We start from the raw sequence: 57671 nt of genomic DNA on the forward strand, positions 1-57671 counted from the left end.
CGTCGGCAGCTTCGATCTGCTCAATCGACAGGTCCGGGCGTGCAATATCAAGATCAGGTGCATCAAACGGCGATGGCGGGGTCACCATCAAGCGCTGCACAGCCCCCGCTTCGACAAGCCCCTTGACGACACTGGCCCCGGCCCCGGTTTCCCGCAGGATATCGCCCTGCTCCATAGGCGGATGATCCCCCAGAAACGCCAGAACCCGTTTGCGCGGCGGCGTCATGCGCAAGCCTGCGGGATCGAATTCCGGGTTAAGGGTAAATCGAAAGATCGGTTTGGGGGCCTCAAGCGCGTCGGGCACGCTCATGGCCATGCGCAAGACCGCCCCTTGCGGCGACATTGTATAGGCAGACACCCAGTCAATGAATTTGCGGGTCACATCCGCCATCGGGGGTGTTGGCAGGACACCGTGAATTTCACGAAGCTTGGCAGGGTCGACATCGCCCTTGGCATCGCCCCAGACAACACCACGCTGAGTCTGCCGACCCAATGGAATTTCAACGAAATCACCGGGTTCGACGGATACGCCTTCGGGCACCAGATAATCATATGGCCCGGCCAACGGCAGCGGCGGCAGGACGCTTACGGTCTGGGCGGTTACCTCAAAGGCCGGATCGTTCGCAAACAAATTTCCAGAGGTGGCCTTTGCGGCACTCATATATTATAAACCCCGTGAGGTTGCCCACCAGACCGGTGACGTTTCAGGGTCGCCAGACATTGGGCACAGAAACAAACGGTCCCACAGCAAGGGTCTGGTTCCGTCATCAGATGATCCAGAACCTAGCAGCTAACCGCATCATTGAACAACAGGTCCTAAACAGGAATTCCAATGAAGTTTTTCATCGATACCGCTGACATCGACGCAATCCGCGAACTGGCCATGTCCGGCCTCGTGGACGGTGTCACCACCAACCCCTCGCTGGTAGCAAAAACAGGCCGACCGTTTCTCGAACTGATCAAGGAAATTTGTGACGTTGTCGACGGACCGGTCAGCGCAGAAGTTGCTGCGACCGATTACGAAACCATGGTTGCCGAAGGCCGCAAGCTTGCCAAGATCGCCGACAATGTCGTCGTCAAGCTGCCGCTGACCGCTGATGGCCTGAAAGCCTGCCGCACCTTCACCGACGAAGGCATTCAGACCAACGTCACCCTTTGCTTCTCGGTTGGTCAGGCCATTCTGGCTGCCAAGGCCGGCGCGACCTATGTTTCGCCGTTCGTTGGCCGTCTGGATGACATTTCCTCTGACGGCATGCAGCTGATTGCCGACATCGTTGATGTTTATGGCAACTACCCGAACTGGACCACCGAGGTTCTCGTGGCATCGGCACGTGGCCCGCAGCATGTTGTCGACTCGGCCCGTCTGGGTGCTGACGTTGTCACCATCCCGCCGCAGGTTCTGGGTCAGCTGACCAAGCACCCGCTGACCGACAAAGGCCTTGAAGCCTTCCTCGCCGATTGGGAAAAAACCGGCCAGTCGATCCTCTGATTTCGGGTCACTGATCGCAACAGATATATAAAAACCGGCATCGCGCTTGGTTTTTAACATGCATTTAACCCGGCAGCCCGCATTGTGGCAGCCGGGTTTTTTGTTTCTCACTTTTCAAGCCGGAACCGATGGAAAAGACAGCTTTGCGCGCCGATGATGTCGCGGACTACCTTGCCGAACATCCCGAATTCTTCACTACGCGCCCGGACTTGCTTGAAAGTCTTGATTTGCCGATACGTGAACTGGGCAATGGCGTTGCCGACATGCAGCAATATGTCGTGGCCCGCCTGCGCGATGAACGTGAAAAGCTGCGCGGTGCCACCAGCGAGCTGATCAATATTTCCAAATCCAACCTCGAAACCCAAAGCCGCATTCACCGTGCGGTTCTGGCTCTTCTGAATGCGCGCGGATTTGAAACCTTTGTCGAAGCGCTTCAGGACCTTGTTCCCGAACTGCTTGATCTTGATGCCATCGCGCTGTGCTTTGAAGAATGCAGTGAGGCCCCGGTGCCAAGCTGTGATGGTCGTGTGCGCCGCCTTGTTGCCGGCGCGGTTGATCAGGTCCTTGGTGATGAACAAGATGTCTGGTTGTTGCCTGATGACGCCGGGGATGAAGCCATCTTTGGCCCAAAGGCCGCTGATATCCGATCTGCCGCGATTGTGCGCCTTGCACCGTTTTATGGCGATCCGGTCGGACTGGTTGCCTTTGGTGTTAAGGAACCGGATTATTTCAGCCCGGCACAGGCCAACGACCTGATCATGTTCCTGGCTTCTGTTATCGAGTTTGGTGTGCGCCGATGGCTGACCCAAACGGTCTGACCGCCATCACCCTGCCCCAAGATGTGCGCGACGCCATCGCCGACTGGCGTGGCTGGCTTGCCGATGAGCGCCGCGCATCCAACCACACCACTGAAAACTATCTCGCCGATCTTTATGCCTTTTTGGGCTTCGTCAAAGATCATCTTGGCGACACCCCGTCTCTTCGCGATCTGCTGCGCCTGAACCCGCGCGATTTTCGAAGCTGGCTGGCCCGGCGCAGCATGGATGGCATGGCCAAGACATCCACCGCGCGCGCCTTGTCATCCCTTCGAAATTTCTACCGGTTTCTTGAACGATCCGGGCGCGGTCAGAATGCCGCTGTGCAGTCGATCCGCAATCCCCGGCTGCCGCAATCAACGCCCAAGCCACTGGCACCCGATGACGTCATGGCAGTACTTGAAAATGCTGATGCCTGGCAGGACGAACCGTGGCTTGGCAAACGCAATCTGGCTCTTTTCACCCTCCTTTATGGGTGCGGCTTGCGTATTTCCGAGGCACTTGATCTGAATGCCAATCAACGCCCGACCGGGGATTCGATGGTCATAACCGGTAAAGGCAACAAGCAACGCCTTGTCCCGGTTTTGCCGATCGTGCGTGACGCAATCGAGGATTATGTCCGCACTTGCCCTTTTGCACCCGATGGGGATGATCCACTGTTTCTTGGCGCACGCGGTAAACGGCTTGTGGCCCAGGTAGCCCAGCGCGAAATGCGCAAGGTTCGCGAACTTTTAAACCTGCCGGATACTGCCACGCCGCACGCACTGCGCCATTCCTTTGCCACCCACCTTCTGGCCGGTGGGGGTGATTTGCGCACCATTCAGGATTTGCTGGGCCACGCATCGCTTTCGACGACCCAGCGTTACACCGCGGTTGATACCGAACAGTTGATGGCAGTCTATAACGGCACCCATCCGCGTGCACGCCTTACCAACAAATCTTAGCTAGCTTTAAATACTCCTGCGAAGACTTAGTCCCTCTGTGCGACGACTACTTGGAAGTAAACTTCTTCTCTCTTCCTGTGCTTCTCATACTTGAAAAGAAATCTTCTTGAATTCCAGGAGATTTTATCGAAGTAGTAATTGTAGTCATGCCCCCACATACCATGCGCCATGTGCAGAGAAGTATTTGGATATTTCTCCGGGGAGTACTTTCTTGTAATCGGATCAACTAATATTACTTTCGACACCCCAATATCCTTGATAACACTCAAGTAAGCTTCAAGTTCTTTAGGAGTAAACACAACAAATGTTGAACTTGCAAAGATAATATCGTATTGATCCTTATAAGATGAAGAAAGAGTATCCAGAGCATACCCTGATTGGAAGGTACAATTCTCTGCTGAGAAATTTTCCTTTGCGTAATCGGAATTTAGATCTACTCCAACAAACTTCTTTGAAGGATGCTTAACTGCCAACTCGTGCAGCAGCTGCCCGTCACCAGAGCCTATCTCAAGGATGCTTTTAACATTTTCCGCACGCATTTCCTTCTCAAGATACGGAACAACAATTCCACGCATTTGATCAAACACCGAAAGATGCCTATCACCTCTTTTCACCGTCTCTTCTGTAATCTCTCCCCATCCCCCCAGAGATTTTCCAGAATACAGCTTTAGCGCATAATCTGATATTCTATCTCGATCCTTTCCCTCCAAGTATTCTTTGTGCCAGTTGACCAGATTCACAAGCCACTGATTCTCACAAAAATCCTTAGCCACTTTAGACGCAATCCCACTCCTTTGCGCCAAGTAATGGAACCGATTTGGACCAACCAGCATAAGAATCAAAAAACCAAGAAATAACTGTATTCTTTCCAACATTTACTCTACCCATCTCCATCTTGAAATCTTCCACAAGGACTTATATAAATTCTTCTGCTAACTCACATCTGTTTTTAAGATATAACGCCCAAACCAATCAAGTAATGATTCCAATACACAATATACTACGACATTAATGTTGAAAACTTCACATTTAAGGCAACCTCTCGCCTCAAATAATACGATAACACACAACTAACAACGAAAAATCGATGGCAGTCTATAATGGCACCCATCCGCGCGCGCGACGCTGACACAATCCAGAGGAAACGTTTCGCGTTGCCAAGCGTTGACCACATAGACACAGCGCGACAAGAAGAGATCACATAATGAAGCTATTTCGTTCCCGCCGATTTGACGCCAGCCCGCGCCATCGCCAGATTTACAGTGCCTATGAAATCGCCTATTCGGCCATCGACCTTTTGGCGGCAGTCCTGTTTATCGTCGGCAGTGTTCTGTTTCTTGATGACGCGACCGTCAAGGCGGGAACGTGGCTGTTTATCATCGGATCGGTGTTCTTTGCCGGGCGCCCTGCCGTGCGCCTCGCACGTGAACTGCATCTCGCCGGATTGGGCGATGGAAAGCACAAAGACACCACAGAAACATCGGCTGCTGCCAAGAGCTCAGGTTCGTGATCATCATTTCGCAAAATTTAGGTTCCTTGGGATCACTGTTCGCCCTTAGACTGCGGGCAACTCATTGCCCCTAGGAGGAGAATACTGATGATTCTGCGTTCCAGTGATCCGTCACCATTTGGCCGGAAAGTCAAAATCGTTGCCAAGATGCTTGGTATTTATGACCAGTTGACGGTGGAATTGTCGAACACCAACGATCCGGCTGATAGCCTGCGCCAGCAAAACCCGCTGGGGAAGATTCCGATCCTGATCCTTGATGATGGTCGCAAGATCTTCGATAGCCGCGTGATCTGTGAATATCTGGATGCGCAAGTTGATGGCTCGACCCTGCATCCGACCGAAAGCGATGCACGCTGGGAGGCCCTTACCCTTCAGGCGCTCGGTGATGGCATCATCGACGCATCAATCCTGCAGGTCTATGAAACCCGGATGCGCCCGGATGACAAACGTCATGGCGACTGGCTGTCCTATCAGGCCGACAAGGTCAAACGATCCCTTGATCATCTGAGTGCCAATGCACCGTCGCTTGAGGGTGAGCTGACGATTGGCCATGTCGCGATTGCCTGTGCGCTGGGTTATCTTGATCTGCGCTTTGAGGGAAAATGGCGCGAAAGCTATCCCGGCCTTGTGAGCTGGCTTGATGCGTTCCGCGCACGCGTCCCGGCATTTGATGCCACCAAATTTGAAGGCTAAGCCATCCTCGCCCCGCGCATTGACCCTTGCGAGGGGCGAAATTTTATTTAATTCATATATTTATGCATTTTCGATAACCCGGAGCTTCAACCGATATGTCACGTCTCAATAGCGTTATCCGCCGCCTGCAAGCCCAACGCGATTGCCTGAATGCGGCCGCAGACATGATCAAGGATCAGGACGGCATCGTGCTTGAAGTGGGTCTTGGCAATGGGCGCACATTCGATCACCTGCGTGAAATCATGCCAGACCGCGAGATTTTCGTTTTTGACCGACAAATCGCCGCACACCCCAAATGCATCCCCGATGATGATCATTTGTTCCTTGGCGATATCTTTGAAACCCTGCCCAAGGCGGTTGCGCGATTCAAAGGCAAAGTCGCATTGGTGCATTCCGACGTCGGCACCGGGGATGAGGCCCTTAATGCCAAGATCGCATCCTTTATCGGATCAACGCTGCCGCCCGCATTGATGAAGGGCGCAATTGTCGCATCGGATCAGAAAATTGATGTGCCGGGCACAATTGCCGAACCGCTTCCTGAAGGCGTTCCAAAAGATCGCTATTTCTTCCGTCGTTATCAGGGCTAATATCTAGCGCTGATATCGTACTCTGTGTCGTTTTCCAATCGACACAACCTGTTCCCGCATCTCAGGAAATCGTGCCGTGGCCATCGCAAACGCCCCCTCGCCCAGTGGAAGTCAGCTGTCCGAAGCTCAGGACTTTCTGGTCAAATATCCTGATGTCGAGGCAATCGACATTATCCTGACCGATTTTCACGGGATTGGCCGGGGCAAGACAATCCGCCGCCACGAACTTGAAGGCATTTATAAATCCGGTCGCGGCCTGCCGAGCTCGCTGTTCGGGCAGGATGTCAGCGGTGAGGATGTCGATAATTGCGGCCTTGTGCAAACGGGGGGTGGTGGTGATTGCCGCTGCTGGCCAGTGCCGGGCACGCTTGGCTATCTGCCCCATACCGGACGCGGGCAGCTTTTGATTTCGATGTATGAAGAAGACGGCGCACCGCACGATGTTGATCCGCGCAACGTGTTTGGTGCCCAGGTCAAACGTGCAGAAAAACTCGGTTTCTATCCGATGGGCGCGTTCGAGCTTGAATTTTATCTGGTCGATCAGGCCCCTGATGCGGCCGGGCTTTATCATCCGGCATCCTATGCCATCACCAAACGGCGCAGCACCCTTCGCAACACCATGTCCGTCGATGAAATTGACGAGATGTCACCGCTTTTTGATGCGGTGTATGAAGGTGCCAAGCATCTTGACCTGACGCTGGAAACCCTGATTTCGGAATATGGTCCGGGCCAGTATGAAATGACCATCCGCTATCGCGATCTGATGCGCGCGGCCGATGACGTGATTATCGCCAAACGCCTGATCCGCACCGTGGCGCGCCGTTTTGGCAAGGAAGCCGTGTTTATGCCCAAGCCGTTCGGCGATGAAGCCGGATCGGGCATGCATTTGCACCTGTCGCTTGCGGGTAAGGATGGCAACAACCTGTTTGCCGATGAGCCGGATGGATCGCTCAGCCCCTTGATGCTGCATGCAATCGGTGGCATTCGCGGCACGATTGGTGAAACCATGTTGCTGCTGGCCCCGTTCATGAATTCCTGGCGCCGCTTTGCATCGGCGATGTATTCACCGGCCTCGGACGACTGGGGTGTAGAAAACCGCACCGTCGCCTTGCGGGTACCCGGTACACCGGGCAAGACGCGCCACTTCGAACATCGTATTGCCGGGGTTGATGCCAACCCGTATCTGGTCGCGGCCGTGACCCTTGGGGCCGCACTTGACGGGATTGAAGGCAAGATTGATCCGGGCAAACCCTGCGAAGATGAAATCGGTCAGGCAAAGGCACCAAATGACCTGCCGCGTCATTGGCTTGATGCGATTGATCAGTTCGGCGCGTCCGAGTTCAACAAACGCACGCTTGGCGAACGCTTCCACACCGCATTCACCAAAATCAAACAGGCCGAATACGAACAGATGGCGCTGAAGGTTTCGGCGGCAGAGTGGGAATATTACGGGTTTTCTGTCTAATCCGCTATCTGCGGGGGTGGTGCCACAGCGATCAGTAACTTAGGTCCAAACCAAGGAAGTTACTGAGTGCGAGGGTGATTCCCCCCACAGCCAGAAGGGCTAGCACGAAGGCGCCGGTTACCTTGGCGCTGGCGCGCAGCACCGCTTGCCTTCCGTACTTTTGACCTTGGTCATAATGCCACTTGATGGCGAAGAACATCGCGGTCAGCAGTGCGACGACCTTAAATGTACCAAAGGCGATTGGGACCCAATCCATATTCAAGACTCTCATTTGTATCCGTTACGAAAGTTATGAATGGAACTTGGGCAAAGGCAAACTTCCCATTCTGCAACCCTGACATGAAGCCGCAGATAGCGCTGAGAATATCGGCAACTGAATGGGAATATTGAGGATTTTCTGTTCAGGGTGCCGCCTGGTCAGATTTCTCTGACCATGGGCACTGATAATATGAGACGTCAGGAAGCGCGCTTTGCTCGGCTGTTTGATTTGTTTGCCGAGAATGCGACTTGCGGGCGGGCATCCATCGTTTTCAGGTCCCGCAGATAGGCGACTTCAAGGTCACGCGGCTCAACACTCAGAACGCGTGAAGCATCCGGGCGCTCCGAATTCGTATTGAGATGAATCTGCGTCGAAACCCACTGCCAGGTCGGGTATGTCAGTTTTTCATCCTGGGTTTCCTCGGTAATCACCTTATAGGATCCGGCCGGAAGAACTTCTGCAAGGCCGCGCATGCTGAACGGGCGCGTGAAATTCAGGATTTTTGAAGTGGTACGATTGGTCAAAAAAGGCTCCTTGCGCGGACACGCATATTGGTCAGGTCAGACCATCGGGAATATTCCCGCCGTCAGACACTGACTCGGATTACAGACACATCAAAGTTTTCGGATTAACAACGGACAACCATGCCCAAGCCAATAAAATATTGGGAATTTGAAAATCGAAAAATATTTGCAGCATCAACTATATGAATACTTTTGATTAATTTGCAACGTTATTATTTTTTATTTAAGAAATTAAATGAAAATACGATTTTTAATTCCGTCACCAAATACGTGCCGTTTATTTATTAATTCAAATAATTATGATCCATTTTTTGATCAACAGCTGTCTCGTTCAATCAATATCGGGTGCCTTTCCCCCTATTCCTTGCCATCCCCGGCCAATGGCGATATTCAGGTTTCAAACTGTCATTAACTTGCAATGCCGGGCCCCGCGACTTATCTCCGGCTTGCAACCAGGCGAGATGAGACAACGCCATGAATGAAATGATCACCATTGCCGAGGCCTCTGCCGACGCAATGTCGGAAATGCAGATTGATCCCACCCTTGACCTTGAAGCGGAAATTGCCCGCCTCAAGAAGGAAAAGAATGCGATCATTCTGGCCCATTACTATCAGGATGGGGAAATTCAGGACCTTGCCGACTTTGTTGGCGATAGTCTGGACCTGTCACGCAAGGCAGCTGCAACCGATGCCGATGTCATCGTGTTCTGCGGTGTGCGCTTCATGGCCGAGGTCGCCAAAATCCTTAGCCCGAACAAAACCGTTCTGCTGCCGGACTCCAAAGCGGGCTGCTCGCTCGAAGATTCGTGTCAGCCAGAACCGTTCCGCAAGTTCCGCGAACAGCATCCTGATCACGTATCGATCACCTATATCAACTGCTCGGCCGAGGTGAAGGCCGCGTCTGATATTATCGTGACCTCGTCCAATGCAGCCGAGATCATTGATCAGATCCCGGCAGATCAGCCGATCCTGTGGGCGCCTGACCGTCACCTTGGTTCCTACCTTGCCAAGAAAACCGGTCGTGACATGACGCTGTGGAACGGGTCGTGCATCGTCCATGAGCAGTTCTCCGAGCGAGAGCTGATCCGGCTTAAAACCCAGAACCCGGATGCAAAGATCGCAGCCCATCCGGAATGCCATGACGGTATTTTGAAACATGCCGATCATATCGGGTCGACCCGCGCCATTCTGGAATATGTGATCAACGGCCCGGATCAGAAATATCTGATCGCGACAGAGCCCCACATCATCCACCAGATGGAAAAGGCCGCCCCGCACAAGGAATTCATTCCGGTGCCCGGTGCGGACGGATCATGCGCGTGCAACAACTGCCCGTTCATGGAGCTCAATACGCTCGAGAAGCTCTATCTGTGTCTGGTCAATAACGGCCCGCAGATCGTCATGCCCGAAGACTTGCGCGTCAATGCGGTCAAGCCGCTTGAACGCATGCTGGAAATGTCAAAGAACATTCCGGTCAAAAAAGACGACGCGGCATAAACCCAATCATCTCACAGCCCCGCAAATCTTGCGGGGCTGTTTGCAATTCCCCTCCCTTCAGAATTCAAAGCAGCCCGCCATCATGACCGTCCTGACCCAAGCCGAAATCGCGGAATTCATTGATCGTTCCTTTGCCGAGGATATTGGCCCGGGCGACATCACATCGGACAATGTCATCCCCGCCGATGCGCGGCTGCGCGTTGCGCTTGAAACCCGCGAGGATATCGTGGTGGCCGGCCTTGATATTGCGCTTGAATGCTTCCGCAAGCTGGTGCCCGATGCCAAGATCGAAAAGCATTGCGAGGATGGCGATGCGATTTCAGCCAAGGACGTGATGGCCGTGGTCGAAGGCAATGCACGCGGTATCCTGACAGCCGAACGCACCGCCCTTAATACGCTTCAGCATCTTTCGGGTATTGCCACCACAACACGCACCTATGTCGCGGCGATGGGCGATACGACTGCCAAGCTGCTTGATACCCGCAAAACCTTGCCGGGCTGGCGCAAGCTTGAAAAATACGCCACCCGCATGGGTGGTGCTCAAAACCACCGCATGGGGCTTTATGACGGGGTGATGATCAAGGACAACCATATCGGTGTTGTCGGATCGATCACCAAATGCGTCGAAGCCGCGCGCGCGGCAAACCTGCCCAAAATCGAAGTCGAATGCGACACGCTTGATCAGGTCAAAGAAGCCACAGAAGCCGGGGCAGATATCATCCTGCTTGATAACATGGGGCCCGATATGTTGCGCGCAGCAGTTGCAATTGTCGCTGGTCGCTGCAAGACTGAGGCATCCGGGGGTGTAAACCTTCAGACCATCGGTGCAATCGCCGCAACCGGTGTCGATTATGTTTCCGTCGGGCGGATTACCCAATCCGCACCCGCCGTTGATATCGGACTTGATGTCGCAATTCTGTGAGGTCACATGCTTGAAAGCAGTCACAGCACCACAGACCCTGCCCTTATCAAGGTGATTGAAACCGCCAACTGGATCTTGCGCGACGGTGAAAACATCCTGTCGGTCAGAAGCCATGGTCGCGATCGGTTCTATTTACCCGGCGGTAAAATTGAGCCCGGCGAAACCGCCCGCGAAGCCATCAAACGGGAAATCAATGAAGAACTCGGTGTCGAACTGATCCCTGGCACATTGCGCCAACTGGGAACATTTGCCGGACAGGGCCATAACCTGCCCGAAGGATCGGTCGTCCGCATGACCTGTTTTACCGGGTACTATTGCGGCACCCTTTCCCCGGCACGCGAGATTGCCGAACTTAGATGGCTATCCCCGCGTGAACGCCACCTGATGGCCCCGATGGGTCAAAAGATCACCGCCGCCCTGTTTGATATTTAATCCCGGTTCAACGCGGTCCGGCCGGCGGGCAACGTATTACTGCGATGATATCCGCCTCTCTGTTTGTTCTCTTTATGTTCTAATTTCTTTATGGTAAAAATGCTGTGCAACTCGGCATAAAGGGATCCGAACATGACGCAGGACAAAGGGGCATTGCTTCGCGCGCTTCACGAAGAGCCCGGTGCATTCATCATTCCCAATCCATGGGATATCGGAACAGCCAGAATTCTTGCCGCACTGGGCTTTCGCGCCTTGGCAACGACCAGTGCTGGCATGGCATTTTCCCTAGGCGTTGCCGAGGGAAAAACATCACCTGAAAATACGTTCAGGCACTGCGAGGCACTGGTATCTGCCACACCACTTCCCATAACTGCCGATCTTGAAAAAGGAATGGGCGATAGTCCGGAAAGCGCGGCGAAAACGATTTCGGTCGCGGCGTCAATCGGCCTGGCTGGCTGTTCGCTTGAAGATCACACAGGGGACCGCGAAAACCCGATCTATGATTTCTCGCTTGCCGTTGAACGCATCCAGGCTGCCGCCGAAGCACAATCAGCCCTGCCCCATGATTTTGTCCTTACCGCACGATGTGAGAACTTTTTGTGGGGACGCCCTGATCTTGATGACACGATCAAGCGCCTTCAGGCGTTTGAAGAGGCAGGTGCTGATGTTCTCTATGCGCCGGGCCTGCACGATCTTGATACAATCCGTACTGTTTGCGCGTCGCTGAGCAAACCGGTGAATGTTGTTATGGGAATGCCTGGAAAAACGTTCAGTCTGGCCGAGTTGGCCGAGGCGGGCGCAAAAAGGATCAGCGTCGGATCCGCACTGGCCCGTCTTGCCTACGGCGCCTTTGTCAATGCATCGCGTGAAATGATCGACACCGGAACATTCGGGTTTTCCGATCAGGCCATGGGTTTTGCCGAGCTTGAAGAATTTTTCACCGCATAAAAAACGCAACGCCCGGTCACGAAGGCGCAACACGTTAATCCTGTGAGCAGGCCCAAGCAGGCTTCCCGGCACAAGCATGGCCAACGAGACGAAAACATTTCCTAGCGCGGTGCATCCCCGTCCGGACTGCCGCCCGCATCGGGAATTTCACGGCCCGACGCATCACGATCACGCGAAACATCCTTGGCCGCAGACGGCGGGGCCGCCTTTTGATCCGCGCCGCTGTCATCTGAGTCAGAGGACATTTCGTCGGTTTTATCCTCCGAGGTGTTGTCTGACTTCGGTTCGGTTTCAGTGATCTTTTGCGGTGCGCCCTTTCCGGCATCACGGATGGCATCGGTTAGCTTGTCGATATCACGCAGGTTAAGGTCACGCTGCGGGAACGGAATTTCGATACCTTCATCGCGGAAGCGCTGAACAAGCTCAAAGCGGATCGAGCTTGCCACGGCAATCACGTCACCAATATCGCGCAAGAAGTAACGCAATTCGAAATCAAGCGAACTGGCTCCGAAATCCATGAACACCACCTGCGGTGCCGGGTAAGTCAGAATTTCGCGGCGCTTGTCGGCCATTTCAAACAGGATCTCACGAACCTTTTCGACATCCGCACCATAGGACACCCCGATCTTGATGATGCCACGCCCCGAACGTTCCTTAAGCGTCCAGTTCAGAACCCGGTTGGAAATCAGTTCAGAGTTCGGAATGACGACCGAGGACCGATCAAAGGTTTCGATCTCTGTCGCACGCACCCGGATGTCTTTGACAAAGCCCTGATCAGCGCCAACCACGATCCAGTCCCCAACCTTGATCGGCCGTTCGACCAGCAGGATCAGGCCGGACACAAAGTTGTTCACGATACTTTGCATGCCAAAACCGATACCGACCGAGATGGCACCGGCGATGATGGCAAGGTTCGAAAGATCAAGCCCGGCAGCAGAAACCGCCAGCAAAATGGCAAGACAGATGCCAGCATACCCAAAAATGGCCGAGACTGAGTGTTGCAGACCCTGATCAAGTTTGGTGTTGGGCAGAACGCGCGTGCTCAGCATCCGCTGGAAGAATCGCATCACGGCCAGCACGATGACAAACATCAAGGCCGCCAAAAGGATGGAGCGCAGCGAGAAATGAATGCCCCCAACCTGGATGCCGATAAATGCCTGCTGAACAGCCAGAATCAGATCGGTCCACGCAATGTCGGTAAAGATCATGACCGCGACCGGCACGGCGACGCTGAACATCACCACATCGATCAGCACACGCAGCCAGAAATACAGCGTGCCATGCACCGCATCGCTAACATTGCTGTCCTCGCTGCTCTCGGGACGCACCAGATAGGTGTGCATCAAGGCCCGGCTGTAGGCACGCAGCAGCCAGTAGCAAGTCACGAAAGCCAGCGCCATCATCAGGTTTTCAAGGATGAACCGCGCAAGCGCGACATAGCCGACAGCCATCAGGACCGGCATCAGGATTGCGATGATTTTCAGGCCACGGCGCGACCGGCGCTCGATCTTTGACCAGATTTCGTGACGGTCACGTTCGTCATGCTGCCAGAACATCCCCAGCGAGGAAACAAACAGCAGAACCGAGATCACCAGAACGTTCGAGATGCTTTGCACAAGCGCAACATCAAGCGACGTACCAAGCGTCGTCGCCCCCTGCAGCAACACCATATCGCAGGCAAAAATCACCGCGACAGCCAGTGAACAGAACCCGACAACCCGCGCCCCTTTCACGGTTGTGCCCGAACGGCGCAATTTCGGCGCAAAGGGCGAGTGCACACTGCGCACAGCAGCCCCGACAAACAACAGGAACAATGCAGCGGCAAAGCATTGATAAACAAAGTCACCCATCGCGCCACTCAGAAGGGCATCACGCGATTCAAGGATGCCATAGGCAATCAAAAGCGCGATACCCGGCACCATCGCGGTAAACAGGAACCGCGTCCCGGATATCAGCGATACCCGATCTTCATCAGGCACACTGTTCCAGCGCGCGGGTATATAGCGCAGGACAATGACTTCACCGCCAATCAGGGCAGCAATGACAATAAAGGTCAAAAGAACCAGTCCGGGTGCGACCTCGGAAAACTGATCGGCAACCTTGCCTTCAAGTTCAAGATTGGAATAGCGCGCCTGCACCATGCTGGGCAGTTTTACGATTTCACCCCAGGCCTCAAACCAGACGACCGGATCAAGCGGCACATCCACCCGACCAAGAATACGCCGGGTGAAGCGTTCGCGCGCCAGACCTGCCAGTTGATCGGACAGTTCACTGGCCCGGAAACTTACCAATTCCAGCTGCTTGATCACGCCGCTGATGCGCGCGATATCCTGATCAATACGTTCACGTTCGCGCGCGACTTCGGGGACTTCTTCCTCCCCCTCTTCCGGGGCTTTGCCAAGCTTGCCAAGGGCGGCCTCGAAACGCTGCAGACGATCATTGGCCCGACCCCGCAGGTCATTGATGGCAAGCTGCATGGTTTCAATCTGATCACGACCATTGGCGATCACGCGCCCTGTGACATCTTCGCCGGAAATGGAGTCTTCAACGTCATCAAGATTGGCTTCCCAGTCCGAGATGCGGTTCTGGGCATTTTCCAGCTCGATCTTCTGAACGGATTCAGGTCGCTGTTCGCCGGGTTGTGCCGACAAACCGAAAGAAGCCGTCATTGCGAACAGACAGATTGCAAGACCTGCGATGACCTGACGAACTGATGTCATTCCTGATAATCCATTATGATGCCCGAGGTAAAGCCCGGCTTCCGTTTCTTGAGCGTTTTTCGCGTTTTGTAAACAGGTTGGGTTGATACTTGTTCACAGAACCGAACCCTACACTGAGAACCGTAACGAATCATCTAACGTTTCGTTCCCGTGCGATGACACATTGACCATGACCCCGTTCCTGACTTGCGTGCACGCAGTCAGCCAAGGAGCCCCTTAATGAGTAAAACCGCGCTCATCAATGCCTTTGAAATTGCCCCGAACGGCACCGCACAGCCGGTTGAATGGGATGCCCTGCAATCAGGTTTGCCGCCGATTGCCGAGGGAAACTTTCTTTGGGTGCATCTGGACTGGATGGGCGACGGGGTCCGCGACTGGTTGATCAGCGTGGCCGGGATTGATGCCACGATCACAGACACGCTTTCGACGCGCGGGACACGCCCGGCGGTCTTTTTCTATGACCCGGGTTATTCGCTTAATCTGCGTGGGGTAAACCTGAACGCGGAAAATGATCCCGCGGATATGATTTCCGTGCGGTTTTGGGTCACGGCAAATATGGTGATCACGCTGCGCAACCAGCCGCTCAAGGCATTTGATGACATGCGTGCAGCCATTGCCGAGGGCAAAGCCCCCAGCAGCATTGACGACTTTGTCCTGACTGTTGCAGAGCGCCTTGCCTATCGCGTCGAGAATATCGTGCTCGGCATGGAAGAAGATGTCGAGGCGATCGAGGATGAACAGGAAACGGTGGCCGAGGGTAAAACACTTGCCCTTCGCAAACGTGGATCGGACATCCGTCACCGCCTGTCGCGCCTGCGTCGCCATCTGGGACCGCAACGCGATGCGCTGGCACATTATGTCGAACAAAAACCATCCTGGTCGGACAAGCGGTTCAAACGCCGTGCCCGTGCTCTGACCGACAAGACTGTGCGGCTGGTCGAAGAATTTGATTCACTGCGTGAACGCATTCAGATCGTGAATGAAAACCTGATGGCGCTGGAAACCGAACAGATGAACCGCACCATGTATTGGCTGACGGTGATTGCCGGATTGTTCCTGCCAATCAGTTTTGTCACCGGACTTCTGGGCATCAATGTTGGCGGCTTGCCTGCGGCAGACAACCCATACGGCTTCCTTGGCGTATCCATTATTCTGGCTTTGATCACTGCGTTCGAAATCTGGTTGTTCAAGAAAATGCGTCTTATCTGATGGCAGCAATGCAAACCGCCTTGTTGCAATGCGATGCAACTTGGAGCTATGACAATCTCACAGTTATCATTTCTTCCACTGCATCCGAGACTTGTTGATGACCGACGGCCCGCTTTCCCGTTATCGCGCGAAAATCACCGCTGGTGAGCTGTCCCACGATCCGATGCAGGAGCTGTGCGCCGAAAAGCTGCAAAGCCTGAAACATGCGCTTGATCATTACGAACCGACAACCGGAACAGGCGGCTGGCGCGAACGGTTTGGTTTAACGCGCCGACGCGAGGAACCCACCCCGCCGCTTGGACTTTATATTTATGGCGAAGTCGGGCGTGGCAAATCGATGCTGATGGATCTGTTTTACGAAACCATCAGCATTGAAAAAAAACGTCGCGTTCATTTCCATGATTTCATGCAGGATGTGCATGAACGCATGCACCGCTATCGCCAGACCAAGAAAAAGGACGATGCCGACCCGATCCCGCCGATTGCAGAGGACCTTGCCAAAGATGCCTGGTTGCTGTGCTTTGACGAGATGCAGGTTACCGACATCACCGACGCGATGATCCTCGGCCGTCTGTTCGAACAGCTGTTTGATCATGGGGTAGTGATCGTCACCACATCCAACCGCGTGCCGGATGATCTGTACAAGGATGGTCTGCAGCGCCAGAACTTCCTGCCCTTCATCGACATGATCAAGCAAAAGCTTGATGTGCTGGAACTGGCAAGCCCAACCGATTACCGCATGCGCAATCTGACCGCGGCCGAAGTCTTCCTGTATCCGACCACCCGCGAAGACGCATCGCCGCGTATCGACGAGATGTTTGCCACCCTGACCGAGGGCGCACGCGTTGCACCCGACAGTCTGACCGTCAAGGGCCGCAAAATCGAAATTGCCGCAGCTGGCGCCGGGGTGGCCAAATTCACCTTTGAAGAGCTCTGCACACGACCATTGGGCCCGGGTGACTACATCGCCTTGGCGACGCATTTCCATACCATCGTCATTGATTTCATTCCGAAACTGCCGGACTCTCGCCGTGACTGGGCCAAGCGGTTCGGCACTCTGGTCGATGCGATGTATGAGCACAAAACCAAGCTGATCTGCGCGATTGAGTGCGATCCGACCGAGATCTACACCGACGGCGACTATTCATTTGAATTCCAGCGTACGGTGTCGCGCATGACGGAAATGCGCAGTCAGGAATATCTCGATATGGCGCATCTGACCTGATAATGCCCCACCGGGTCGCAAGCTTTCCCGTTCCAAAAGCCGTCAGACTGCATTTGAAAAAACGCGCGCCTCACATCTGCTGATCCCTGTAAAACGACTCCACAACGGCAATTTTAAAACCATCGCAATTATTCGCCATATGGGCGCTTATCATCGCCCGATTCTTGCGTCTGACGTAGGGGAAACGCAGCTTCACGCAAAATTCGTCATATTAGGGATTTCAGGCCCCCGAACGGATCGCATGGCTGATAGCCGTTTTGCGCATTGCTGCGTTGGTGTAATCGGGTTCATACGCCCGAATTCCCAGCAAAGGCCCAGACTGCCTTTCATTTAAGCAGGCCGCAATCGCAAACCAGCTTTGGTTTTGCTGGACATTCGCCTGCCTTCGCAGCTGCAACGTGAATGGTTTTTGAGCGTTTAGACCATAGTTGCAATAAACCGCGAACCGGCGGTTTTCCTCGTAAAAACAGTGGGGTTTCCCCTTGTCATTCGTGCCGATTCAGTTTACGACACTCGATGTTTACGAACGATTATTTCGCGTTCGCAGGTTTAAATTTTCAATCGCGCTCCCAAGTTGAGTTTCGACCCCCAGGAAGCGCAATAGGGAAGAAGGTAACGGAATGGCCCGCAACAAGATCGCGCTCGTCGGCGCCGGCAATATTGGTGGCACGCTTGCTCACCTCGTCGGTCTGAAAGAGCTTGGCGACGTCGTCCTTTTCGACATCGTTGATGGCATGCCACAGGGCAAGTCGCTTGACATTGCTGAATCCTCCCCCGTCGACATGTTTGATGCCGACCTCAAGGGTACCAGTGACTACAAAGACATCGCAGGCGCTGATGTCGTCATCGTCACCGCCGGTGTTGCTCGCAAGCCGGGCATGAGCCGCGATGATCTGATTGGTATCAACACCAAAGTCATGACCCAGGTTGGTCAGGGCATCAAGGAACACGCTCCTGACGCCTTCGTCATCGTCATTACCAACCCGCTTGATGCGATGGTCTGGGTAATGCAGCAGGCAACCGGCTTCGATCCGAAGAAAGTTGTCGGCATGGCAGGCGTACTGGACTCTGCACGTTTCCGTTACTTCCTCGCAGAAGAATTCAACGTCTCTGTCAAAGACGTTACCGCCTTTGTTCTGGGCGGCCACGGCGACACCATGGTCCCGTCGATCCGTTATTCGACCGTCGCCGGTATCCCGGTTCCGGATCTGATCAAGATGGGTTGGACCACGCAGGAAAAAATCGACCAGATCGTTCAGCGTACCCGTGACGGTGGCGCAGAGATCGTCGGCCTGCTGAAAAACGGTTCTGCTTTCTACGCCCCGGCTGCTTCGGCAATCGCGATGGCGGAAAGCTACCTCAAAGACCAGAAGCGCGTCATGCCGGTTGCTGCTTACCTCAGCGGCGAATACGGTGTTGACGGTCTTTATGTTGGCGTCCCGGTTGTTCTGGGTGCCGACGGTGTAGAACGCATCGTCGAGATCAATCTCGACGAGTCCGAAAAGGCAAACTTCGATAATTCCGTGAACGCAGTTCGCGGCCTTGTCGAAGCTGCCAAGGGCATGCTCTAAAGAACGCGAAACGGGCTGGTCATTGACCGGCCCGTTTTTCAATCATTGTTGTTTTTCAAACTTCAATGATCGCGGGCCTCTTAACAAAGTCCCTCCCGCTCGAGACAGGGACATTGAAATCCAGATTTCTGACCCACCGGAAATCGTACGGAAGGCAAGAAAGCGACCGAACATGAATATTCATGAGTACCAGGCGAAAGAAATTCTTCGCAAATACGGTGTGACCGTGCCAAACGGCAAAGTTGCATACACCGCTCAGGAAGCCATCGAAGCTGCCCAGTCCCAGGCTGGCCCGGTTTACGTGGTAAAATCCCAGATCCATGCAGGTGGCCGCGGTAAGGGCACCTTCAAGGAAGCCAAGGCAGGTGACAAAGGCGGCGTTCGCGTCGTCAAGAGCCCGGAAGAAGTCGGCGAGAACGCTGAACAGATGCTCGGCTCCACCCTGGTTACCCACCAGACCGGCCCTGAAGGCAAAGAAGTCAAACGCGTCTACATCGAAGAAGGCTGCGACATCGCACGCGAACTGTATCTTTCGGTTCTCGTTGATCGCGCATCTTCGCGTGTGATCTTCATGGCGTCGACCGAAGGCGGCATGGACATCGAAGAAGTTGCCGAAGCAACCCCGGAAAAGATCGTCACCGTTGACATCGACCCGGCTGCAGGTTTCTCGGGCTTCCACGGTCGCAAACTGGCGTTTGCACTTGGCCTTGAAGGCAAGCAGGTTTCCAAAGCTGTCAAATTCATGTCGGCGATGTACCAGTGCTTCCTCGATACCGATGCAGCCATGGTTGAAATCAACCCGCTCGTCGTGACCGGCGAAGGCGACATCATCGCGCTTGATTGCAAAATGAACTTCGACGACAACGCGCTGTTCCGCCATGCGGACATCGAAGAGCTGCGTGACGAAGACGAAGAAAACCCGGCCGAACTCGAAGCTGCAAAACACAGCCTCAACTACATCAAGCTTGATGGCACCATCGGCTGCATGGTCAACGGCGCAGGCCTGGCCATGGCAACCATGGACATCATCAAGCTGTACGGTGGCGAACCGGCTAACTTCCTTGACGTTGGTGGCGGCGCAACCAAGGAACGCGTGACCACTGCCTTCAAGCTGATCCTGTCGGATCCGAATGTCGAAGGCATCCTGGTCAACATCTTTGGCGGCATCATGCGTTGTGACGTGATTGCAGACGGCGTTGTGGCAGCAGCCCGCGAAGTCAGCCTGAACGTCCCGCTGGTCGTTCGCCTTGAAGGTACCAATGTCGAACTTGGCAAGAAGATCCTCGAAGAATCGGGTCTGCCGATTGTTTCGGCTGACAACCTTGCCGATGCCGCCGAGAAGGTGGTCAAAGCTGTGAAGGAGGCCGCGTAACTATGGCTGTTCTCGTCGATAAAAACACCAAAGTTATCTGCCAGGGTTTCACTGGTTCGCAGGGTACTTTCCACAGCGAACAGGCACTGGCATACGGCACCAAAATGGTTGGCGGTGTAACCCCGGGTAAAGGCGGCACCAAGCACCTTGACCTGCCGGTTTTCAACACTGTTGACGAAGCGGTTCACACGACCGGCGCGAATGCCTCGGTCATCTATGTTCCGCCGCCCTTCGCAGCAGATGCAATCCTTGAAGCCATCGACGCCAAAGTCGAACTGGCTGTCTGCATCACCGAAGGTATTCCGGTTGCTGACATGGTCCGCGTCAAGCGTGCACTCGACGGTTCGTCGACCCGCCTGATCGGCCCGAACTGCCCGGGTATCATTACCCCGGACGAATGCAAGATCGGCATCATGCCGGGTCACATTCACCGCCGCGGTAAAATCGGTATCGTTTCACGTTCCGGTACGCTCACCTACGAAGCAGTTGCGCAGACCACGGCCGCTGGCCTTGGTCAGTCGACCTGTATCGGTATTGGTGGTGACCCGGTCAACGGCACCAACTTCATCGACTGCCTCGACCTGTTCCTGAAGGATCCGGAAACCGAAGGCATCATCATGATCGGTGAAATCGGTGGTTCGGCAGAAGAAGAAGCATGTGAATTCCTGCAGGCTTCCTCGGTCAAGAAACCGGTTGCCGGCTTCATCGCCGGTGTTACCGCACCTCCGGGTAAACGCATGGGCCATGCCGGTGCGATCATCTCGGGCGGTAAAGGTACCGCGGATGCCAAAATGGAAGCCATGCGCAGTGCTGGCGTTCTTGTTGCCGATTCCCCGGCAAGCCTCGGCTCGACCATGCTGAAGGCTTTGAAGGGCTAATCTGGGTAGTCAGAGGAAAGGCAAGGGGGGGCGTGGTCCTTCTTGGGGACCATGCCTTCCAAGACCACAAATGAAACCTCAAGATCTCGACACGATTCTAAACGAGTCGAACGCAACCTACATCGCTGAACTTTATGCCCGGTATCTGGAAAGCCCGTCTGCGGTTGACCAGAGCTGGGCTGAGTTTTTTGACGGGTTGCAGGACGACGCCTCCGAACTTCTCGCAGAAATGCGTGGGCCGAGCTGGCAACCACGGGAAACCAAGGTTGTTGGCGGCATGGAGGGATACGACGTCTCACAGGGGCATGCCGAACGCCCGGTCCAGATGGGCTATGCACCGGCACCCCACGCAGCACCGACGGCTAGTCAGGTAAATTCTGATGCCATCCGCGCTGCGGCCAATGATTCCATTCGCGCCCTGATGCTGATCCGGTCCTACAGGGTACGCGGCCATCTTGAAGCGAATCTGGATCCGCTGGGCCTCGCCCCGCGTGAACCACACCCGGAACTTGATCCGAAGACCTACGGCTTTACCGAAGCCGACATGGATCGTCCGATCTTCATCGCCAATGTTCTTGGCCTTGAAACTGCGACCATCCGCCAGATTGTCTCGCTGGCACGCAAAACCTATTGCGGGTCGATCGGTATCGAATTCATGCATATCCAGGAGCCCGAACAGAAATCCTGGATCCAGCAGCGTATCGAAAGCATCGGCAACCAGACGCAGTTCACCACCCGTGGCAAGGAAGCCATCCTTGAGCGCCTGGTCGAAGCCGAAGGCTTTGAAAACTATCTGCACACCAAATATGTCGGCACCAAGCGTTTTGGCGTAGACGGTGGCGAAGCCCTGATCCCGGCACTCGAACAGATCCTCAAACGTGGTAGCCAGCTTGGCATCCGCGAGGTTGTGTTCGGCATGCCGCACCGTGGTCGTCTGAACGTTCTTGCCAACGTCATGAGCAAGCCGTTCCGTGCGATCTTCTCGGAATTCATGGGCAACCCGTCCAAGCCGGACGACGTGATGGGCTCTGGTGACGTTAAATATCACCTGGGTACGTCCGCCGACCGCGAATTTGACGGCAATGTTGTTCACCTGTCGCTGACGGCAAACCCGTCGCACCTTGAAGCGGTGAACACTGTTGTTCTTGGTAAGGTCCGCGCCAAGCAGGCCCAGCGCAAAGACACATCCCGCGAGCAGGTTATGGGTATCCTCCTGCACGGTGATGCGGCCTTTGCCGGTCAGGGTCTTGTGGCCGAAACCTTCGATCTGTCACACCTCAAAGGCTATCGTACCGGTGGTACGATCCACTTTGTTGTGAACAACCAGATCGGTTTCACGACCAAACCGACCGATTCCCGTTCTTCGCCCTATTGCTCGGACATTGCCAAAGTCGTTCAGGCACCGATCCTGCACGTCAACGGTGACGATCCCGAAGCAGTCGTCCATGCGGCCCGCATCGCGACCGAATTCCGTCAGGAATTCAAGCAGGACGTCGTTATCGACATGTTCTGCTATCGCCGCTTTGGCCACAACGAAAGCGACGAACCGGCATTCACCCAACCGAAGATGTATGACGTGATCGGCAAACACCCGACCACCAAGGACATCTATGCCCAGCAGCTGATCAAGGAAGGCCTTCTGACCGAGGACCGCATCAAGGAACTGGACAAGTCGTTCCAGGATTACCTTGATGAAGAGTTCAAGGCATCAGAGAACTACCGTCCGAACAAGGCTGACTGGCTTGAAGGCAAATGGTCGGGTCTCGCATCCTCGCATGGCGACGATGCCGACTGGACCGGCGAGACCGGTGTAGAAGAAAGTCTTCTGCAGGAAGTCGGTCGGGCGCTTTCGACCCCGCCGAGTGACTATGACATCAACCGCAAAATCCTTCGTCAGTTGAAGGCCAAAGCGAAGATGTTTGAAACCGGTGAAGGCATCGACTGGGCGACGGCAGAAGCCCTGGCATTCGGGACCCTGATGTGCGAAGGCACGCCAGTGCGTCTGTCGGGCCAGGATTGCCAACGTGGTACCTTCTCGCAGCGTCATGCCAAGCTGATCGATCAGACCAACGAGGCAAAATACACCCCGCTGAACAACATCCGCACCGGCCAGGCCGAGCTTGAGGTCCTCAACTCGCCACTGTCCGAAGCTGGTGTTCTTGGCTTTGAATACGGCATCACCCTTGCAGAACCGCATTCGCTGGTTCTCTGGGAAGCCCAGTTCGGTGATTTTGCCAACGGTGCACAGGTCATCATTGACCAGTTCATCAGCTCGGGCGAGGCCAAATGGCTGCGTATGTCAGGTCTGGTGATGCTGCTGCCGCACGGTTACGAAGGCCAGGGTCCGGAACACAGTTCTGCACGTCTGGAACGTTACCTGCAGCTTTGTGGTGAAAATAACATGCAGGTGGCGAACTGCACGACACCGGCAAACTACTACCACATCCTGCGCCGTCAGATTCGTCGCTCCTTCCGTAAACCGCTGGTCCTGATGACGCCGAAATCGCTTCTGCGTCACAAGCAGGCTGTATCGTCGCTGTCCGAATTTGCTTCGGGCACGACCTTCCAGACTGTGATCAGTGAAACCGGCAAGCTGGTTGACGACAAAAAGGTCAAACGCGTCGTTCTGTCGTCGGGCAAGGTCTATTACGATCTGCTTGCCGAGCGCGAAAACCGTGGCATCGAAGATGTCGCACTTGTTCGTGTCGAACAGCTTTATCCGTGGCCTGAGAAAGAACTGGCAGCGGAGCTTGCGAAATACCCGAATGCTGATGTCGTCTGGTGTCAGGAAGAATCCGAGAATATGGGTTCCTGGTTCTTCGTGGATCGCCGGATCGAGGCAACGCTTGCCAGCATCAAGCATAAAACGGGGCGTCCTGTTTATGTTGGTCGTGCAGCATCTGCTTCGCCGGCAACGGGTCTTCTGAAGGCTCACCTGCGTGAACAGGCTGATTTGGTCGACAAGGCACTAAGCGTCTAGCACTTTCAACGAACGGGCGAGAAATCGCCCGTTCGATCCGTTCATTTAGAATTCATTCGTATCCTGGCAGACCCACACTGCCTGATTGAAAAAACGGTCGAGGAAAAAATGGCGACTGAAGTTAAAGTTCCCGCACTGGGCGAGTCTGTATCTGAAGCCACGGTGGCAAAATGGTACAAAAAAGTCGGCGACGCTGTTGCTGCCGATGAACCGATTGTCGAACTTGAGACCGACAAGGTCACCGTCGAAGTCAACTCCCCGGTAGCCGGCGCAATCGCCGAGCTGGTTGTTGCAGAAGGCGACGAAGTTGAAGTTGGCGCGCTGATCGCACACATCAACGAAGGCGCTGAAGGCGCCGCAGCTTCTGACGAACCGGCCAAGGAAGAAGCCCCGGCCGAGAAGAAAGAAGAAGCTCCGGCCAAGAAAGAAGAGCCGAAAGCAGCCCCGGCTGCTGCACCGGCAGCAGCGACCACGTCGAACAGCGATCACCCGCTGGCACCGGCTGTCCGCAAACTGGTCGAAGACAAGAACCTGGATCCGTCGAAAATCCCGGCAACGGGTAAAGACGGCCGCCTGACCAAGGGCGACGTTCTGAACTTCCTCGAAGGTGGTGGATCCGCTTCGCGCGCCGCTGCTCCGGCACCAGCCGCACCGGCAGCCCCGAAACCGGAACGTGAACTGCGTGACGGTGAAGAGCGTGTCAAAATGTCCAAGCTGCGCCAGACCATCGCGCGCCGCCTGAAAGAAGCCCAGAACACTGCGGCCATGCTAACCACTTACAACGAAGTGGACATGACCAACCTTCTGGCGTGCCGTAACAAATACAAGGACGGGTTCGAGAAGAAACACGGTGTGAAGCTCGGCTTCATGTCCTTCTTCATCAAGGCCTGCACCACGGCGCTCAAAGAATGGCCGGCCGTGAACGCCGAAATTGATGGCAACAGCTTCATCTACAAGAACTACTGCGATGTCGGCGTTGCCGTTGGCACCCCGCAGGGTCTGGTTGTTCCGGTTATCCGTTCGGCAGAGGAAAAAACCTTTGCTGATCTGGAAAGCACCATTGTCGATTTCGGCAAACGTGCCCGTGACGGCAAGCTTGGCATGGATGAAATGACGGGCGGTTCGTTCACCATCTCCAACGGTGGTGTCTTTGGGTCCCTGCTGTCATCCCCGATCCTGAACGCACCGCAGTCCGGTATTCTTGGCATGCACAAGACCCAGATGCGTCCGGTCGCAATCGACGGCAAAGTCGAAATTCGTCCGATGATGTATCTGGCGCTGTCCTATGACCACCGTATCATTGACGGCCGTGAAGCCGTTTCCTTCCTGGTACGCGTCAAGGAATGCATCGAGAATCCGGAACGCATCCTGCTCGACATCTGATCAGACAAAAGGATCAAAGAACTCATGAGTGAGAACTACGACGTTGTCGTGATCGGTGGCGGTCCTGGCGGTTATGTTTGCGCCATCCGCGCCGCACAGCTTGGTCTTAAAGTTGCCTGCGTTGAAAAACGCGGCGCACTTGGCGGTACCTGCCTCAATGTGGGCTGCATTCCGTCCAAGGCCCTGCTGCATTCCTCGCACCTGTTCGAAGAAGCGACCGAGCATTTCGATACCCATGGCATCGAAGTCTCCAAGCCGAAGGTCAACCTCGAAAAGATGATGGCCCGCAAGGACAAGGTCGTTGACAGCAATGTCAAAGGCATCGAATTCCTGTTCAAGAAGAACAAGATTACCTATGTCAAAGGTGCTGGCGAAATCACCTCGCCGACCGAAGTCAAGGTTGCCCTTCTTGATGGCGGCGAAGAAACCCTGACGGCCAAGAACATCGTCATCGCGACGGGTTCGGAAGTCACCCCGCTGCCGGGTGTCGAAATCGACGAAGACAAAATCGTTTCTTCGACCGGCGCGCTAACCATTCCGAAAGTGCCGAAAAAGATGGTTGTCATCGGTGCAGGCGTTATCGGTCTGGAACTGGGTTCCGTCTGGCGTCGTCTGGGTTCGGAAGTCACCGTTGTTGAATATCTTGACCGCATTCTGCCGGGCATGGATGGCGATCTGGTCAAACAGACCCAGCGCATCTTTGCCAAACAGGGTCTTGAATTCAAACTCGGCCACAAGGTTACCGGTGCCAAAACCACCAAGTCCGGCGTAACCCTGACGGTTGAACCGTCCAAGGGTGGCGATGCCGAGGAACTCAAAGCCGATGTCGTACTGGTGGCAATTGGTCGCCGTCCGTACACCAAAGGCCTTGGCCTGGACACTGTCGGTGTTGAACTCGACGACCGTGGTCGCGTCAAAACCGACGAACATTTCCAGACCAATGTTGGCGGCATCTTTGCAATTGGCGATACCATCGTTGGTCCGATGCTGGCCCACAAGGCTGAGGAAGACGGCGTTGCCCTGGCAGAAATGCTGGCAGGCGAAGAAGGCCATGTCGATTACGGCAAGGTCCCGGGTGTTGTGTACACCTGGCCGGAAGTTGCCTCTGTTGGCAAAACCGAGGAGCAACTGAAGGAAGAAGGCGTAGACTACAAAGTCGGCAAATTCCCCTTCACCGCCAACGGACGTGCCAAGGCAATGGAAAGCACCGAAGGCTTTGTCAAAATCATCGAAGACAAGAAAACGCACCGTGTCGTCGGCGCGCATATTGTCGGCCCGGCTGCGGGCGATCTGATTGCCGAAGTGGTTCTGGCGATGGAATACGGTGCATCTGCCGAAGACATCGCACGCACCTGCCACGCCCACCCTGCCCTTGGCGAGTCCGTCAAGGAAGCGGCACTGGACGCGGACAAACGCGCAATCCACATGTAATCCTGATCAGGGCAACCCGATCACACAAACGGCCGCTCCTTTGGAGCGGCCGTTTTGCGTTGCATGGGCATTTCATCGCCCGGCGGGTGACCAAGAATTCCCCGAAAGCACCAACATGCACAACAACGTGACACTGTCTTCATAATAGTCCATGTGCCGGTCGCGAATATTGGCATACAGATCATCAAGCCATTCCTGGGCCCCGTAATCACCGGGCAGCAGCATGGATGCCACCGCCATCGGTGCAACGAACAATGTGCTGTTTTCACTTTCATAAGGTAACGGCAAGCCGCTTAACATATATCCAGACTGGATCACGCCCGGATCACCACCCGTCCGCGCCCGCATCCAGCTTGCCATCTTCCGGGCAATCTCGGCAGCATGTGGATCGCCCGAAATCAGTGCATGGCTTGCAATCCGCCACGGCACACGCGCCGCATTGAAATAAAACGCGGTGTCATAATAGCCTTCCAGATAATTTGGCGGTGCGGGATGAACCTGACCTTCAGGCTCCTTAATCGCAAAATCGGGCAGTAATCCGGTATTCGGTGAAACGTCGCGCTGCAAACGTTTTGCGACCTCCAGAACCCGCAGCCGCACCTCCTCCCACAATGGATCACCGGTTGCGCGTTTGAAGGCGGCGAAATGCTCTGGCATGAAATCAGATGGTCGGGTGCCCCATTGATCGTACTCCTTGCCGTTCGGATCGACCCAGTCACCCAGCAACGGCAGACGGCTATCGGGGCCAATCGTCCGTTCCCCGATGGCAGCAATGACTGTGCGTGCTGCTGTCAAATAGGTTGCATCCCCCCATTGATCAGCTGCCATCAGCAAGGCAAATGCAATATCGGCATCGCCGTCAAAGGCACTGTCATTGCCATCCTTTGACGGCGGGACTTGCCATCCCATCAAGCGTGGATCAATGTCACTTGGCCATTGGCGGGCAAAGCGCCACAAACCATCAAATATGGTCCGCGCGTCCAGGTCCGCCCCGGCCATCAGGACCGCAATCATCATCCCGTATCCTTGGCCCTCGGACACGGTACGTTCCGGCTGTTCATGGCCGAATGTCACGCGATATTGCACATCACCACTGCTGCTATCAACCTTTCGAAGATAATCCGCCTTCCATTGCTGATAAAAGGCACGAACATCATCATCACGTTGCGCTTGCGACCAGCGTGAAGGCAACAACGCCCCTTGCTGATAATCCTGATGTTGTGGAAAAGGCCGAAAAACACTCTGGTCCGCCTTGGCCGATACCGACGCCGCCAAGATGGCGCACAGGACAATTCCGACACCCGCAACCATCTGGCCCCAGATCTTCGCCTTGGCCGCACCGCGTTTCAAATAGCCCATCACATCAATCGCCCTCATAGACCATATTCGACGATCCTGTGACCGACGCGCTTATGATGATTTCACCCCAATCCGACATTTGCCAAGACTTTATGCATCAAAGCTGTGGCATCGTTACCTGACCCGCCAAAACAGTGCCTAAGTGTCTAGATTTTATCTGGTTTGTAGAATTGTCAGACTTTTGGCAGGTGACGCTGGATGGCTTTGGGGATTAGTATGACAAATTATGTTTACTGGCCCGGAGAATAAAAATGGTGCTGTCTGTTGGCGTTGTTGCCCACGACCGTCGCAAACGCGAAATGGCCGACTGGCTGGAAAAACACAAGGATGTCTTTGCCAATATGCGCATCTTTGCCACCGGCACCACCGGGCGGGTTTTACAGGAACGGTTTACGGAACTTGATGTTCATCCGCTAAAAAGTGGTCCGTTTGGCGGCGATCAGCAATTGGGGTCGATGATTGCCCATCGCGAGTTGCAAGCCATGTTCTTTTTCACCGACCCGATGACACCCCAGCCGCACGATGTCGATGTCCGCGCCCTGATCCGGCTGGCCAACATGTATGAAGTGCCAATTGCGTGCAATCAAAGCACGGCCGACCTTCTGATCAGCAATCCGAAGTTCGAGGAAATCTGCGAACAATATCGCGACCATACCCCCGAACAGGTCTTTGCCGACTACAGCAACCGCAAGGTCTAAACCCCACACGGCCCCAAAAGACGTTTCTGCGCCGGAGCGCCCCACCTGCCATGCAACTCGCCTATGATGTGATCGCTGCGATCTTTCCGATTTTTGCCGCCATTCTGGTTGGTGCGGCCCTAAAGCAATTTCTGATCACGGCGGCGGATGTCTGGGCCGGGATTGATCGGCTGACCTATTATCTGTTGCTGCCGTCACTTCTGATTGTCGAGATTTATCGTGCCGATTTTTCCAGCGGCCATGCCGGAACAGCCGTCGGTGTCACGCTTGCCGCGACACTTGGTGTGTCTGGTGTGCTTCTGCTGCTACGTCCCGTGATCACACGCGACACTCCGCTTTTCACATCCATCTTTCAGGGCTCGGTCCGCTACAACAGCTACGTCCTGCTTGCAGTTGCCGATGCGCTTTACGGGCCGGAGGGCCTTGCCCTTGCCATCGTCTTTATTGCCGTGATGGTGATTGCCACCAATATGCTGGGCGTCGTGGTTCTTAGCGCCTTTAGCAATGGCAAAAGCAACCTCAAACGCATTCTGGGCGGGGTGATCAAAAACCCGATCATCATTGCCGCCGGGGCGGGCGCGATCCTGAATGTGAGTAATATTCACGTTCCGTTGCCGATCGAAAATACCGCCGCCCTGTTCAAGACAGCCGCCCTGCCACTCAGCCTTTTATCGGTCGGGGCGGGATTACGTTTTGTCATGGATAAAAAGGCGCTTGGTGCGATTGCGCTTTCCACCACCATCAAACTTGCCGCCCTGCCTGTCATCACCGGCATTTGTCTTTATCTGGCAGGGATCGACGGCATGGTTCTGGCGATGGGGGTTCTGTATGCCGGGATGCCGTGTGCAGGCAATGCCTATATCCTCGCACGCCAACTTAATGGCGACCCGGAGGCAATGGCATCGATCATCACGCTGGAGACCTTACTCTCCGCCTTCAGCGTCGCCGTCATCGCCGGTATATTGAGCATCAATTGAAGCAGCATGGGCGGCATAGTCGCCATCATAGCCGCATGCTTCCAGCCCGGGGCGCATCAGTTCGGGCGGCGGGGCGTCAACAATCACCGGGTCGCGATCCGCATGGAACGGCACAATAATCTGCCGGGATAGCAACATCAGGGTCGGTGGCGCCCCGAAGATTGGCGGTTCATCGCCACGGCCATAGAACGGATCACCGATCACCGGATGCCCGACATGATCAAGATGGACACGCAACTGATGGGTCCGCCCGGTATGGGGGACCAGTTCCAGCCAGGTGATGTCGTTGCCATCAGCATCCTTGCCACGACCCAGCACGGTATATTCGGTTTTTGACGGCTGACCATCCTCATGCACCAGCATGGTCCAGCCGCTTTCATCATTGATTTTGCCAATGGGTGCATCAATGAAACCGTGATCCTCTTCCATCGCACCGCGAACCACCGCCCAATAGGACTTGCCGATTTTCTTTTCGGTGAAAAGCCGGGTGATCTTCTTTGACGATTTCGGATGACGACACAGCAACAAACAGCCTGCCGTATCCCGATCCAGACGATGCGCCAATGTCGGTTCGGGCTGGATGCCGAATTTCAGATCCGGCAGATAGGCATCAACATGAAAATAGGTCTTGGGCCCACCGTGGGACGCCAACCCGGGCGGCTTGTTCAGAACGATGATGTTGGAATCGCGGTGCAGAACATGCGCGATCAGGTCTTCGGCAATCGGGTGGGGCATGGTGTGGCCTTTCATTTCGGGTCTTGGCCCGTGGGCCCTGCTTACCCCATCAGGCGATAGCGGGCAATGATCATGACGTTTGATCCGCAGATCACGTATTTGCGTAACAAGAAGGGTGAACAAGTTTTTCAACCCGGCTTCGGTACAGATCATGCAGATGTCCATGAGATATCCGGTCAAATCGCTGTTTGGCGCATGTGCGCTTGCTGGCTACATCGTACTGTCTTCCAACGCCTTTGCAGACGATCAGCAACCATCGATGCAGCCTTCCCCCACACCGATCGAGGAGGCGCGTCTGTCGCAAGCATTCGATGGCCCGGATACGTGCAGCAAGTTCGATCCAATCCAGCGATATGGCAACGAGCTTCGCTTTCAGATCCGGCGCAACGATGCGCCCGTCGGAAGCCACGTCGTACAGTTCAATCAGGGGCGTGACGGACTGCAGGTGGTTGCCCAAAGCAATATCGATATCAGCTTTTTGGGGTTCAATGCCTATAGCTTTGACTATCGATCTGAAAGCCTTTGGCAAGGTGATCGCTTGGCAGCCCTTTCCGTTCGGGTAGATGATGATGGCGACGAAACCGAGGTGACAGCGAAAACCAACGATCAGGGCACGCTGGTCGTTGATGGTCCGGACGGTCAGCAGACGCTGCCAAATGGCATTTTCCCGACCGACCATTGGCATTGTGGTGTATTGGGCAGCAAAGCGGTGCTTAACACCATCACTGGCAAGCCAAACGCTGTTGATATCCAGGCAACCGACGTCGAGATGCTGCGCACAACCGACGGCACCCTGCCCGCCACGCGGTTCACCTATGACGGGGAACTTGAAACCACTGCATGGTATGATGCCGATGGCCGTTGGGTCGGGTTGGCATTCGAGGCGCGCGATGGATCGACCATCACATATCGCTGCATGAATTGCGCGACACAGACCGCGCAAAAGGATGAGGAATGAAAAAACACTTCCAGACAATCTGGATTATCGGGGCATCATCAGGCATTGGCGCAGCACTGGCGCGTCAATTTCATGAAAAACCCACATCCCCGGACCAGAAAGTCATCATTTCAGCCCGAAATTCCGACAAATTGGCGGAACTTGCGTCCGAAATGCCGGGTTTAACCCCTGTTCCAGTCGATATTACCGATCAGAATGCGGTAAATGGTGCGATAACCAAGGTTGAAGAGCAGTTCGGGTTGCCTGATCTGGTGGTTTTGGCTGCTGGCATCTATTCGCCCATGAAACTGAACGCCTTTTCCGCTGCGACCATTCGCAGCCACGTCGATACCAATTACATGGGCATCGTCAATTGTCTTGAGCCGCTTTTGGCGAAGATGCGAGCGCGCAAATCTGGCGAGATTGCCGTGATGGCATCGGTAGCCGGATATCGTGGCCTTCCCAACGCATCGGCCTATGGTCCGACAAAAGCCGCCCTGATCAATCTGTGTGAATCGCTGCATACCGAACTTAGCGGCAGTGGCGTCTTGCTGCGCGTCATCAATCCGGGCTTTGTCAAAACCCGTCTGACCGAAAAGAATGATTTTGAGATGCCCTATCTGCTGGAACCCGAAGAGGCTGCAGATTTCATCTATCGCGGGCTTAGTGGAAATGACAAATTCGAAATTGCCTTTCCGCCACAATTTGTGCGGCAATTGAAACTGACGCGAATTTTGCCCTATCCACTTTTCTTCAAATTGATGCGCAAACTGATCAGAGCATGAACGACATCACCGACAATCAGCGCCAGTTGCTGGCGGCATATGCGGCGTATTACGAGAACCTGTCGCTGGACACAGTTGATCAGTTAAACGATCTGGTGACAGAGGATTTTGTCTTTTGCGATCCGTTCACCACGGTCCACGGTCCAAAAGATGTCTGTGCCTATTTGGCAAAGGCCTTTACCGATGCGGAAAATCCGCGCTTTGTCGTCACCCACCGCGCCATTGACGGCGACCGGGGATTTTTGCGCTGGCGGTTCAACGCGCGGGTAAAGGTGATTGGTGATTGGGAATTTACCGGCATGTCAGAGCTGACCTTCAACGAGGATGGCACACGCCTGACATCGCATTTTGATCATTGGGATTCCGGCCAGAACTTCTATGCCAAAATCCCGGTACTGCGCTGGTTCATTCAGCGGCTTGCGCGACGTGTTGGATCTTTGTGAAAAACAGGGTGACTTCCCCGATTTCAAAGCCCCATTTTTTGACCCGTGCGCGGTTGACCAAGACCCCATCGGGTTGCAGGAACATCCAGTCATCGAAACCTACCCGCCAGGCACCATCACCGACCTTGAGATCCATGTCATATGACCAATTGAGCGCGTTGCCATACTGACTGCCTTCGGCGATGCCAACAATGTCGTCTGCACGCCCTTCATAGGAATGCTCACCGGTTTTGGTAATCTCCCAGACGCGACGATCTGTTACACCGTCGTCATAGAGAAAATCTTCTTCAAGTGTCAGAACCCCGTCCTCGATCGTTCCTGTTATTTCGACAGTAAACTGACGGCGGAGGGTCCCGAAACGATCCTCGAAAATCCCCCAGGCCCGGCTGTTGCCTTCGAAATAGTCAAACACATCGAAGCGGGGTTGCTTTTGCGCAAAATCCTGCGGTTTCATCGACCCACATCCGGTTAGTAGCACCAAAAAACACAGCACCATGGTATTCCGCAGCATCGATTTTCTCCTGTCCTGACTTTCCAAGATCAATCTGAGCGGCGTGAAAGGCGCCGACGAATGGCAACCTGATGCGTGCTGTCCAAGGGAAAGCGCCACATCATCCCGATTGCTCCTGCCTTCAATACGATGGGGATCACCGCATAGATCAAAACCAGCACAACCAATGCACCGGTTTTTTCGTCACCGTCCTCTGTCAGTCCAAAAGCGCCCAATATTGGCAAGGCAATGCCCGCGGCAAGTGCCATGGCAAGCTTGTTGGTCATGTTCCAAAGAGCAAAAAGAAGGCCGGTACGACGCACACCAAACCGGTACCGATCCCAGTCATCGACATCGGCCTGAATGGCGGGCGGCAGGGCAAGGTCCGCCCCCAATGCCGCGCCGGTGACAAGGCATATGACGGCAAATGCTGCAAAATCCCCGGCATCAAGGATCGGTACGAACGCGAAGGCCACAATTGCCATGACCATGGCCGTGCACCAGACCCGATGTTTGCCAATGCGCCCGGCCATCACCACCCAAAGCGGGATGGCGATGATGGCGACTGCGAAGTACAGCAAGATCAGGATGTTTTCGCTGTCCTGATCAAGTTCGAGGTAATAGCGGACAAACAACGGAAAACATACAGCCGGCAATCCGGCCGCAAGACCGTTAATCATCCACGCAGAAAGCAGGCGCATGAAAAGACCATTGTCACGCAGACTGCGAACACCAAGACGGAGTGTTTTCAGAAAACTGCCCGACCCCATCCCCATCCCTGCGCCGGCGCCGTCGGATTTTGTGCGTTTTTGTTGCGCCACAGGATCGGGCACCTGCCAGATCAGAAGGGCAATAAAGACAGCGCCAAGGGTCAGGGTCACGATGGCCAGAGTTTGAATTTCCGCCGCGCGATCCGGCGCATTGATCAGAACCGGAATGGCCCCGGCCAGAACAATACCAATCAGACCAGCGCCCTCGCGAAGGGCTGTCAGCGATGTGCGTTTTTTATAATCACCGGAAAGATCCGACCCCCAGGCAAGATAAGGGACCTGAAACATGGTCCAGCCCAGAAACAGCACACTTGCCCAAATCAGAAGATAGAAGGCACTGGGTTGCGACGGCGGACTAAACAGATACCAGAGCCCGATACCGGCGATCACCGCCCCCCCACCGGTCCAGATTTTTCGATTGCGGGTCTTGTCGGACAGCCACCCAACCACCGGATCGGTCAGCATGTCGATCACACGCACCAGCAGCAGGACAACACCGGTTACCGTCAAACCAAGGCCAAGGTCATCGCCATAATAGCTTGGCAACAGCACATAGGCCGGAATGGTCGGAACAGCCGCCGCCATTGCCGGAAGCGCATAAAAAATGGATGTCCGGGTGGGGTATTCAGCCTGAGGCATTTTCGCGATGTTCGATCACGAACAGCCCAACATCGATCGAGCCCTGATCAAATCCGGTTTCGCAATAGGCGAGGTAGTATTCCCACATGCGCTTAAAGCGCAGATCAAATCCCTGCTTGGCAATGCCGTCCCAGGCATGCTGGAAGCTACGCTGCCACTCGGCCAATGTTTTCGCATAGGATTTGCCAAAGAATTCCGAATGACGCAGATCGAGCCCGGCTTTATTGACGGCCGCAGACAACGCCGTCGGTGATGGCAACATGCCCCCCGGGAAGATGTAGCGTTGAATGAAATCTGCCCCACGGCGATAGGTTTCAAAGCGTTCATCGTCAATCGTGATGATTTGCAAGACAGCCTTGCCACCTGGTTTCAGACGTTTGCGGATCATGTCGAAATAGGTCGGCCAGTGTTCTTCACCGACGGCCTCGAACATTTCGATTGAGACGACTTTATCGTATTGGCCTTCCTCGTGGCGGTAATCGCGCAGGACAATATCCGTGCGATCATTCAACCCCTGCATCAACAAACGGTCACGGGCATAGGCATGCTGTTCATTGGACAGGGTCAAACCGGTAACGTCGCAGCGATACTTGCCAGCGGCGAGTTCAGCAAACCCGCCCCAGCCACAGCCGACCTCAAGCACATTTTCGCCCGGCTGAAGGTCGGCCAGTTCGCAAATGCGTTCGTATTTTGCCGATTGGGCCGCCGACAGTGTCATGCCGGGTTTGTGATAAAGCCCGGATGAGTAGGTCATGCTGGGATCAAGCCAGGCGCTATAGAACGCGTTACCAAGGTCATAGTGATAAGCAATGTTGCGCTTCGATCCCTCAAGCGTATTGGCATTGCGCAAATGTCCGATGCGCGTCACCGTCCGGGCCAGGAAACCCGCCGCCAGACGCGCACGCACAATGGCTTCATTGTGCATGGCAAAGTGCATCAGGTGTGTGAGGTCAGGGCTGCTCCAACTGCCATCCAAATAGGCCTCGGCAAAGGCAACGTCACCACCGGTGGCAAGTTTGCGGATCGCCTGCCAGTCATGAATATGAATGGCGGCGCGCAGGTCGGTTTTCTGATCACCGGAAAAATGAAGGGTATCGTTATCGGGCAGAACAATGGTCAGACGCCCGTAATGCAGATGTGCCAGGACACGCTTGAGCATGGCCTTCAGAAGGCTACGACTGCCCGTCATGCTGCCCAGCACCGGAAGGATGCGGTCACGCAGCTGAAGGGCCGAGGCGGTTGCATTACGATTGCGGTTTGGCATTGTTGTTATCTCTTTCCTGCTTGGGCCGCTGCTGTCCCGGTTTCCAGCACATAGGTTACAGGCTGCTCTGGCGGTGCTGGTCGTTTATGAAACGTCATCCCTTTGCGCCAAAGATGGAGCGCCTCCCAATGGATACCTGCCACGACCTTTAACGTCATAAGCGGGTATCGAATGAATGCTCCTAATAATTTACGGTCGGAAAGCTCGGTTCGATCACCGACAAAGGCAGCATTCAAGAACGCACCTTTTGCATCGGTCTCACGGATCGCGACGACAACATTTTCGTCGGGAATGCGAATACGGAAATGATAGTCCGCGACCATGTCGATAAACGGCGAGACATAAAACCCTTTTGCGCAAGACTGGCGCAGCACGTTTTTGTCATCAAGGGCGCCGTCAGTCACCGGGATCAGGTAACTGTGACGATCACCAAAGGTGTTCGATACTTCGTAAAGGACGGCACCCACCGATCCGTCTGCGCGATGGCAGAAATAAACCGACAAGGGATTAAAGACAAAACCGAGCAAGCGCGGATAGCACAACAGCCGGATTTTGTGCGCGCAGTCACCAAGCTGATGATCATTGAGGATTGTCTCCAGGCGCGTGCGCAAATCGGCCGTACCACGATCAGCATGATCGCGGTCATGGAATGAAAACAGGTTAAAGCGGTTGCGACTGAACAGTTTCAGCTTTGCAGCAAGACCATCGATCTCATCAAGATCAAGCAGGAAGGAAAACACCCGATAGCGCAGCTTGTGCTTTTTCGGGCGCAGCCGATGGTGGGTGACCACCCCTTCAAACAATGCCGATGCCGGTTTAGACGCAACAGGACCTGTCATGCGGCCTCGCTTGATTGTGCACGGGTCGTCTCGCCAACGTGGATACGGCCACTTTCGTTCTCGACATTCCATGGACGGCGCACATTACCAAGCGCTTCCGCCACAGCAAGCCCGGACTGAATACCGTCTTCGTGGAAACCATAGCCAAAGTAACTGCCACAATACCAAAGGTTATCAACCCCCTGGATCGACCAGAGTTCTTTTTGCGCGGCCATTGCGCCAGCATCAAACAGCGGATGATCATACAGGAAGGATCGGATCACGCTGCCTTCTGCGGGGTGGCGCGGCGGGTTCAGGGTCACGAAAAGCGGTTGCGCGGGATCAAGGTGCTGCAGGCGGTTCATCCAATAGGTTACACAGACTTTCTGTTCGCCGTCATGGTCCTCGGCCAGATAGTTCCAGCTTGACCAGACCTTGTTGGTCTTTGGCATCAGACTGGCGTCATTGTGCAGAATCGCAAGGTTGCGTTCGTATTTGAACGCCGAAAGCAATTCGGCCGTGCGCGGGTCGGGTTTTTCCTGCAATGCCAACGCCTGATCGCCATGGCAGGCCAGCACAACGTGATCATATTCTTCGCGCTTGCCGTAACGATCCTCGACAAATGCGCCACCAGACGCTGTCTTGCCGACCTTGGCAATGGCGCGATCAAGAACCACACCACCGGAAATCCCTGCTGTCATGCGTTTTACATATTCGCGTGACCCACCAACCACGGTGCGCCATTCCGGCCGATCCTTGATCTGCAACAGGCCATGATTCTGACAAAACCGAACAAATGCGGCCAAGGGGTAGGCCATCATGGTGTCGACCGGCGTTGACCAGATAGCAGCCCCCATCGGCAACAGATGATCATTGATGAAGGATTTGGAATAGCCATTGTCGTGCAGGTAATCGCCAAGGCTGATATGTTCTGCAGTCCCATCTTCCAAGGCGGCGGGGGCTTCGCGATAAAAGCGCAGGATATCGCGCACCATTTTCCAGAAACGCGGGCGGAACAGGTTGCGTTTTTGCGCAAACAGGGCCGAAAGATCGCCGCCACCATATTCCAGACCACCCTCATCCATCGAGGCGGCAAACGACATGTCTGTCGGCGTGGTCTCAACGCTCAGATGGTCAAACAGTGCACAGAGATTGGGATAGCAACGCGTATTATAAACAATGAAGCCGGTATCGACCGGGGTCTGCCCCGCATCAACGGTATTGGAGTGCCCGCCGGGACGGTCGTCCTTTTCATATAGCGTCACGTTATGTGATTGGCTTAGCAACCAGGCAGCTGACAGGCCCGATATTCCAGATCCTACGACGGCGATATTGAGTTTTCCCGAGGTGACAATGTTCATATCGGCCCGGCCTGCTTGCTGTTAGTGTGAGACATTATATATATGAATACGCACGCCTCTGACGTGCGGATCACACGGATTAATCTGGATTTGTTTGTCTGACCTGATTGTAAGTGTCTGGCAGAAAACATACATTTTTATTTGATCCGAATGAACGTGGTCGCCGTAGGATTGTTATGATGAACACGATTCTGGCGCGGCCCCAAAAGGGACCTGAAACCAAAATGAGCGGCACAACACCACGACGCACCGGGCCAGCAGATCCGGTCGAAGCGAAACGATGTGCCGACTGGATTGTTTCCGTCGCAACGTCTCGCGACCGGGAGGCATTTGCGCAGCTTTTCGCGCATTTCGCACCGCGCGTGAAGGCTTACATGTTCCGGTTTGGTGGCAATCCAGAAACCGCCGAGGAAATGGCACAGGAAGCAATGATGCAGGTCTGGCGCAAAGCGCACCTGTTTGATCCCGCCAAGGCGGCCGCCAGTACGTGGATATTTACCATCGCCAGGAACCTCAGGATTGACCGGTTCCGGCAACGCAAACATATCGAGGTTGATGATTCCGATCCGACTTTGATCGTCGACGAAGATCCGCTGGCAGATGACGTTGTCAATCGTGACCAGGAGGCCGTCCTCGTCAAAGCCGCAATGGAAGAGTTACCTGCCGACCAGAAGGTAGTTGTAGAATTGTCGTTTTTCGAAGATTGCTCTCACAGTGAAATAGCCGAGCGTCTCAGTATCCCGCTTGGGACAGTGAAGTCCCGCTTGCGGCTTGCGCTTGGCAAGTTGCGTGGCGGACTGGAAGGTGTCGCATGAACATTAAGCATCATCCAACCGATCAGACATTGATTGAATATGCCAGTGGTTCCCTGTCGCAAGCCATGGAGCTTCTGGTTGCTACGCACATGACCGTATGTCCGCATTGCCGCGACAAGGTAAGCGGTTATGAAACCATGGGCGGTGCAGCACTTGAAACCGCAAACAGCATGTCGATGGCGGACCATTCGCTTGATCACGTTATGGCAATGCTTGAACGCGATACCGCGAACGAAAACATTGTGACGCAGGAAATACCGTCAATGCGTCGTATTGCGGTTGGTGAAAGCATTACCGGCAGCGCCATGAGCGCTCTGCCAAGGCCACTTGCCGATTTGCTGCCCGACGATGTGATGTCGCTTGATGATATTCCCTGGAAATCCCTTGCACCGGGTGTGAAGCACTTCCAGTTGAAATCAATCGAAAGCAAGGGCACCGTTCGCCTGATGAAGATCGCGCCGGGTGTTTCGATCCCCGATCATGGTCATCATGGTCACGAAATGACCCTGCTGATCAAAGGGTCGTACATCGATGATATCGGTCGCTTCCGGGCAGGCGATGTTGCAGACCTTGATGACGATGTTGATCATCAGCCGATTGCCGACACGGCGGAGGAATGTATCTGCCTGATCGCAACCGATGCTCCGATGAAATTCAATGGGCTGCTGCCCAAATTGCTGCAGCCATTTTTCGGAATCTGATACCTGTTCCCAATGCGTCCCGACGCTGCGAGGTCCCGTTGGCACAAAGCCTTCGGGGCCTTTTTTCTATGTGGCTGGCACCAGCCAGCGCATGTGATGTTTTGCCGGTCCGGGCAGCTTGCAGGTTTTGGCAATCCAGTTACCGATATCCCCAAGCTGCTGATCAAACTGCCAAGGCGGGTTCACGACCAGAAGACCGGTACCGCGCATGCGCCCCTTTGCACCACCCTGATCGGTGGCAAGTTCGGCACACAAAACGCCGCCTGCTGCCTTGATTGCCCCGAATGACGTGCGAAGCTCCGCATCAAATCCGTCTTCAAGGACCGGGTACCACAACATGAATGTCGCGGTCGGCCATTTTTCCCACGCATCGCGCACGGCCTTGGCGGCCTTTTGATAGTCCTGTTTTACGTCATAGCTGGGATCCATCAGGACCAAACCGCGACGAATGGCGGGTGGCATCATGCCGACCACGCCTTCATAGCCATCGCGTTTATGCAAATGAATGCGCCCGTCGCGCTTCACCCTGTGATGAAGCATTTCATGTTCGCGCGGATGAAGTTCCATCAGGACCAATTCATCATCTTCGCGCAGCATATCGCGCACGATAAATGGTGATCCCGGATAAAACGGACCGTGATAATCATCCCCTTCTCGCACACCATAGTCGCGTCCCTTTGCGACTGGATCAAACGCGGCGACATAACTTAGAAAATGCTGCAGCATTTCGGGTGCATTCGCCCCGTCCTTCGCGCGCGCATATCCGTCTTTCCATTCACCGGTTTTGGCCGCCTGTTCACTGCCAAGGTCGTACCAACCCGATCCGGCATGGGTATCAATTACGCAGAACGGCTTTTTCTTTTTGCGCAGATGTTCAAGCACCAGCCAAAGGGCGGCATGCTTGTGCATGTCGGCAAAGTTCCCGGCATGAAAGCCGTGCAGGTAACTCAGCATGGCGGCTTATCCTTTCTTCGGGCGCGAGCGGTGGCGTGCGGGTTTCGGACGGTCCGGCATGGCTTGCCCGGTCCCCGAAACATTTTTCGTAGTATTGTTTGGGTCACTGCGTTTGCGTCGCGGTGGTTTCACCGATCCCTGGGACAGCCTGCGATGGGTGGAGGACGGTGCGTCGACCTCGATGGTTTTCCATTCGCCCGGGGCCAGACCATCCAGTGTCCAATCGCCGATGGCATGTCTGATCAGGCGCAAGGTCGGAAAACCGACCGCAGCGGTCATGCGCCGTACCTGTCGGTTTTTGCCCTCGGTAATGGTCAGTTCGATCCAGCTTGTCGGGATCGCCTTGCGATAGCGTACCGGGGGATCACGTTCCCAAAGCCCGGCCGGTTCATCAATCCGCCGGGCCTTCGCAGGCAACGTCATGCCGTCTTTAAGCTCAACGCCGTTGCGCAGCTCTTCGAGTGCGGCGTCGGTTGGTTCGCCATCGACCTGCACAAGGTAGGTCTTGGGTTTTTTGAATTTCGGATGGGCAATCTGGGCATTAAGTGGCCCGTTATCGGTCAGAAGCAACAAACCCTCGCTGTCGCGATCAAGTCTGCCCGCGGCGTATACGCCGGGCAAATTGATATAGTCGGCCAAGGTCGCCCGACCGTTCTCACGGTCGGTGAACTGGGTCAAAACGCCATAGGGTTTGTTAAACAGGATCAATTGCGCCATGGCGGGCATAAAACCAACTTTGGCGAAGCTGTCAACTAATCGCGGATGAGATATTCCATGGTGGTGACCACGCGCACGGTTTTGTTGATCTGGTTGGCTTCCATCATGTTGGGTGCGCCATCAGCTGCCAAAATCTGAAAAAGGCCCTGTGTCGCACGCCGGATACCTCCAAGTTGCCCACCGGAGTCCGCGGCAAATTGCAACGCCGCTTCGCGGGCATTGGCCGTGGCCGCCGCGATCATTTTAGGTTTGATGTCATTAAGGCCCGTGAACAGGTAACTTGGCCCCGGGTTATAGCCCTGCCCGCCCAGCACGATGCCGCCTTGCAGCAGCTTGCCGATATCCTGTGACGCGGCAACCACTGCATCGACATCATCTGTGCGGACCTGAATGGTTTGATTGACGATATAGCGACTTTCAATCGGCCCGGATCGATAGGATTGCGCCAGCTGATCGGTCACTTGCAGGTTTTGCAATTCGGTATTGTCACGGGTAATGCCATGGCTGGCAAGGAAGGCATAAAGTGCGTCGGTGTCACTTTCGATCTTGGCCTGCGCATTTTGCAGCACATCGTCGGTTGCGACATAGGTGATCGGCCAGACGGCCTTGTCGGCCTTTACATCGCGTTCGGCCAATCCCTTGACCGTGACATAGCGATCAAGCGAGCGCATGTTTTCAATGCCAGTACCCACCAGCCATCCTGATGCCGCCAATCCACCTGCGACAACGATGGCAGCGACAACTTTGGCAAATCCCGATGATGATTGCGCCATGATGCAGTTCCCCTGTTCGGTTCCGGGCGATCTCGTAGATATAATATCGCACTGTATGACTTTCCCTGTATTGCGATAAAAAACGGCGATTGCGGGGCAGCTTGATCCATCAATCGACAACAAGAATGCTCTCAACCAAAATGTTTTGAATGCATTCAAAAACTGTCGCCTTCACCAGCCGGGCATGGTAAAACCCGGCCAAATCAACCGCACCAAATGCCAAAAGAGGTCGACCATGCTGCGCTCTGAAATCAATGCCTGTATCGAGCATGCCAAGGAACTTTATGCATCGATCGCATTCAAATTGCCGGAATGGGCTCATTACAGCCCGGCCCAGTGGGAAGCCGAACCCGATCTTGCAAAATGGTGCCGCGACCATCAGATGGGCTGGGATGTCACCGATTACGGCGAAGGCAATTTTGAGAAGCGTGGCCTGATCCTGTTTTGTTTGCGCAACGGCATCCTGCGCCAACCGGGCGAAGTGCCCTATGCCGAAAAAATCATGATCGTCGGCGAGAATCAGGAATGCCCGTGGCACTACCACAAGGTCAAAATGGAAGACATCATTGTCCGTGGTGGCGGCAACCTTGTGATCGAGCTTTGCAACTTGACCGAAGATGGCCAGATGGACCGCAAGAACGAAGTTCGCGTGCGTACCGATGGCAAACTCAACGTCCTGCCTGCTGGTGGCAAGGTTGTTCTTGAGCCGGGTCAAAGTGTTACGCTGCCGCGCACCCTTATTCACCGCTTCTATGGTGAAGAGGGCAAGGGTCCGGTGATTGTTGGCGAAGTTTCCCAAGTTAATGATGACCTGACCGACAACTATTTCTTTGATTGCGATGCGCGCTTTACCAAAATCGAAGAAGATGTCGCGCCGATCCATCCGCTGTGGAACGAACTGCCCAGCAGTTAAGTGACTTATCAGCCCGCATAACAAAAGCCCTGCAACAATATTGCAGGGCTTTTTGTATTTCAGGTTTGAAAAACACCGAAACTATTCGGCCGGTGGCAAGTCATCCTTGCTGCCGAGAATTTCGGTGAATTCCGGCATATCGCGAAGCGGTTCGAATTCTTCTTCGTTCCAGGCCGGTTGGCGCATGGAATCAGAAAGTTCGACTGCACGCCGAAGATCGGCCAAGGCGGCTTCCTTAAAGCCAAGACCAGCATTGGCACAAGCGCGCTGATAATGCCCATTCGCACTTTCGGGTTCCTCGGCCAGCAATCGGTTGCAAAGACTTAGCGCCCAGTCACGATCGCCAAGCTGCAAGGCGGCATCGGCCTTATATGCCATGACTTCGGGATCACCGGGTGCGAGTTCGAGGATCTTGTCATAGGTTTCGATCTTTGCCCGCGGGTTGCCCAACTGATTGGCCTGCAGCCAAAGCGCATGAATGGTCTGGGTGCGTTCGATCTCATGCTGATGTTCGTTGATCAGCTTGGATTTCAGCAGCAGTTCATTTTCAAGCGAGGTCAGACGCCCTTCGAATTCCTGCGACAAACGCTGCAATTCGGTGTTGGCCAGATTGCGAACACTTGATTTCAACTCGCGCAGGGACTGCCAGCCCAGCATGGTCAAAAGCGCACCGACGGCGGCCACGAAATAGAAGAAATAGGTCACGGTGTTCGACGAATAGGAAATTGCCTTGTCGATGGCCTCGAGCTGCCGGTTGACAACTTCGCGCAGTAATTCGGCGCGCATGCCCTGCATCTCGGTACGCAGGTTTTTCAATTCATCAAGGACATAGCGTTCCATTAGCGGCGGCATGTTGGAGCGTTCTTCGGCAGACAGCGGGCGATAATCAATTGCCGGGTTTTCGGTCGTGCTATCGGTCACCTGCCCGTTCACGGTTGTTTGGTCTGTCGCACCACTGTCCTGGGCTGCGGCCATGCCGCCAAACAGGATAACGACAAGCATCACCGTTACGGTGGCGCTCAAACCCGTTTTAATTCGCATCTTGTTTTCCCGCTTTTTGTTCTTTGGACCGATAACGTTTCCCGATAATTCAGACCCTAGCGAACATACTTGAACAAACCAATAAAATTACAACTTACACACTCTGTACGCGCATATCATAAAACTGATATAACGCATTCGCACAATAGGCGCGCGTACACTTATAAAGTTGCTTGTAATACCAAATTCCTCATTCAGGACTTCAATGCCGCAGCAAGAACAATATCGACAGCGTTCCCGAGCGTTGTCGCGTGAAACGCTGGATTTGATCACCGAGTTGGGCCTGAGCGCCAACCCGATCAATTTCGCGGTGTTCTTTGCCTATGTCGAAAAATCGAATGACGACCTTGTGGCACTGATAGATATCCTGCGAAGTAACCAGCGCGATCTTGATGATCTGAAATGCCACGAGCTTTATCAGCGCTTTATTGAACCGGCCCGGGTCGAACTTCTGCGCGAAGCCGTTTCAAATGATCTGCAACGCCAGCTTTCCGAGCTGATAAGCTCTTTGTCCCAAGGCAAAGACCATATCAACGCAGATGCGCTAAGAGCCGCGGCCAACAATCTGTTTGGAAACACCAGTGGGCAGACGGCGAAAACAGAACTCGTCACTGACAATAAATCCGATCCGGCTCAGCCTGAAGTTACCCAGCTTCTGCTTGATCTGGAGGAAATGAAGCGTGAAGCCCACACCGACGGTCTGACGGGTATCGCCAACCGCAAGGCCTTTGACGAAAGCCTGCGCAATGCTGCCATGGCCACCATGGAAGGCGGTGACTGCCTTAGCGTCCTTCTGATCGACATTGATCACTTCAAGAGAATCAATGACACATATGGCCATCAGGCGGGCGATCAGGTCATCCGCACATTGGCAAAAGCCCTGCAGCAGAATGTCAAAGGGCGCGATACAACGGCACGCTATGGCGGCGAAGAATTTGCCGTTATCCTTCCGGCGACGGCCCCTTGTGATGCCATGCGGGTCGCAGAGAACATTCGCTGCACGATTGAACAACTGCACCTCAAAAGTGAAAACCGTAACGAAGATATTGGCCGGATCACTGCGTCAATTGGCGTTGCGACCTACCAGTTGGGTGAACCGCTTACACGCGTTATCGAACGCGCTGACAAGGCCCTGTATCTGGCCAAGGCCAATGGGCGTAATTGTGTGATGTCTCAGGATGATCTGCCGCCGCAACAGATCAAACACGCCCAAAGTGCATAGTTCAGGCCTGTCCGGGTGAAATTTCGGCACCAACCACCGCAAATACCTGCACAACCTCTGATCTACATCAAACCGTTTTCATATTGATTTGCATAGGATTATCCCGCGACATTCAGGGATATAATTCTACTGCAGGCACGCGATGAGCGGACACGGTCTTAATCATTTTCAGGCACAGCAGCACACCAACGCCGCCCTGAGGGTAATGGCGGAACTGGGGGTGATGTCACACCCTGACAACTTCCAGATATTCTTTACCTATGTCGCAAAAACCAACTTTGATCTGTGTCGCACAATTGACATTCTGCGCAGCAACCATCGTGCATTCGATGAGGCGCAATGCGAAGAACTTCACACCCGGTTTTTCAGTGACAAACGCGAAAACGAAATCATAGAGCGCATTTCAAATGACTTGCGCGAACAGTTGGGCAGCATCCTTGATACGGTCAACAAGGTCGGCATAGACACCCGGAAGTACAACAAGGCTCTGGATCACTTCTGTTCCTATGTCGGAGACAAGAACCGCGATCTGAGCAACCTTGAGCACGCGCTTCATACTTTGCTTGGTGCCACCCGCGACATGGAAGGTGTTAACCGCACGCTTGAAAGCCGGTTGACCAACAGTTCGTCGGAAATTACCCGGCTGCGCGAAGATATGGAAAACCTCAAACGCGAAGCCCTGACAGATGGCTTGACCGGCATCGCCAACCGCAAGGCTTTTGACATGCAATTGCGCGAAGGCATGATGCACGCGATGGAGGATGACCAACCGTTGAGCCTGCTGTTGCTTGATATTGATCATTTCAAGAAGTTCAACGACGCCTATGGCCATCAGATTGGCGATCAGGTGATCCGACTGATGGCGGAATCCCTTAGACGCAATGTCAAAGGTCAGGATACCGCAGCACGTTATGGCGGCGAAGAGTTTGCCATCATTCTGCCCAGCACGTCACTTGGCAACGCCATGCTGTTTGGTGATCATTTGCGTCGCTATATTGAAAGCCACAAGGTCGTGACCAAAAGCGGAAAAACAATTATCGGCAAGGTCACGGCATCATTTGGTGTTGCCGAATTCCGCCCCGGTGAACCGGCGGCAAAACTCATCGAACGTGCCGACAAGGCACTTTATTTTGCCAAGGAAAATGGCCGCAATCAGATTGCCAGCGAAAAGCAGATCGTCGAGGACGAGGGCTCCTCGAAAACCACTGCTACAGAAAGTGATATTCCCAGAAACATCGCAGCCCAATAGCTATTTGCGCTGCTGGCACTGACAACACAACGATTTCCACGTATAAGCAGGTCCGAAACTCATATGAATGGATCTGACGGGCTTGAAAAAGATTGATGTTCTTGTCATCGGGGCGGGTGCTGCCGGCCTGATGTGCGCGATTGAAGCGGGAAAACGCGGGCGGTCTGTGGTTGTGGTTGATCATTCAGCCAAACCGGCAGAAAAAATTCGCATTTCCGGTGGCGGGCGCTGCAATTTCACCAACATCCATACCAGCCCGGAAAACTTCCTGTCAGAAAACAAGCGTTTCTGTGTATCGGCGCTCAAACGTTATACCCAGCATGACTTTCTTGATCTGGTGAACCGCCATAATATCGGATGGCATGAAAAGACTTTGGGGCAGCTTTTTTGCGATGAATCGTCCTTTCAGATCATTGATATGTTGCTTGACGAATGCGAAGACGCCGATGTGACGATCAAGCTCAATACCGAAATTTCTGGCATCACGAAGCGCGAAGATAGCGGGTTTGACGTCACGACGCGCACCGGCGCGCAATGGACCTGTGAGTCGCTGGTGGTCGCATGCGGCGGCCTGTCGATCCCGAAAATCGGTGCCACCGGGTTTGGCTATCAGATCGCGCGCCAGTTTGGCATCAATGTCATTCCAACCCGTGCGGCTCTTGTCCCGTTCGTTTTTGATCCTGATCTGCGCGCACGCACCGGCGAGCTTTCGGGCATTTCCGTTGATGCCATCGTTCAATGCAACAAGAAACAATTCCGCGAAGGTCTACTGTTCACGCATCGCGGCCTTTCCGGGCCATCGATCCTGCAGATTTCATCCTATTGGAACGAAGGTGACGCCATTACAGTCAACCTCAATCCGGAAGAAGACGCGTTCGAACTTCTGAAAACGGCCAAGGGCGAAAACCCGAAACAGGCTGTCCATACGGTTCTGTCACGCATCCTGCCAAACCGCCTTGCCCAGATGATGACTGCCACCCATGGCCTTGATCGTCCGATTGGCGAGACCGGCGACAAGGCGCTTCGCAAACTTGCGATGGATGTCAATCAATGGGCCCTCAAGCCCAGCGGGACGGAGGGATATCGCACAGCCGAGGTCACGATTGGCGGGGTCGACACCAATGCCCTGTCTTCAAAAACCATGGAAGCACGCGACGTACCCGGTCTCTATTTCATCGGCGAAGTGGTTGATGTCACAGGTCATCTTGGCGGTTTTAATTTCCAGTGGGCCTGGTCATCGGGCTGGTCCGCCGGACAGGTGGTCTAGGGGTCGGGCCTGGACTGCTTGAATACACCTCACTGAACCCCGGATTTAGGTAATGCGGGAACAATTGAGAAAATCAATCGTTTGAGTTGTAAGCGCGGTGCAAATACCGCTGCAACATTTGTGAGGTTGGAACATGCTTGAATATGGTGGAATTATTGGACTTCTTGTCCTGATTGCCGACATCTGGGCCATCGTTAATATCATGGGCAGTGGTGCCAGCACCGGGTCAAAAGTCCTGTGGACTGTGCTTGTTGTTGTCCTGCCGGTCCTTGGCCTGATTATCTGGTTCTTTGCCGGGCCGCGCGGCGGACGCGCGACCGCTTAAGATTGGACTTCATTTCCCTCAATACAAAAAGGGTCGACAGGAAACTGTCGACCCTTTTTGGTACCAGAAGACTAGACGCCCAGGGCAAAAATGACGGTACCGCCCAGCACCACTGATCCGATCCGCATCCAAACAGGTCGGGGTGATATCAGTCCATATGAAATGGCTGTCAGACCAGCTGCAACCTTCAGTCCAGCGATCACCGCCCATAAGGGATCATTTCCAAGATCGATCAGGGTGCGGTTAGCAATCATCGCCAGTGGCACGATATAAAGCCCGATGCCAAGCGCCATCGCGGTTCCGGCGACCTTCAGCCAGTTTTCCTCAACCATACCGGCGGCAATAAACACCGCCCCGCAGACCGGGGGTGTGATGGTCGACAGCAAGGCAAACCAGAAGACAAACAGGTGCGCCTGAAGAGGCTCCAGGCCCAGTTCGATCAAGGCGGGCCCCGCAACCGACACGCAAATCACATAAGCCGCCGTGGTCGGGACTTCCATGCCCAAAATGAGACAGGCCAGTGCGGTCAGAAGAAGCGCTGGCCACAACATGCCGCCCGATCCGGAAATCAGAAGCGAGGTAATCTTGACACCAAGCCCGGTCAGGCCGAGCACCCCGATTACGATTGAGGCGCACAGAATGATCGAACCGATCATCGCCACCTGACGCCCAGCATTCAGGCACACATCAGTGAAACGTTCCTTGCTGCGCGCAAGATCAACCGTCAGATCGGCATCAAGAAACAGCAACGCTGCCCCGGCCAGAAGCGCAAGACAGGCAGCATATTGCGGCGTGTATCCACCGCCAAACATGCCCCACAGCAAAATGGTAAAAGGTACAAGGAAGAAACCTGATGTGATCAGGACTGCACGCATATTCGGGCGTTCTTCCTTTGGCACGCCGGGCAAATCAAATCGCATGGCAAAGGCATTGATGCCGACCCAGACGGCCAGAAAATACAAGACCGCCGGCAGGATCGCCGCGACCATGATCTCGACATAGGGCTTTCCGGTCAGTTCCACCATCACAAAGGCGCCTGCCCCCATCAGCGGTGGCATGATCTGCCCACCGCTTGACGCCACGGCCTCAACCGCCGCGGCAAGGCGCTTGGGATATCCAAGTTTGGTCATGGCTGGCAGTGTAATCGCACCGGTCGATGCCACGTTGGCCGACGCAGAACCCGATATCGAGCCAAACAGGGCTGAAGACACCACCGAAACCTTGGCCGCCCCACCCTTGAGTCGTCCGGCCGCCGCACCTGCGACATTCATGAAACCCTGTCCGGCCTCGCCACCATTCAGAACCGCACCAAAAATCACAAAGATTGCGACGATATTGACAGACACACCGGTCAAGCTGCCCCAAAGGCCACCCTCGGCAATTGTCAGCGTGCCCAACATGCTCTCGACCGGCAATCCGGCATGGCCGAATTCGCCGGGGACATATTGACCGAACAACGCATAAAGCAGCGCAATCGCCGCCACCGTTGGCAGTGGCCAACCAATCGCACGACGCGCCATTTCAAGCACGATCAGCAACAACGCGGCCGCCAACGCAATCTGACTGTTGCCAATCAGAAAACCATACTGATCGCCAAGCGTCTGGTGGTTGGCAACAATCCAGCCACAGCCGATCAAGCCGATAATAGTCAGGATGATACCCGAAATTTTCTGGGCGCGGGTTTTGGCAACAAAGATCAGGGCCCAAGGCAGTGCCAGTGCCATGTGAATTGGTCGACTGACCAGATTGGGAACCAATCCTGAGAAAATCAGCCACAGGTGAAAAGCAATCGAGACGGCGCCAAGGGCGATCCAGAAGGGGCGTGAGGAGGCTGACATGTCGTAAATGGCTTGCTTGATAAGAAATGGCCCGGCAAAACTGCCGGGCCTTAAACATGAGAATGGATCAGCGATTAACGCTGATCATCGCGGATATTAAAACCGACTTCATCATAGTAACGCAGCGCGCCGGGATGCATTTTGCCGATGATGTTGGCGAGCATTTCCGGGCTAACACCATTCCACCAGGAAGAACTTTCACCCATTTTGGCCTTCTGTTCCCAGAAGGTTTTGGTGAGTTCATATGCTGTATCGGCATCCATCTGGGTGGTGGAGAAGGCAACAACCGACAGCGAAGACGTCGTGATGTCGCTGTCCTGGCCGTTATAAGTCCCGGCAGGGATGACTGTTTTGTCGCGCTTGGTTTCCGCAAGCTGATCTTCAGAAAGCGACAGAACGTTTACATCGGTGCCGGCTGCGGCCTCGATCACGTTCGGCGCGGGCCAGGAACCAGCAGTCACGAAACCATCAATCTGACCGTTTTTAAGGGCTGCAACCGCGTTCGAAAGCTCGGCGTCCGCAAGATCGACCTTACCTTCAAGACCGAACAGTTTGAGGTATTTTTCACCTTCACGCGCCCCGAAGGACCCCTTGCCCAAAAGAACGGTTTTGCCTTCGAGATCGGCGAAGCTGGTGACACCGGAATCCGCACGCATGACGAAATGCATGGTCAGTGACGGAATCGGGAACAGGGCGCGGATCTCGGCAAATTTTTCGGTCGGGCGTCCGTCAAACGGGCCTTTGCCTTTTTGCGCCAGACCAACCAGACCAGGCGGGGAGGTAAAGACGTAATTGCCCGGACGCACCATGGCTTCCATGACGTTCTGAACCGAACCCTGACTTTCCTCGACCGTGACGATGATGTCACCATCGGTACCGGTTTTCATGGCTTCGGCGAACTGGGCAGCCATCTGATAATAGGATGAGGCGGCCTTTGCCGACTTCAGCGTGACACGCGTTTCAGCCTGCGCGGCATTTGCCACGGACAAGGCCATCATACCCGCGGCGATCACGCCGAGTGTGCGCATAATTTTCAAGGTTTCCTCCCCTTGTATGGTGGATTCACAGTTTGGCTTGAATGCCGGTTATTTCCCGTGAACCAAAAGTCTGGTGGCGAGACGCAAAATCCAATCCGGTTTCGCAGGAATATTGGCAAAATGCGCCTGATTTCGGTCCATAGAAAGCATCAATCCCCCCAAGGTCAAGCAGCTTGTGAATTTTTCGCCATTCAGTGCCGATTTCAACGCAAGGCACGCCCCATTTTCACATGGCAGTTGCGCAAAACCGGCACTATGGGCGCATATAAAGCAAGCTTAAAGGAAGCACAGAAATTTAACGGGAACTTGTTTTGCATCGCAGTGTTTATACCAAGATGCACTGTTAGTACTTATGCGCCAACGGCTTGTAGGGATTGACAGGTTTCATCCCATTACCGCAGGGTGCGTGCCCTGACGAAATTCAAACGAGGAAACCATGCCGCGTTCGCCGGTCGCCCTGATCATTGCATTGTCTGCAACACTGTTTGCGGCCTTTGCCCTGAACAGTGGATCATCCCTGCAATCTTCCTTGCTGGCTCTGCGTGCCTCTGCCGAGGGATTTGCACCGGTCTATACCGGTATTATCATGGCATCCTATTATATCGGCTTTGTTGCCGGGATTGTCTGGGGCGCAAGCCTTGTGAACCGGGTGGGGCATATTAGGACCTTTGCCGCGTTGGCCTCAACCGGATCGGCCATCACGCTTTTGCATGCAGTCTTTGTTGATCCGATTACTTGGTCGCTGTTTCGCGCCTTGACGGGCCTGTGCCTGTCGGGATTGTATCTGGTTGTGGAAAGCTGGCTGAACGCGCAGGCAGACAACACATCGCGCGGCAGTACCATTGCCATCTACATGACAGTGTCGCTTGGCGGTCTGGCGATTGGTCAGCTCTTGCTGAACGGTGCACCGGTCAGCAGCTTTGAGCTGTTTACCGTGGCTTCCGTTTTGCTGTCTCTGTCACTCGTGCCTTTGGCACTGACCCGTCAACCGCCACCTTCTGCGGTCAGTGGTGACCGTATGACGTTCCGCCGTCTTTACAAAATCTCGCCGCTTGGCTTTGTTGCCGCGTCCGGCGCAGGCGTGCTGTCCGGAGCGGTTTATGGTGTTGGTCCGGTTTTTGCCGCCGACCTTGGTCTTGCGACCAACGATGTCGCCTATTTCATGTTCTTTGTCATTCTGGGCGGCATGATCATGCAGTTCCCGATTGGCAAGCTTTCAGACAGCGTACCACGCCAATATGTCATGATCGCCGTTCTGGTCGGATTGACGATTTGCGGCCTTTTCCCGCTGATCGCACCCGACCTTGTGCGTGACAATCTTTCCGTCTGGGGCGGGATTACGGGTGTGTTTATCATGCCGGTCTATGGTCTGGCTGTGGCCTATGTCAATGACTATCTCGAACCAGAGGATATCGTCCCTGCATCGGGTGGCCTTCTGATCATTTATGGCGGGTCGGCGGCCAGTGGCCCGCTTCTGGGATCCAGTGCCATTGGCTATTTCGGCCCGTGGGCGCTGCCGGTGCTGTTTTCAATTATTGGTGTCTCTGTTGCGAGCTTTGCGATGTATCGCGCAGGCTTTGGTCGTCGTATCTCGATCGAGGAACAAGGTCAGTTCGTCGCCGTCCCGCGTACAACGCCAATGGCATTTGAACTCTCCCCGATTACCGATGATATCAGTACCGAGGATGGTAATGACGCAGCCACAAGCGACGAAGAGGCTGAACCCAAACCGTTTGATCCACACGATCTGGAAGATGCGTTAACGCCGGATGGCACGGCCCACCCGGACGACATCGGGCAGGTTCAACCGGCAGACACCGACTCAACAGATGATGTGCATGACGGTGGCGCTGACAGTGATGAACCGGACACGGATAGCGAGAAGAAAACCTGAATAGGATCTGCTAAGCACCCACCGGGCGGGCTTCCATAATACGGAAAACATCCCACAAATTTGAAACAGCCTGTGGACCCAGCCCGGCTTCAACCCATATGTTGTGAACCAACAACAGGCGGGTCGGCTTTGCCACGCATGATGTGATTGTCGGCAAAGCGCCTTGATGGCCCGCAACAGTTCCAAGTCTGGTGAGAGAAAACATGACCCAACGCATCCAAGAAGGTGGCCTTCAGATTGCAAAAGTTCTGCATGATCTGGTAGCCAACGAAGTCATTCCGGGGACAGGGATCAGTTCCGATCAGTTCTGGGCATCATTTGAAAAGCTCGTCACTGAACTTGGACCACGCAACAAGGCGCTGCTGGCAAAGCGCGACGAATTGCAGGCCAAGATCGACGAATGGCATCTTTCACGTCAGGATCAGGCACGCGATCCGGCGGCCTACAAGGAATTCCTGACTGAGATCGGCTATCTTCTTCCCGAGGGTGATGATTTCTACATCACCACCACCCATGTCGATCCTGAAATCGGCCGGGTTGCCGGACCGCAGCTTGTCGTGCCGGTGATGAATGCGCGCTATGCCCTGAATGCAGCCAATGCGCGTTGGGGTAGCCTGTATGACGCGCTTTACGGCACCGACGTCATCGACGAGGAAGACGGCAAGGAAAAAACCAAGGCCTTTAACCCGAAACGTGGTGCGGCGGTTGTTGCCTACGCCGCCGAGTTCCTGGATGAAGCAGCCCCGCTTGCAACCGGCAAGCATGCCGACGCGACCAAATACGAAGTGCGCGAAGACGGATCCGGCTGGTGGACGCTTGTTGTGACCCTGTCGGATGGCAGCGAAACCGCACTTGAATTGCCCTCACAGTTCATTGGTTACAATGAAAAGGATGGCAAGCTGACGGACATTCTGTTGCGTCGTCACAGCCTGCACATCGAAATCCATATCGATCCGACCCATCCGATTGGCAAGGAACATGCCGCCGGGGTCTGTGACGTAATCATGGAATCTGCAGTCAGCACCATTCAGGACTGCGAAGATTCGATTGCCGCCGTCGATGCCGAGGACAAGACGCTTGCCTATCGCAACTGGCTTGGCCTGATGAAAGGCACGCTTGAAGAAAAGTTTGTAAAGGGCGGCAAAACAGTTACACGTCGCCTGAATCCGGACCGGACCTATCGGGGTGTGGATGGCAACGAAGTTGTCTTGCCAGGCCGCAGCCTGATGCTGATCCGTAATGTCGGGCATCTGATGACCACCGATGCGGTTCTTGATGCCAATGGCAATGAAGTCCCGGAAGGCTTCCTTGACGCCATGGTCACCAGCCTGATCGCCAAGCATGACGTGATCGGCAATAACGAACTTTCGAACTCGCGCCATGGCAGCGTCTATATCGTGAAGCCCAAAATGCACGGGCCAGAAGAGGTCGAGTTGACCAACGATCTGTTTGGCTTTGTTGAACAGGCGATTGATCTGCCCGAACATACGCTCAAAGTCGGTATTATGGATGAGGAACGCCGCACGACGGTGAACCTCAAGGAATGCATCCGTGCAGCCAAGGACCGTGTTGTCTTCATCAATACCGGCTTCCTTGACCGTACCGGTGATGAAATCCACACCAGCATGGAAGCTGGCCCGATGGTCCGTAAGGAAGCGATGAAGGACCAGTACTGGATTGCGGCTTATGAAAACTGGAACGTCGATATCGGCCTTGAATGCGGCATGAAAGGCGTTGCCCAGATCGGCAAGGGTATGTGGGCCAAACCGGACCGCATGGCCGAGATGATGGAAGCCAAGATCGGTCATCCCAAGGCCGGTGCAAAATGTGCCTGGGTCCCGTCGCCGACGGCAGCAACCCTGCATGCCATTCACTATCATAAGGTTGATGTCCGTGCGGTGCAGGACGAGATCGGCAAGCGCGAACGTGCAAGCCTCGATGACATCCTGTCGATCCCGCGTCTGGGCGACATCAAACCGATGCCAAGCGAAATCCAGGAAGAGCTTGATAACAATGCTCAGGGGATTCTCGGCTACGTGGTGCGCTGGATCGATAGCGGCATCGGCTGCTCGAAAGTGCCTGACATCAACGATGTCGGCCTGATGGAAGACCGTGCAACGCTGCGCATTTCAAGCCAGCATATCGCCAACTGGCTCCATCATGGCCTGTGCAGCGAAGAACAGGTGATGGAAACCATGAAACGCATGGCAGCCGTTGTCGACAAGCAGAATGAAGGTGACCCGACTTATCGCAATATGGCCCCGAACTTTGATGACAGCATTGCCTTTGCAGCGGCATGCGATCTGGTCTTCAAAGGGCGTGAACAGCCAAACGGGTATACCGAACCGGTTCTGCATGCGCGCCGTCGCGAGGCGAAGGCAAAATACGGCGCCTGATCGCGCTGCGGTATCAAAGCACAGCTAAGACAAAAGCCGCCCGACACGTTCGGGCGGCTTTTATGTTGCATAAAATGCTGCAGCATAAAGTGCAGCATTTTTGGTGAAATCAATTGCCCAGAGTCATGATCTCGTATCCCTTTTCGGTCACAACAAGGGTATGTTCATACTGTACGGTTGCATCACCGGTATCGGCATAAAGCGTCCAGCCATCCTCACTATCAAGGGCCCATTTTGCCCCACGTGACAGAAACGGCTCGATGGTAATCACTTGCCCCTTCTTAAGCGCACGTCGTTCCTTGGGGTCATCCCAAGTCGGGATGGTGTGGGGATGTTCATGCAGTGATTTGCCAATGCCATGGCTGGCAAGGTTGCGGATCAGGGTATAGCCACCCTTACGTGCAAAATTTTCGATCTTCAGCCCGATCTCGCGGATCGGGGCCTTATCACGGACGACCTTGATACCCGTCCACATGGCCTTCTTGCCATCCTCGCACAGTTTTGCCAATTCAGGTCTTGCGGTACCGCAGATAAAGCTGGCGCCGGTATCGGAGAAGTATCCTTCAAGGGACGCCGAAACATCAATATTGACCAGATCGCCGTCAGCCAGAACCTGATCACCGGGAATGCCATGCGCAACCGCCTCGTTAACACTGATACAGGTCGCACCGGGAAATTTGTATTCGCTTTCGGGTGCTGAAACCGCCCCGGCATCTTCAAGAATCTTGCGCCCAATATGATCAAGCTCGGCCGTGGTGATCCCCGGCACGACGGTCGCTCCCATGACATCACGCGCGCGCGCACAAATCCGCCCAATTTTGCGCAAGTGTTCCAGTTCTTTTTCCGATGAAATTGTCATGGAATGCTTATTGCGATGCACTGATGCAAAGTCAAGAAAACCCGCGTTCTTGCGTCAGAGACGATCTTCTGTCGGGCTGGGCAATGTCATCGGAATAGAGCACAAAACAGTTCTTGCCCTTTGACTTCGCAGCGTACAAGGCATTGTCGGCCTTATCGAGAAGGACATCGATCGTCCTGCCCTGCGTCGGATAAAGGGCAATGCCGATGCTCATATGGATGGAAACGTGGGTGCCCCCCGTAATAAACGGCATCTGGATAGCGTTCAAAATCCGTTCGGCCAGCACGGAAGCTTCGGCCGCCGCACTATTTTCCATGTGGCACACGACCACCATCTCGTCCCCACCCAAACGCACAACCAGATCATCACCGCGCACACAGTGGCGCAAACGTTGGGCAACCTCACGCAGCACATCATCCCCTGCTGCATGACCGAACTCGTCATTGATGGGTTTAAAGTCATCAAGATCCAGCATCATGACCGCAAGTTGCGACTTCTGGCGATCCGCCCGGGCAAGAGCATGCTCAGAATAGACATCAAGTGCCAAGCGGTTCCCAAGTCCGGTCAGGTTATCGTGATGGGCAATATGTTCCATTTGGCCAAGGGCTGCGTCCTTTTCCGTAAGTTTGGCGAGCAACGACTGCAGACTGTTTGAGAGGATTTTGATTTCCCGTGCGCCATCGACATCGGGAAGACGATCAATCTCGCCACGTTTCATTTCCTCAATCGAACGGGCCATATGACCTATCGGTCCGACAAAGAATCCTGCACCCCACCATGCAATCACGCTAAAGATGATACTTAAAAGCAGCCCCCACGCCATAATGTCGCGGCGCAGGACATGAACGGGTTCAAGCGCCTCGTCGACCGGCTGACGCACCAGAATTGACCAGTTCAATCCAGCGTAATCAAGATGACCATCCGCCGGTGCGAAGCCGGTGAGATATTCTGCGCCACCGGGCCATTTGCTGATCTTCCATCCGATGTTGTTTTGCTGCGCCTGCTCAAGCGCATCAAGTTCAAGCGACGATCCTACCAGTGCTGTGTCGGCACCCAACAGAACCGTACCCTCCTCGGATATTACAAATATTTCGACATCGCCATGGATGCCTTGCCCGGCGAACAGGGTTTTGCGGACGTTATCGGCCCATTCCCAACTCAGATGGGTGGCAAATACACCGGTAAACTGATCATCATTATTGAACAGCGGAACCGCAATATCGACAAACTGGATCGGCTCCCCGTTATGCGGCGGGAATTTCTCAGCCAACAATTTCGCATCGTGAACATCACCGATGAACTGGCCGTTCTTGCCATACTGGTACACCGGGCGTTGCGCAATATTGACCCCCAGTAACACATCGTCGGTGGCGGCAACCACCGTCCCGTCTTGGTCAAGCACGCCAATCCAGGTAAAGATCGGGATTTCATCGCTCAGCCGATTGATAATATCGGAAATCTGTTGGGTGTCTTGGAGTTCGCGCAGGACAGAAAGCGTACTGAGAACCGAAACCTCACCACGGTGGGTCCACATGGTACG

General features: G+C 54.5%; 53 protein-coding genes (2 of these 53 cut by a window edge). 33 read left to right on the forward strand and 20 right to left on the reverse strand.

Translation table 11 applies throughout. The annotated features are described in order from the left end of the window. Window positions 1–661: the start of a primosomal protein N' gene (locus HED22_RS13530; RefSeq protein WP_167723053.1), read on the reverse strand. Its footprint begins 1571 nt before the window's first position; the window shows 661 of its 2232 coding nt (coding positions 1–661); it begins with the start codon at window positions 659–661; the stop codon falls past the left edge of the window. Between the two features lie 171 nt (window positions 662–832). Here HED22_RS13530 and fsa point away from each other — a divergent pair, with 171 nt between their 5' ends. The 3 genes from fsa to HED22_RS13545 all read left to right on the forward strand — a co-directional run bounded on the left by fsa (window position 833) and on the right by HED22_RS13545 (window position 3248). Then, entirely contained in the window at window positions 833–1489 is a 657-nt protein-coding gene (gene fsa / locus HED22_RS13535; protein ID WP_044827251.1) for a fructose-6-phosphate aldolase, read from the forward strand. 128 nt (window positions 1490–1617) lie between these two features. Beyond that, a complete protein-coding gene (locus HED22_RS13540; protein ID WP_167723055.1) occupies window positions 1618–2307 on the forward strand; it encodes a DUF484 family protein in 690 nt (229 codons plus the stop codon). Beyond that, the gene (locus HED22_RS13545; protein WP_167723057.1) at window positions 2286–3248 is read left to right on the forward strand and encodes a tyrosine recombinase XerC; all 963 of its coding nucleotides are present in this window, start codon (window positions 2286–2288) and stop codon (window positions 3246–3248) included. Before HED22_RS13540 ends, HED22_RS13545 begins: the two co-directional genes overlap by 22 nt. Window positions 3249–3274: 26 nt before the next feature. Here HED22_RS13545 and HED22_RS13550 read toward each other — a convergent pair whose 3' ends face one another. Then, the gene (locus HED22_RS13550; protein WP_167723059.1) at window positions 3275–4021 is read right to left on the reverse strand and encodes a methyltransferase domain-containing protein; all 747 of its coding nucleotides are present in this window, start codon (window positions 4019–4021) and stop codon (window positions 3275–3277) included. 431 nt (window positions 4022–4452) lie between these two features. Here HED22_RS13550 and HED22_RS13555 point away from each other — a divergent pair, with 431 nt between their 5' ends. The 4 genes from HED22_RS13555 to HED22_RS13570 all read left to right on the forward strand — a co-directional run bounded on the left by HED22_RS13555 (window position 4453) and on the right by HED22_RS13570 (window position 7503). Further along, window positions 4453–4758 (forward strand): YrhK family protein, encoded by a 306-nt coding sequence (locus HED22_RS13555; protein ID WP_167723061.1) that lies wholly within the window; start codon window positions 4453–4455, stop codon window positions 4756–4758. A gap of 87 nt (window positions 4759–4845) precedes the next feature. Beyond that, window positions 4846–5451 (forward strand): glutathione S-transferase N-terminal domain-containing protein, encoded by a 606-nt coding sequence (locus HED22_RS13560; RefSeq protein ID WP_175581238.1) that lies wholly within the window; start codon window positions 4846–4848, stop codon window positions 5449–5451. 95 nt (window positions 5452–5546) lie between these two features. After that, window positions 5547–6038 (forward strand): class I SAM-dependent methyltransferase, encoded by a 492-nt coding sequence (locus HED22_RS13565; RefSeq protein ID WP_167723063.1) that lies wholly within the window; start codon window positions 5547–5549, stop codon window positions 6036–6038. Window positions 6039–6114: 76 nt separating this feature from the next. After that, on the forward strand, window positions 6115–7503 hold the full coding sequence (locus HED22_RS13570) for a glutamine synthetase family protein (RefSeq protein ID WP_167723065.1): 1389 nt from the start codon (window positions 6115–6117) through the stop codon (window positions 7501–7503). A 31-nt stretch (window positions 7504–7534) separates the two neighbouring features. On the opposite strand, the gene HED22_RS13575 is transcribed toward HED22_RS13570, so the two are convergent. Both HED22_RS13575 and HED22_RS13580 read right to left on the reverse strand, forming a co-directional pair. Continuing rightward, window positions 7535–7759, reverse strand: a complete 225-nt coding sequence (locus HED22_RS13575; RefSeq protein ID WP_167723066.1) for a hypothetical protein — start codon at window positions 7757–7759, stop codon at window positions 7535–7537. Window positions 7760–7959: 200 nt separating this feature from the next. Continuing rightward, window positions 7960–8286 (reverse strand): hypothetical protein, encoded by a 327-nt coding sequence (locus tag HED22_RS13580; protein WP_167723068.1) that lies wholly within the window; start codon window positions 8284–8286, stop codon window positions 7960–7962. A 474-nt stretch (window positions 8287–8760) separates the two neighbouring features. Between HED22_RS13580 and nadA the strand changes: the two genes are divergently transcribed. The 4 genes from nadA to HED22_RS13600 all read left to right on the forward strand — a co-directional run bounded on the left by nadA (window position 8761) and on the right by HED22_RS13600 (window position 12085). Beyond that, window positions 8761–9783, forward strand: a complete 1023-nt coding sequence (nadA, locus tag HED22_RS13585; protein ID WP_167723070.1) for a quinolinate synthase NadA — start codon at window positions 8761–8763, stop codon at window positions 9781–9783. 82 nt (window positions 9784–9865) lie between these two features. Continuing rightward, complete coding sequence (gene nadC / locus HED22_RS13590; RefSeq protein ID WP_167723072.1) at window positions 9866–10705, forward strand: carboxylating nicotinate-nucleotide diphosphorylase; 840 nt, start codon at window positions 9866–9868, stop codon at window positions 10703–10705. Between the two features lie 6 nt (window positions 10706–10711). Continuing rightward, window positions 10712–11137 (forward strand): NUDIX domain-containing protein, encoded by a 426-nt coding sequence (locus tag HED22_RS13595; protein ID WP_167723073.1) that lies wholly within the window; start codon window positions 10712–10714, stop codon window positions 11135–11137. A 132-nt stretch (window positions 11138–11269) separates the two neighbouring features. Then, window positions 11270–12085 carry an isocitrate lyase/phosphoenolpyruvate mutase family protein gene (locus HED22_RS13600; RefSeq protein ID WP_167723076.1) on the forward strand — a complete coding sequence of 272 codons (816 nt, stop codon included), beginning with the start codon at window positions 11270–11272 and terminating at the stop codon, window positions 12083–12085. 101 nt (window positions 12086–12186) lie between these two features. Here HED22_RS13600 and HED22_RS13605 read toward each other — a convergent pair whose 3' ends face one another. Next, window positions 12187–14805, reverse strand: a complete 2619-nt coding sequence (locus HED22_RS13605; RefSeq protein WP_167723078.1) for a DUF3772 domain-containing protein — start codon at window positions 14803–14805, stop codon at window positions 12187–12189. A 219-nt stretch (window positions 14806–15024) separates the two neighbouring features. Between HED22_RS13605 and HED22_RS13610 the strand changes: the two genes are divergently transcribed. From HED22_RS13610 to lpdA, 8 genes are all read left to right on the forward strand, one after another. Continuing rightward, window positions 15025–16014, forward strand: a complete 990-nt coding sequence (locus HED22_RS13610) for a CorA family divalent cation transporter (protein WP_167723080.1) — start codon at window positions 15025–15027, stop codon at window positions 16012–16014. Between the two features lie 97 nt (window positions 16015–16111). Next, entirely contained in the window at window positions 16112–17239 is a 1128-nt protein-coding gene (gene zapE, locus HED22_RS13615; protein WP_167723082.1) for a cell division protein ZapE, read from the forward strand. Between the two features lie 620 nt (window positions 17240–17859). After that, window positions 17860–18810, forward strand: a complete 951-nt coding sequence (gene mdh, locus HED22_RS13620) for a malate dehydrogenase (RefSeq protein WP_167723084.1) — start codon at window positions 17860–17862, stop codon at window positions 18808–18810. A gap of 142 nt (window positions 18811–18952) precedes the next feature. Next, window positions 18953–20182, forward strand: a complete 1230-nt coding sequence (gene sucC / locus HED22_RS13625) for an ADP-forming succinate--CoA ligase subunit beta (protein ID WP_368484507.1) — start codon at window positions 18953–18955, stop codon at window positions 20180–20182. Window positions 20183–20184: 2 nt separating this feature from the next. After that, window positions 20185–21060 (forward strand): succinate--CoA ligase subunit alpha, encoded by an 876-nt coding sequence (gene sucD, locus HED22_RS13630; RefSeq protein WP_167723089.1) that lies wholly within the window; start codon window positions 20185–20187, stop codon window positions 21058–21060. 70 nt (window positions 21061–21130) lie between these two features. Next, on the forward strand, window positions 21131–24040 hold the full coding sequence (locus HED22_RS13635; RefSeq protein WP_167723091.1) for a 2-oxoglutarate dehydrogenase E1 component: 2910 nt from the start codon (window positions 21131–21133) through the stop codon (window positions 24038–24040). 108 nt (window positions 24041–24148) lie between these two features. Then, on the forward strand, window positions 24149–25423 hold the full coding sequence (odhB, locus tag HED22_RS13640; RefSeq protein WP_167723093.1) for a 2-oxoglutarate dehydrogenase complex dihydrolipoyllysine-residue succinyltransferase: 1275 nt from the start codon (window positions 24149–24151) through the stop codon (window positions 25421–25423). Between the two features lie 24 nt (window positions 25424–25447). Continuing rightward, a complete protein-coding gene (gene lpdA / locus HED22_RS13645) occupies window positions 25448–26854 on the forward strand; it encodes a dihydrolipoyl dehydrogenase (protein WP_167723095.1) in 1407 nt (468 codons plus the stop codon). A 72-nt stretch (window positions 26855–26926) separates the two neighbouring features. Here the strand turns inward: lpdA and HED22_RS13650 are convergent, their stop codons facing one another. After that, window positions 26927–28231, reverse strand: coding sequence for a glycosyl hydrolase family 8 (locus tag HED22_RS13650; protein ID WP_167723097.1), 1305 nt, complete (start codon window positions 28229–28231; stop codon window positions 26927–26929). Between the two features lie 233 nt (window positions 28232–28464). Here HED22_RS13650 and HED22_RS13655 point away from each other — a divergent pair, with 233 nt between their 5' ends. Both HED22_RS13655 and HED22_RS13660 read left to right on the forward strand, forming a co-directional pair. Next, window positions 28465–28911: a methylglyoxal synthase gene (locus HED22_RS13655; RefSeq protein WP_167723100.1), complete on the forward strand. Its 447-nt coding sequence runs from the start codon at window positions 28465–28467 to the stop codon at window positions 28909–28911. Between the two features lie 50 nt (window positions 28912–28961). Continuing rightward, a complete protein-coding gene (locus HED22_RS13660) occupies window positions 28962–29888 on the forward strand; it encodes an AEC family transporter (protein WP_167723102.1) in 927 nt (308 codons plus the stop codon). On the opposite strand, the gene HED22_RS13665 is transcribed toward HED22_RS13660, so the two are convergent. Further along, window positions 29835–30638: an RluA family pseudouridine synthase gene (locus tag HED22_RS13665; RefSeq protein ID WP_167723104.1), complete on the reverse strand. Its 804-nt coding sequence runs from the start codon at window positions 30636–30638 to the stop codon at window positions 29835–29837. The two genes, HED22_RS13660 and HED22_RS13665, sit on opposite strands and share 54 nt — an antisense overlap. 148 nt (window positions 30639–30786) lie before the next feature. Between HED22_RS13665 and HED22_RS13670 the strand changes: the two genes are divergently transcribed. Genes HED22_RS13670 through HED22_RS13680 form a run of 3 tightly spaced genes read left to right on the forward strand, consistent with a single transcriptional unit; the run spans window position 30787 to window position 32788 of the window. Continuing rightward, window positions 30787–31581 (forward strand): DUF6134 family protein, encoded by a 795-nt coding sequence (locus tag HED22_RS13670; RefSeq protein WP_167723106.1) that lies wholly within the window; start codon window positions 30787–30789, stop codon window positions 31579–31581. Next, window positions 31578–32345 (forward strand): SDR family oxidoreductase, encoded by a 768-nt coding sequence (locus HED22_RS13675; RefSeq protein ID WP_167723108.1) that lies wholly within the window; start codon window positions 31578–31580, stop codon window positions 32343–32345. The genes HED22_RS13670 and HED22_RS13675 overlap by 4 nt, the downstream gene beginning before the upstream one ends. Beyond that, window positions 32342–32788: a nuclear transport factor 2 family protein gene (locus tag HED22_RS13680; RefSeq protein WP_167723110.1), complete on the forward strand. Its 447-nt coding sequence runs from the start codon at window positions 32342–32344 to the stop codon at window positions 32786–32788. The genes HED22_RS13675 and HED22_RS13680 overlap by 4 nt, the downstream gene beginning before the upstream one ends. Here HED22_RS13680 and HED22_RS13685 read toward each other — a convergent pair. The 5 genes from HED22_RS13685 to HED22_RS13705 all read right to left on the reverse strand — a co-directional run bounded on the left by HED22_RS13685 (window position 32751) and on the right by HED22_RS13705 (window position 38130). Then, entirely contained in the window at window positions 32751–33242 is a 492-nt protein-coding gene (locus HED22_RS13685) for a DUF3833 domain-containing protein (RefSeq protein WP_254870044.1), read from the reverse strand. The two genes, HED22_RS13680 and HED22_RS13685, sit on opposite strands and share 38 nt — an antisense overlap. An 86-nt stretch (window positions 33243–33328) precedes the next feature. Beyond that, on the reverse strand, window positions 33329–34687 hold the full coding sequence (locus tag HED22_RS13690; RefSeq protein WP_167723114.1) for an MFS transporter: 1359 nt from the start codon (window positions 34685–34687) through the stop codon (window positions 33329–33331). Continuing rightward, window positions 34674–35951 carry a cyclopropane-fatty-acyl-phospholipid synthase family protein gene (locus HED22_RS13695; RefSeq protein ID WP_167723116.1) on the reverse strand — a complete coding sequence of 426 codons (1278 nt, stop codon included), beginning with the start codon at window positions 35949–35951 and terminating at the stop codon, window positions 34674–34676. The genes HED22_RS13690 and HED22_RS13695 overlap by 14 nt, the downstream gene beginning before the upstream one ends. A gap of 5 nt (window positions 35952–35956) precedes the next feature. Then, complete coding sequence (locus tag HED22_RS13700) at window positions 35957–36790, reverse strand: DUF1365 domain-containing protein (RefSeq protein ID WP_167723118.1); 834 nt, start codon at window positions 36788–36790, stop codon at window positions 35957–35959. Next, window positions 36787–38130 carry an NAD(P)/FAD-dependent oxidoreductase gene (locus HED22_RS13705; RefSeq protein ID WP_167723120.1) on the reverse strand — a complete coding sequence of 448 codons (1344 nt, stop codon included), beginning with the start codon at window positions 38128–38130 and terminating at the stop codon, window positions 36787–36789. Before HED22_RS13705 ends, HED22_RS13700 begins: the two co-directional genes overlap by 4 nt. 224 nt (window positions 38131–38354) lie before the next feature. Between HED22_RS13705 and HED22_RS13710 the strand changes: the two genes are divergently transcribed. Continuing rightward, entirely contained in the window at window positions 38355–38945 is a 591-nt protein-coding gene (locus HED22_RS13710) for a sigma-70 family RNA polymerase sigma factor (RefSeq protein WP_254870045.1), read from the forward strand. Then, window positions 38942–39646, forward strand: coding sequence for a ChrR family anti-sigma-E factor (locus tag HED22_RS13715; protein ID WP_167723124.1), 705 nt, complete (start codon window positions 38942–38944; stop codon window positions 39644–39646). The genes HED22_RS13710 and HED22_RS13715 overlap by 4 nt, the downstream gene beginning before the upstream one ends. Before the next feature lie 66 nt (window positions 39647–39712). Here the strand turns inward: HED22_RS13715 and HED22_RS13720 are convergent, their stop codons facing one another. Genes HED22_RS13720 through HED22_RS13730 form a run of 3 tightly spaced genes read right to left on the reverse strand, consistent with a single transcriptional unit; the run spans window position 39713 to window position 42090 of the window. Continuing rightward, window positions 39713–40600 (reverse strand): 23S rRNA (adenine(2030)-N(6))-methyltransferase RlmJ, encoded by an 888-nt coding sequence (locus HED22_RS13720; protein WP_167723126.1) that lies wholly within the window; start codon window positions 40598–40600, stop codon window positions 39713–39715. Between the two features lie 6 nt (window positions 40601–40606). Continuing rightward, window positions 40607–41317, reverse strand: a complete 711-nt coding sequence (locus HED22_RS13725; protein ID WP_167723128.1) for an rRNA large subunit pseudouridine synthase E — start codon at window positions 41315–41317, stop codon at window positions 40607–40609. Window positions 41318–41352: 35 nt separating this feature from the next. After that, a complete protein-coding gene (locus tag HED22_RS13730; RefSeq protein WP_175581239.1) occupies window positions 41353–42090 on the reverse strand; it encodes an SIMPL domain-containing protein in 738 nt (245 codons plus the stop codon). A 235-nt stretch (window positions 42091–42325) separates the two neighbouring features. Here HED22_RS13730 and HED22_RS13735 point away from each other — a divergent pair, with 235 nt between their 5' ends. Then, a complete protein-coding gene (locus HED22_RS13735; RefSeq protein WP_167723131.1) occupies window positions 42326–43003 on the forward strand; it encodes a D-lyxose/D-mannose family sugar isomerase in 678 nt (225 codons plus the stop codon). Between the two features lie 81 nt (window positions 43004–43084). On the opposite strand, the gene HED22_RS13740 is transcribed toward HED22_RS13735, so the two are convergent. Then, window positions 43085–44044, reverse strand: a complete 960-nt coding sequence (locus HED22_RS13740) for a tetratricopeptide repeat protein (protein ID WP_167723134.1) — start codon at window positions 44042–44044, stop codon at window positions 43085–43087. 205 nt (window positions 44045–44249) lie between these two features. Here HED22_RS13740 and HED22_RS13745 point away from each other — a divergent pair, with 205 nt between their 5' ends. From HED22_RS13745 to HED22_RS13760, 4 genes are all read left to right on the forward strand, one after another. Further along, on the forward strand, window positions 44250–45266 hold the full coding sequence (locus HED22_RS13745) for a GGDEF domain-containing protein (protein WP_167723136.1): 1017 nt from the start codon (window positions 44250–44252) through the stop codon (window positions 45264–45266). A gap of 142 nt (window positions 45267–45408) precedes the next feature. Beyond that, window positions 45409–46515, forward strand: a complete 1107-nt coding sequence (locus HED22_RS13750) for a GGDEF domain-containing protein (RefSeq protein WP_167723138.1) — start codon at window positions 45409–45411, stop codon at window positions 46513–46515. A gap of 82 nt (window positions 46516–46597) precedes the next feature. Beyond that, complete coding sequence (locus HED22_RS13755) at window positions 46598–47782, forward strand: NAD(P)/FAD-dependent oxidoreductase (RefSeq protein ID WP_167723140.1); 1185 nt, start codon at window positions 46598–46600, stop codon at window positions 47780–47782. Between the two features lie 133 nt (window positions 47783–47915). Beyond that, window positions 47916–48107 (forward strand): PLDc N-terminal domain-containing protein, encoded by a 192-nt coding sequence (locus tag HED22_RS13760; RefSeq protein WP_167723142.1) that lies wholly within the window; start codon window positions 47916–47918, stop codon window positions 48105–48107. Between the two features lie 71 nt (window positions 48108–48178). Here the strand turns inward: HED22_RS13760 and HED22_RS13765 are convergent, their stop codons facing one another. Together HED22_RS13765 and HED22_RS13770 are read right to left on the reverse strand one after the other, a co-directional pair. Continuing rightward, the gene (locus tag HED22_RS13765) at window positions 48179–49945 is read right to left on the reverse strand and encodes a TRAP transporter fused permease subunit (protein ID WP_167723143.1); all 1767 of its coding nucleotides are present in this window, start codon (window positions 49943–49945) and stop codon (window positions 48179–48181) included. A gap of 74 nt (window positions 49946–50019) precedes the next feature. Beyond that, on the reverse strand, window positions 50020–50973 hold the full coding sequence (locus HED22_RS13770; protein ID WP_167723300.1) for a TAXI family TRAP transporter solute-binding subunit: 954 nt from the start codon (window positions 50971–50973) through the stop codon (window positions 50020–50022). A 445-nt stretch (window positions 50974–51418) separates the two neighbouring features. Here HED22_RS13770 and HED22_RS13775 point away from each other — a divergent pair, with 445 nt between their 5' ends. Continuing rightward, window positions 51419–52876 carry an MFS transporter gene (locus HED22_RS13775; protein ID WP_167723145.1) on the forward strand — a complete coding sequence of 486 codons (1458 nt, stop codon included), beginning with the start codon at window positions 51419–51421 and terminating at the stop codon, window positions 52874–52876. Between the two features lie 203 nt (window positions 52877–53079). Next, a complete protein-coding gene (locus HED22_RS13780) occupies window positions 53080–55272 on the forward strand; it encodes a malate synthase G (protein WP_167723147.1) in 2193 nt (730 codons plus the stop codon). A gap of 109 nt (window positions 55273–55381) precedes the next feature. On the opposite strand, the gene map is transcribed toward HED22_RS13780, so the two are convergent. Next, window positions 55382–56131, reverse strand: coding sequence for a type I methionyl aminopeptidase (gene map / locus HED22_RS13785; RefSeq protein ID WP_167723149.1), 750 nt, complete (start codon window positions 56129–56131; stop codon window positions 55382–55384). A gap of 31 nt (window positions 56132–56162) precedes the next feature. Beyond that, window positions 56163–57671 carry the 3' portion of a GGDEF domain-containing protein gene (locus HED22_RS13790; RefSeq protein ID WP_167723151.1) on the reverse strand. It continues 180 nt past the right edge of the window, so the window shows 1509 of its 1689 coding nt (coding positions 181–1689); the start codon falls outside the window, past its right edge; the stop codon is at window positions 56163–56165.

The organism is Thalassospira sp. HF15 (assembly GCF_011806525.1).
Classification (GTDB): Bacteria; Pseudomonadota; Alphaproteobacteria; order Rhodospirillales; family Thalassospiraceae; genus Thalassospira.

Bases quoted from the DNA above. Each gene is read 5' to 3' on its own strand.
- HED22_RS13705 (WP_167723120.1), bottom strand. From the start codon at position 38,130: ATGAACATTGTCACCTCGGGAAAACTCAATATCGCCGTCGTAGGATCT.
- HED22_RS13680 (WP_167723110.1), top strand. From the start codon at position 32,342: ATGAACGACATCACCGACAATCAGCGCCAGTTGCTGGCGGCATATGCG.
- HED22_RS13685 (WP_254870044.1), bottom strand. From the start codon at position 33,242: ATGAAACCGCAGGATTTTGCGCAAAAGCAACCCCGCTTCGATGTGTTT.
- HED22_RS13555 (WP_167723061.1), top strand. From the start codon at position 4,453: ATGAAGCTATTTCGTTCCCGCCGATTTGACGCCAGCCCGCGCCATCGC.
- HED22_RS13710 (WP_254870045.1), top strand. From the start codon at position 38,355: ATGAGCGGCACAACACCACGACGCACCGGGCCAGCAGATCCGGTCGAA.
- HED22_RS13730 (WP_175581239.1), bottom strand. From the start codon at position 42,090: ATGGCGCAATCATCATCGGGATTTGCCAAAGTTGTCGCTGCCATCGTT.
- HED22_RS13670 (WP_167723106.1), top strand. From the start codon at position 30,787: ATGAGATATCCGGTCAAATCGCTGTTTGGCGCATGTGCGCTTGCTGGC.
- lpdA (WP_167723095.1), top strand. From the start codon at position 25,448: ATGAGTGAGAACTACGACGTTGTCGTGATCGGTGGCGGTCCTGGCGGT.
- HED22_RS13675 (WP_167723108.1), top strand. From the start codon at position 31,578: ATGAAAAAACACTTCCAGACAATCTGGATTATCGGGGCATCATCAGGC.
- HED22_RS13595 (WP_167723073.1), top strand. From the start codon at position 10,712: ATGCTTGAAAGCAGTCACAGCACCACAGACCCTGCCCTTATCAAGGTG.
- HED22_RS13565 (WP_167723063.1), top strand. From the start codon at position 5,547: ATGTCACGTCTCAATAGCGTTATCCGCCGCCTGCAAGCCCAACGCGAT.
- HED22_RS13545 (WP_167723057.1), top strand. From the start codon at position 2,286: ATGGCTGACCCAAACGGTCTGACCGCCATCACCCTGCCCCAAGATGTG.
- HED22_RS13600 (WP_167723076.1), top strand. From the start codon at position 11,270: ATGACGCAGGACAAAGGGGCATTGCTTCGCGCGCTTCACGAAGAGCCC.
- HED22_RS13660 (WP_167723102.1), top strand. From the start codon at position 28,962: ATGCAACTCGCCTATGATGTGATCGCTGCGATCTTTCCGATTTTTGCC.
- HED22_RS13635 (WP_167723091.1), top strand. From the start codon at position 21,131: ATGAAACCTCAAGATCTCGACACGATTCTAAACGAGTCGAACGCAACC.
- HED22_RS13560 (WP_175581238.1), top strand. From the start codon at position 4,846: ATGATTCTGCGTTCCAGTGATCCGTCACCATTTGGCCGGAAAGTCAAA.
- HED22_RS13780 (WP_167723147.1), top strand. From the start codon at position 53,080: ATGACCCAACGCATCCAAGAAGGTGGCCTTCAGATTGCAAAAGTTCTG.
- fsa (WP_044827251.1), top strand. From the start codon at position 833: ATGAAGTTTTTCATCGATACCGCTGACATCGACGCAATCCGCGAACTG.
- HED22_RS13760 (WP_167723142.1), top strand. From the start codon at position 47,916: ATGCTTGAATATGGTGGAATTATTGGACTTCTTGTCCTGATTGCCGAC.
- HED22_RS13700 (WP_167723118.1), bottom strand. From the start codon at position 36,790: ATGACAGGTCCTGTTGCGTCTAAACCGGCATCGGCATTGTTTGAAGGG.
- HED22_RS13695 (WP_167723116.1), bottom strand. From the start codon at position 35,951: ATGCCAAACCGCAATCGTAATGCAACCGCCTCGGCCCTTCAGCTGCGT.
- HED22_RS13720 (WP_167723126.1), bottom strand. From the start codon at position 40,600: ATGCTGAGTTACCTGCACGGCTTTCATGCCGGGAACTTTGCCGACATG.
- HED22_RS13775 (WP_167723145.1), top strand. From the start codon at position 51,419: ATGCCGCGTTCGCCGGTCGCCCTGATCATTGCATTGTCTGCAACACTG.
- map (WP_167723149.1), bottom strand. From the start codon at position 56,131: ATGACAATTTCATCGGAAAAAGAACTGGAACACTTGCGCAAAATTGGG.
- nadA (WP_167723070.1), top strand. From the start codon at position 8,761: ATGAATGAAATGATCACCATTGCCGAGGCCTCTGCCGACGCAATGTCG.
- nadC (WP_167723072.1), top strand. From the start codon at position 9,866: ATGACCGTCCTGACCCAAGCCGAAATCGCGGAATTCATTGATCGTTCC.
- HED22_RS13655 (WP_167723100.1), top strand. From the start codon at position 28,465: ATGGTGCTGTCTGTTGGCGTTGTTGCCCACGACCGTCGCAAACGCGAA.
- HED22_RS13715 (WP_167723124.1), top strand. From the start codon at position 38,942: ATGAACATTAAGCATCATCCAACCGATCAGACATTGATTGAATATGCC.
- HED22_RS13690 (WP_167723114.1), bottom strand. From the start codon at position 34,687: ATGCCTCAGGCTGAATACCCCACCCGGACATCCATTTTTTATGCGCTT.
- HED22_RS13765 (WP_167723143.1), bottom strand. From the start codon at position 49,945: ATGTCAGCCTCCTCACGCCCCTTCTGGATCGCCCTTGGCGCCGTCTCG.
- HED22_RS13735 (WP_167723131.1), top strand. From the start codon at position 42,326: ATGCTGCGCTCTGAAATCAATGCCTGTATCGAGCATGCCAAGGAACTT.
- sucD (WP_167723089.1), top strand. From the start codon at position 20,185: ATGGCTGTTCTCGTCGATAAAAACACCAAAGTTATCTGCCAGGGTTTC.
- HED22_RS13740 (WP_167723134.1), bottom strand. From the start codon at position 44,044: ATGCGAATTAAAACGGGTTTGAGCGCCACCGTAACGGTGATGCTTGTC.
- HED22_RS13610 (WP_167723080.1), top strand. From the start codon at position 15,025: ATGAGTAAAACCGCGCTCATCAATGCCTTTGAAATTGCCCCGAACGGC.
- HED22_RS13750 (WP_167723138.1), top strand. From the start codon at position 45,409: ATGAGCGGACACGGTCTTAATCATTTTCAGGCACAGCAGCACACCAAC.
- HED22_RS13575 (WP_167723066.1), bottom strand. From the start codon at position 7,759: ATGGATTGGGTCCCAATCGCCTTTGGTACATTTAAGGTCGTCGCACTG.
- HED22_RS13650 (WP_167723097.1), bottom strand. From the start codon at position 28,231: ATGAGGGCGATTGATGTGATGGGCTATTTGAAACGCGGTGCGGCCAAG.
- HED22_RS13745 (WP_167723136.1), top strand. From the start codon at position 44,250: ATGCCGCAGCAAGAACAATATCGACAGCGTTCCCGAGCGTTGTCGCGT.
- odhB (WP_167723093.1), top strand. From the start codon at position 24,149: ATGGCGACTGAAGTTAAAGTTCCCGCACTGGGCGAGTCTGTATCTGAA.
- mdh (WP_167723084.1), top strand. From the start codon at position 17,860: ATGGCCCGCAACAAGATCGCGCTCGTCGGCGCCGGCAATATTGGTGGC.
- HED22_RS13725 (WP_167723128.1), bottom strand. From the start codon at position 41,317: ATGGCGCAATTGATCCTGTTTAACAAACCCTATGGCGTTTTGACCCAG.
- zapE (WP_167723082.1), top strand. From the start codon at position 16,112: ATGACCGACGGCCCGCTTTCCCGTTATCGCGCGAAAATCACCGCTGGT.
- HED22_RS13665 (WP_167723104.1), bottom strand. From the start codon at position 30,638: ATGAAAGGCCACACCATGCCCCACCCGATTGCCGAAGACCTGATCGCG.
- HED22_RS13770 (WP_167723300.1), bottom strand. From the start codon at position 50,973: ATGCGCACACTCGGCGTGATCGCCGCGGGTATGATGGCCTTGTCCGTG.
- HED22_RS13540 (WP_167723055.1), top strand. From the start codon at position 1,618: ATGGAAAAGACAGCTTTGCGCGCCGATGATGTCGCGGACTACCTTGCC.
- HED22_RS13605 (WP_167723078.1), bottom strand. From the start codon at position 14,805: ATGACATCAGTTCGTCAGGTCATCGCAGGTCTTGCAATCTGTCTGTTC.